56 protein-coding genes, 1 other RNA gene and 1 riboswitch (2 of these 58 only partly in view) are annotated in these 56129 nt (G+C 65.0%); of the genes, 22 read left to right on the top strand and 35 right to left on the bottom strand.

The window, feature by feature from the left end:
• Positions 1–15 carry the start of a copper resistance system multicopper oxidase gene (locus FRF71_RS01060; RefSeq protein ID WP_147088811.1) on the bottom strand. The gene continues 1728 nt to the left of window position 1, outside the view, so only the first 15 of its 1743 coding nucleotides appear in the window; the start codon lies at positions 13–15; the stop codon falls past the left edge of the window.
• A 66-nt stretch (positions 16–81) separates the two neighbouring features.
• Here FRF71_RS01060 and FRF71_RS01055 point away from each other — a divergent pair, with 66 nt between their 5' ends.
• Positions 82–354 carry a metal-sensitive transcriptional regulator gene (locus tag FRF71_RS01055; protein ID WP_147088810.1) on the top strand — a complete coding sequence of 91 codons (273 nt, stop codon included), beginning with the start codon at positions 82–84 and terminating at the stop codon, positions 352–354.
• Here FRF71_RS01055 and FRF71_RS01050 read toward each other — a convergent pair.
• Both FRF71_RS01050 and FRF71_RS01045 read right to left on the bottom strand, forming a co-directional pair.
• Positions 351–1436, bottom strand: coding sequence for a branched-chain amino acid aminotransferase (locus FRF71_RS01050; protein WP_147088809.1), 1086 nt, complete (start codon positions 1434–1436; stop codon positions 351–353). The two genes, FRF71_RS01055 and FRF71_RS01050, sit on opposite strands and share 4 nt — an antisense overlap.
• 489 nt (positions 1437–1925) lie before the next feature.
• Positions 1926–2462 (bottom strand): hypothetical protein, encoded by a 537-nt coding sequence (locus FRF71_RS01045; RefSeq protein WP_147088808.1) that lies wholly within the window; start codon positions 2460–2462, stop codon positions 1926–1928.
• A 47-nt stretch (positions 2463–2509) separates the two neighbouring features.
• On the opposite strand from FRF71_RS01045, the gene FRF71_RS01040 reads away from it, so the two are divergent.
• The 6 genes from FRF71_RS01040 to FRF71_RS01015 all read left to right on the top strand — a co-directional run bounded on the left by FRF71_RS01040 (position 2510) and on the right by FRF71_RS01015 (position 7043).
• A complete protein-coding gene (locus tag FRF71_RS01040; RefSeq protein ID WP_147088807.1) occupies positions 2510–3277 on the top strand; it encodes a TlyA family RNA methyltransferase in 768 nt (255 codons plus the stop codon).
• Positions 3278–3366: 89 nt separating this feature from the next.
• The gene (locus tag FRF71_RS01035) at positions 3367–3921 is read left to right on the top strand and encodes a TspO/MBR family protein (protein WP_147088806.1); all 555 of its coding nucleotides are present in this window, start codon (positions 3367–3369) and stop codon (positions 3919–3921) included.
• 38 nt (positions 3922–3959) lie between these two features.
• Positions 3960–4220, top strand: coding sequence for an accessory factor UbiK family protein (locus FRF71_RS01030; RefSeq protein ID WP_147088805.1), 261 nt, complete (start codon positions 3960–3962; stop codon positions 4218–4220).
• A 38-nt stretch (positions 4221–4258) separates the two neighbouring features.
• On the top strand, positions 4259–4858 hold the full coding sequence (recO, locus tag FRF71_RS01025; protein WP_147088804.1) for a DNA repair protein RecO: 600 nt from the start codon (positions 4259–4261) through the stop codon (positions 4856–4858).
• A 12-nt stretch (positions 4859–4870) separates the two neighbouring features.
• On the top strand, positions 4871–5914 hold the full coding sequence (gene leuB, locus FRF71_RS01020) for a 3-isopropylmalate dehydrogenase (RefSeq protein WP_147088803.1): 1044 nt from the start codon (positions 4871–4873) through the stop codon (positions 5912–5914).
• Between the two features lies 1 nt (position 5915).
• Positions 5916–7043, top strand: a complete 1128-nt coding sequence (locus FRF71_RS01015) for a glycosyltransferase (RefSeq protein WP_147088802.1) — start codon at positions 5916–5918, stop codon at positions 7041–7043.
• 6 nt (positions 7044–7049) lie between these two features.
• On the opposite strand, the gene FRF71_RS01010 is transcribed toward FRF71_RS01015, so the two are convergent.
• Together FRF71_RS01010 and FRF71_RS01005 are read right to left on the bottom strand one after the other, a co-directional pair.
• On the bottom strand, positions 7050–8126 hold the full coding sequence (locus tag FRF71_RS01010) for an NADH:flavin oxidoreductase (RefSeq protein WP_147088801.1): 1077 nt from the start codon (positions 8124–8126) through the stop codon (positions 7050–7052).
• 45 nt (positions 8127–8171) lie between these two features.
• Positions 8172–9455 (bottom strand): phospholipid carrier-dependent glycosyltransferase, encoded by a 1284-nt coding sequence (locus tag FRF71_RS01005; protein ID WP_147088800.1) that lies wholly within the window; start codon positions 9453–9455, stop codon positions 8172–8174.
• An 81-nt stretch (positions 9456–9536) separates the two neighbouring features.
• Between FRF71_RS01005 and FRF71_RS01000 the strand changes: the two genes are divergently transcribed.
• The 4 genes from FRF71_RS01000 to FRF71_RS00985 all read left to right on the top strand — a co-directional run bounded on the left by FRF71_RS01000 (position 9537) and on the right by FRF71_RS00985 (position 12902).
• Complete coding sequence (locus tag FRF71_RS01000) at positions 9537–10742, top strand: trans-sulfuration enzyme family protein (RefSeq protein ID WP_147088799.1); 1206 nt, start codon at positions 9537–9539, stop codon at positions 10740–10742.
• Between the two features lie 3 nt (positions 10743–10745).
• A complete protein-coding gene (locus FRF71_RS00995; RefSeq protein ID WP_147088798.1) occupies positions 10746–11618 on the top strand; it encodes an EamA family transporter in 873 nt (290 codons plus the stop codon).
• A gap of 84 nt (positions 11619–11702) precedes the next feature.
• Positions 11703–12101 (top strand): Co2+/Mg2+ efflux protein ApaG, encoded by a 399-nt coding sequence (gene apaG / locus FRF71_RS00990; protein ID WP_147088797.1) that lies wholly within the window; start codon positions 11703–11705, stop codon positions 12099–12101.
• 12 nt (positions 12102–12113) lie between these two features.
• Entirely contained in the window at positions 12114–12902 is a 789-nt protein-coding gene (locus tag FRF71_RS00985; protein WP_147088796.1) for a LysR family transcriptional regulator, read from the top strand.
• A gap of 8 nt (positions 12903–12910) precedes the next feature.
• Here the strand turns inward: FRF71_RS00985 and FRF71_RS00980 are convergent, their stop codons facing one another.
• Both FRF71_RS00980 and FRF71_RS00975 read right to left on the bottom strand, forming a co-directional pair.
• Positions 12911–14746: an alpha/beta hydrolase family protein gene (locus FRF71_RS00980; RefSeq protein WP_161597858.1), complete on the bottom strand. Its 1836-nt coding sequence runs from the start codon at positions 14744–14746 to the stop codon at positions 12911–12913.
• Between the two features lie 190 nt (positions 14747–14936).
• Positions 14937–16223 carry a metal-dependent hydrolase family protein gene (locus FRF71_RS00975; RefSeq protein ID WP_147088794.1) on the bottom strand — a complete coding sequence of 429 codons (1287 nt, stop codon included), beginning with the start codon at positions 16221–16223 and terminating at the stop codon, positions 14937–14939.
• Positions 16224–16398: 175 nt separating this feature from the next.
• Here FRF71_RS00975 and FRF71_RS00970 point away from each other — a divergent pair, with 175 nt between their 5' ends.
• The 3 genes from FRF71_RS00970 to FRF71_RS00960 are packed head-to-tail and all read left to right on the top strand — an operon-like array spanning position 16399 to position 18738.
• Entirely contained in the window at positions 16399–17670 is a 1272-nt protein-coding gene (locus FRF71_RS00970) for a cytochrome P450 (RefSeq protein ID WP_147088793.1), read from the top strand.
• A 1-nt stretch (position 17671) separates the two neighbouring features.
• The gene (locus FRF71_RS00965; protein WP_147088792.1) at positions 17672–17836 is read left to right on the top strand and encodes a rubredoxin; all 165 of its coding nucleotides are present in this window, start codon (positions 17672–17674) and stop codon (positions 17834–17836) included.
• A gap of 56 nt (positions 17837–17892) precedes the next feature.
• Positions 17893–18738: an alpha/beta fold hydrolase gene (locus FRF71_RS00960; RefSeq protein WP_147088791.1), complete on the top strand. Its 846-nt coding sequence runs from the start codon at positions 17893–17895 to the stop codon at positions 18736–18738.
• Here the strand turns inward: FRF71_RS00960 and FRF71_RS00955 are convergent.
• From FRF71_RS00955 to FRF71_RS00890, 14 genes are all read right to left on the bottom strand, one after another.
• Complete coding sequence (locus tag FRF71_RS00955) at positions 18735–19358, bottom strand: trimeric intracellular cation channel family protein (protein WP_147088790.1); 624 nt, start codon at positions 19356–19358, stop codon at positions 18735–18737. The genes FRF71_RS00960 and FRF71_RS00955 overlap by 4 nt on opposite strands.
• Positions 19355–20167: a hypothetical protein gene (locus FRF71_RS00950; RefSeq protein WP_147088789.1), complete on the bottom strand. Its 813-nt coding sequence runs from the start codon at positions 20165–20167 to the stop codon at positions 19355–19357. The genes FRF71_RS00955 and FRF71_RS00950 overlap by 4 nt, the downstream gene beginning before the upstream one ends.
• Complete coding sequence (locus FRF71_RS00945; RefSeq protein ID WP_147088788.1) at positions 20157–20360, bottom strand: hypothetical protein; 204 nt, start codon at positions 20358–20360, stop codon at positions 20157–20159. The genes FRF71_RS00950 and FRF71_RS00945 overlap by 11 nt, the downstream gene beginning before the upstream one ends.
• Before the next feature lie 49 nt (positions 20361–20409).
• Entirely contained in the window at positions 20410–21111 is a 702-nt protein-coding gene (locus tag FRF71_RS00940; protein ID WP_147088787.1) for a PepSY domain-containing protein, read from the bottom strand.
• 69 nt (positions 21112–21180) lie between these two features.
• Positions 21181–22671, bottom strand: a complete 1491-nt coding sequence (locus FRF71_RS00935; protein ID WP_147088786.1) for a DUF4403 family protein — start codon at positions 22669–22671, stop codon at positions 21181–21183.
• A gap of 89 nt (positions 22672–22760) precedes the next feature.
• Positions 22761–24167 carry a dihydrolipoyl dehydrogenase gene (gene lpdA / locus FRF71_RS00930; protein ID WP_147088785.1) on the bottom strand — a complete coding sequence of 469 codons (1407 nt, stop codon included), beginning with the start codon at positions 24165–24167 and terminating at the stop codon, positions 22761–22763.
• 20 nt (positions 24168–24187) lie between these two features.
• Positions 24188–24850: a class I SAM-dependent methyltransferase gene (locus FRF71_RS00925; RefSeq protein WP_147088784.1), complete on the bottom strand. Its 663-nt coding sequence runs from the start codon at positions 24848–24850 to the stop codon at positions 24188–24190.
• 14 nt (positions 24851–24864) lie between these two features.
• Entirely contained in the window at positions 24865–26085 is a 1221-nt protein-coding gene (gene odhB / locus FRF71_RS00920; protein WP_147088783.1) for a 2-oxoglutarate dehydrogenase complex dihydrolipoyllysine-residue succinyltransferase, read from the bottom strand.
• A 12-nt stretch (positions 26086–26097) separates the two neighbouring features.
• Entirely contained in the window at positions 26098–28923 is a 2826-nt protein-coding gene (locus FRF71_RS00915; protein ID WP_147088782.1) for a 2-oxoglutarate dehydrogenase E1 component, read from the bottom strand.
• Between the two features lie 70 nt (positions 28924–28993).
• The gene (gene sucD / locus FRF71_RS00910) at positions 28994–29884 is read right to left on the bottom strand and encodes a succinate--CoA ligase subunit alpha (protein ID WP_147088781.1); all 891 of its coding nucleotides are present in this window, start codon (positions 29882–29884) and stop codon (positions 28994–28996) included.
• Between the two features lie 27 nt (positions 29885–29911).
• A complete protein-coding gene (mdh, locus tag FRF71_RS00905) occupies positions 29912–30874 on the bottom strand; it encodes a malate dehydrogenase (protein WP_147088780.1) in 963 nt (320 codons plus the stop codon).
• A gap of 233 nt (positions 30875–31107) precedes the next feature.
• Complete coding sequence (locus tag FRF71_RS00900; RefSeq protein WP_147088779.1) at positions 31108–33003, bottom strand: putative bifunctional diguanylate cyclase/phosphodiesterase; 1896 nt, start codon at positions 33001–33003, stop codon at positions 31108–31110.
• A gap of 129 nt (positions 33004–33132) precedes the next feature.
• Positions 33133–33441: a hypothetical protein gene (locus FRF71_RS00895; protein ID WP_147088778.1), complete on the bottom strand. Its 309-nt coding sequence runs from the start codon at positions 33439–33441 to the stop codon at positions 33133–33135.
• Between the two features lie 117 nt (positions 33442–33558).
• A complete protein-coding gene (locus tag FRF71_RS00890) occupies positions 33559–34704 on the bottom strand; it encodes a cell wall hydrolase (protein WP_147088777.1) in 1146 nt (381 codons plus the stop codon).
• 415 nt (positions 34705–35119) lie between these two features.
• Positions 35120–35308: riboswitch (cobalamin riboswitch) on the top strand.
• A gap of 96 nt (positions 35309–35404) precedes the next feature.
• Between FRF71_RS00890 and FRF71_RS00885 the strand changes: the two genes are divergently transcribed.
• From FRF71_RS00885 to FRF71_RS00870, 4 genes are read left to right on the top strand one after another with little or no spacing between them, the layout of a single operon-like run.
• Positions 35405–37261 carry a TonB-dependent receptor plug domain-containing protein gene (locus FRF71_RS00885; protein ID WP_147088776.1) on the top strand — a complete coding sequence of 619 codons (1857 nt, stop codon included), beginning with the start codon at positions 35405–35407 and terminating at the stop codon, positions 37259–37261.
• Positions 37255–38193, top strand: coding sequence for an ABC transporter substrate-binding protein (locus tag FRF71_RS00880; protein ID WP_238339322.1), 939 nt, complete (start codon positions 37255–37257; stop codon positions 38191–38193). The genes FRF71_RS00885 and FRF71_RS00880 overlap by 7 nt, the downstream gene beginning before the upstream one ends.
• Complete coding sequence (locus FRF71_RS00875; protein WP_192900022.1) at positions 38193–39155, top strand: FecCD family ABC transporter permease; 963 nt, start codon at positions 38193–38195, stop codon at positions 39153–39155. The genes FRF71_RS00880 and FRF71_RS00875 overlap by 1 nt, the downstream gene beginning before the upstream one ends.
• Positions 39155–39886: an ABC transporter ATP-binding protein gene (locus FRF71_RS00870; protein WP_147088774.1), complete on the top strand. Its 732-nt coding sequence runs from the start codon at positions 39155–39157 to the stop codon at positions 39884–39886. The genes FRF71_RS00875 and FRF71_RS00870 overlap by 1 nt, the downstream gene beginning before the upstream one ends.
• A 7-nt stretch (positions 39887–39893) precedes the next feature.
• Here FRF71_RS00870 and FRF71_RS00865 read toward each other — a convergent pair whose 3' ends face one another.
• Positions 39894–40250, bottom strand: coding sequence for a hypothetical protein (locus tag FRF71_RS00865; protein WP_147088773.1), 357 nt, complete (start codon positions 40248–40250; stop codon positions 39894–39896).
• A gap of 187 nt (positions 40251–40437) precedes the next feature.
• Here FRF71_RS00865 and uvrA point away from each other — a divergent pair, with 187 nt between their 5' ends.
• Positions 40438–43329, top strand: a complete 2892-nt coding sequence (gene uvrA / locus FRF71_RS00860) for an excinuclease ABC subunit UvrA (RefSeq protein ID WP_147088772.1) — start codon at positions 40438–40440, stop codon at positions 43327–43329.
• A gap of 111 nt (positions 43330–43440) precedes the next feature.
• Here uvrA and FRF71_RS00855 read toward each other — a convergent pair whose 3' ends face one another.
• Positions 43441–43929, bottom strand: a complete 489-nt coding sequence (locus FRF71_RS00855) for a hypothetical protein (RefSeq protein WP_147088771.1) — start codon at positions 43927–43929, stop codon at positions 43441–43443.
• A complete protein-coding gene (locus FRF71_RS00850) occupies positions 43926–45305 on the bottom strand; it encodes an AAA family ATPase (RefSeq protein ID WP_147088770.1) in 1380 nt (459 codons plus the stop codon). The genes FRF71_RS00855 and FRF71_RS00850 overlap by 4 nt, the downstream gene beginning before the upstream one ends.
• A 678-nt stretch (positions 45306–45983) precedes the next feature.
• Here FRF71_RS00850 and FRF71_RS00845 point away from each other — a divergent pair.
• Positions 45984–46511: a hypothetical protein gene (locus FRF71_RS00845; RefSeq protein WP_147088769.1), complete on the top strand. Its 528-nt coding sequence runs from the start codon at positions 45984–45986 to the stop codon at positions 46509–46511.
• 157 nt (positions 46512–46668) lie between these two features.
• Here FRF71_RS00845 and FRF71_RS00840 read toward each other — a convergent pair whose 3' ends face one another.
• From FRF71_RS00840 to FRF71_RS00805, 8 genes are all read right to left on the bottom strand, one after another.
• On the bottom strand, positions 46669–47151 hold the full coding sequence (locus FRF71_RS00840; protein WP_147088768.1) for a M48 family metalloprotease: 483 nt from the start codon (positions 47149–47151) through the stop codon (positions 46669–46671).
• A 105-nt stretch (positions 47152–47256) separates the two neighbouring features.
• A complete protein-coding gene (locus FRF71_RS00835) occupies positions 47257–48618 on the bottom strand; it encodes an FAD-dependent oxidoreductase (RefSeq protein ID WP_147088767.1) in 1362 nt (453 codons plus the stop codon).
• Positions 48619–48631: 13 nt separating this feature from the next.
• Positions 48632–49681, bottom strand: coding sequence for a LacI family DNA-binding transcriptional regulator (locus tag FRF71_RS00830; protein ID WP_192900021.1), 1050 nt, complete (start codon positions 49679–49681; stop codon positions 48632–48634).
• 10 nt (positions 49682–49691) lie between these two features.
• A complete protein-coding gene (locus tag FRF71_RS00825) occupies positions 49692–50474 on the bottom strand; it encodes an SDR family oxidoreductase (RefSeq protein WP_147088766.1) in 783 nt (260 codons plus the stop codon).
• Positions 50475–50505: 31 nt separating this feature from the next.
• A complete protein-coding gene (locus FRF71_RS00820) occupies positions 50506–51039 on the bottom strand; it encodes an NUDIX hydrolase (RefSeq protein WP_147088765.1) in 534 nt (177 codons plus the stop codon).
• Positions 51036–51719: a TPM domain-containing protein gene (locus FRF71_RS00815; protein ID WP_147088764.1), complete on the bottom strand. Its 684-nt coding sequence runs from the start codon at positions 51717–51719 to the stop codon at positions 51036–51038. Before FRF71_RS00815 ends, FRF71_RS00820 begins: the two co-directional genes overlap by 4 nt.
• 3 nt (positions 51720–51722) lie before the next feature.
• Positions 51723–52562 (bottom strand): TPM domain-containing protein, encoded by an 840-nt coding sequence (locus FRF71_RS00810; protein WP_147088763.1) that lies wholly within the window; start codon positions 52560–52562, stop codon positions 51723–51725.
• Positions 52563–52585: 23 nt separating this feature from the next.
• Entirely contained in the window at positions 52586–53266 is a 681-nt protein-coding gene (locus FRF71_RS00805) for a LemA family protein (RefSeq protein ID WP_147088762.1), read from the bottom strand.
• A 178-nt stretch (positions 53267–53444) separates the two neighbouring features.
• Here FRF71_RS00805 and mscL point away from each other — a divergent pair, with 178 nt between their 5' ends.
• A complete protein-coding gene (mscL, locus tag FRF71_RS00800; protein WP_147088761.1) occupies positions 53445–53852 on the top strand; it encodes a large conductance mechanosensitive channel protein MscL in 408 nt (135 codons plus the stop codon).
• 43 nt (positions 53853–53895) lie between these two features.
• Positions 53896–54244, top strand: a transfer-messenger RNA (tmRNA) gene (gene ssrA, locus FRF71_RS00795).
• An 84-nt stretch (positions 54245–54328) separates the two neighbouring features.
• Here the strand turns inward: ssrA and FRF71_RS00790 are convergent.
• From FRF71_RS00790 to FRF71_RS00780, 3 genes are all read right to left on the bottom strand, one after another.
• Positions 54329–54571 (bottom strand): hypothetical protein, encoded by a 243-nt coding sequence (locus tag FRF71_RS00790; RefSeq protein WP_147088760.1) that lies wholly within the window; start codon positions 54569–54571, stop codon positions 54329–54331.
• 107 nt (positions 54572–54678) lie between these two features.
• Positions 54679–55929 (bottom strand): N-succinylarginine dihydrolase, encoded by a 1251-nt coding sequence (locus FRF71_RS00785; protein ID WP_147088759.1) that lies wholly within the window; start codon positions 55927–55929, stop codon positions 54679–54681.
• A 3-nt stretch (positions 55930–55932) separates the two neighbouring features.
• Positions 55933–56129, bottom strand: partial view of an arginine N-succinyltransferase gene (locus FRF71_RS00780; RefSeq protein ID WP_147088758.1) — the final stretch only. 835 nt of this gene lie beyond the right edge of the window; the window shows 197 of its 1032 coding nt (coding positions 836–1032); the start codon falls outside the window, past its right edge; its stop codon occupies positions 55933–55935.

The raw sequence follows: 56129 nt of genomic DNA, 5'->3' as shown, positions 1-56129 counted from the left end.
GGAAAGCGACACGATACGGCTCCGGTTGACGATCGGCCCGCGCTATCTATATACCCCCCAGGGGTATTGCAAGGGTGAGTCATGGGAAAACAGACGGAAGCCATCGTCAACCGGCTGAAACGCATCGAAGGCCAGGTCCGCGGCGTTGCGCAGATGGTTGCGGATGATCGCTATTGCATTGATGTCCTGCACCAGGTCCAGGCAATCAAGTCTGCCCTGGCACGGGTCGAGAGCGAGATCCTGAAAGACCACGCCGCCTGCTGCGTCTCCGAAGCGATTGCCTCTGGCGACGCAGAAGCCCAGCGCGCCAAGTTTGGCGAGCTGATCGACCTGATTGAGAAGGTGAAGCGTTAGAGCTTGAGCACCCAGCCGTGCGGGTCGGGTGCTTCACCGCGCTGGATCGAAACCAGGCGGCTGCGCAGCTTCTGCGTCAGTTGCCCCGGGCCGCCGCTGCCGATCGTGAATTCGCGGTCACGCCCAGCAACCTTGCCGACGGGGGTAACGACTGCCGCCGTGCCGCAAGCAAAGGCCTCAAGCAGCGCGCCGGAAGCGGCATCCGCCTGCCACTGATCAAGGCTGTAGGGTTCTTCCGAGACCTTGAGGCCTTCCTCGGCGGCGAGCTGCAGCAGGCTATCGCGGGTCACGCCGGGCAGGATCGTGCCAGTCAGCGGCGGGGTGACGATCCGGCCGTCGGCCATCACGAAGAACAGGTTCATGCCGCCCAGTTCCTCGATCCACTTGTGCTCGGCCGCATCGAGGAACAGCACCTGGTCATGGCCCTTGGCAAAGGCTTCGGCAGTCGGGACCAGGCTGGCGGCGTAGTTGCCGCCGCACTTGGCCGCGCCGGTCCCGCCGGGCGCAGCGCGGGTATAGTCCGAGACCCAGATCGACACCGCCGGCGCGCCCGACTTGAAATAGTTGCCGGCCGGGCTGGCGATAACAATGAACTTGTATTCCTTGGCCGGGCGCACGCCCAGGAAGGCCTCGGTCGCGATCATGAAGGGGCGGAGATAAAGCGATCCACCCTCGACCGACGGGAACCAGTCAGCATCGACCGCCACGAGTTGCCGGATCGCCTCGATGAACAGGTCTTCCGGCAATTCGGGCATCGCCAGCCGCTGGGCCGAAGCGTTGAAGCGGCGCGCGTTGGCTTCGGGCCGGAACAGCGCCATTGTGCCATCGGCCAGGCGATAGGCCTTCAGCCCTTCGAAGATTTCCTGGGCATAGTGCAGCACCGATGCCGCCGGATCGAGCGCGATCGGCTGGCGCGGGCCAAGCGTGGCCGAATGCCAGCCCTGGCCCTCGGTCCAGTCGATCGTCACCATGTGATCGGAAAAGATCTTGCCAAAGCCCGGATCGGCCACCAGCCCGGCGCGTACCGCGTCCGCCGTCGGGGCGGGGTGGGGCACATGGGCGAAAGTGGTGGCGGCGAGCATCGGGTCGGAATCCTTCTGACTGTGAAGCGGTGCCTCTGAACTAAAGTTACCTCAAAGACAAGAAAAAGGTAATTATCGTGCGGGACTATTCACTCTGGCTCGGTCTAAGCAGATTCAGGCTGCGGGCCAAGTGTGCAGGGCAAAAATGAGAAGGGCGGCCCCGGCAACCCGAGAACCGCCCTTCGCATGGTCAGCGGCCGGAAGCGCCGCTCACGAAGCCTCTATCGCTTACATCGACCTCAGCGATAATGCTCCGTTTTGCGGGTTACCGACCTCCCTGCTGAACCATGAGACATCGGTCACCTCCTTTCGCGCTGTTGAGCCAAGGACCACCCCTCAGGGCGGTCGGGGCCATCGGCGAAGCCCGATGGGCCTTGGGATGGAATGTGAATCATTCCGCGCTGCACAACAAGACTTGAAATGATTTTTTTCGGTGTCAGAATCCGGGGCTTCCGGCCTGCTCCGCGCCGGTTTTCCACAGTCTGGAATTTAGCGGCAATCCTCGATCACGCGGGCCACTTCGGGCCAGGCAGGCAAATAGCTGGGTAACTGGCCAGCTACTTCGATCACAAAGCGACCGCGCGAGAACGCCATCGCATCGAGCACCGGTGCCCGCGCCGGGAGCGTCACGACAATTGCTGTGGCGCCAGGCGAGGGGGGATCGCTCATCAAGGGAAAGGTACCACCGGAGGTGGTGATGCCGATCGGTGTGGCCGTTGTTACGTTACCGGCGACGCGCAATTGGACCGATCCTTTGGCGATGCAAGCCAACATGATTGGCGGACTCTGCGCGGTCAGGCCGAAACTGGCGACGGATTGTCCGCCCGCCACAGACCAGCGCCAGGCACCTAGCGTGAGCGGTGCATCGCGCCAATCGCCGGTGAAGCGGGGAGGGGTCGGCGCCGCCGGGGCGGTTGTGGCGACCGGGCGCGGTGCAGGCACGGGTGTGGGGGCCGGCGTCTGCGGCGCGCAGGCGCTCAGCAGAGCGGGCGCAAGAAGACCGAACAGCAGGACATTTGCCTTCATCGCTTCCCTATGGAATGAGGCGGACCGAGCGACAAGCCCTGCCAGCCATGACCCAGCCCCGATCCGCCAAACCGCCCAAGGTGCGCGTTGACCAGTTGCTGGTCGATCGTGGCCTGGCCGAAAGCCGTAGCCGCGCCCAGGCCCTGGTACTGGCCGGGCTAGTCTTCAGCGGCGAGACGAAGCTGGCCAAACCAGGCCATACGCTCCCCGCCGATGCCCCGCTTGAGGTGCGCGGGCGCGACCATCCGTGGGTTTCGCGCGGCGGGATTAAGCTGGCCCATGCGATCGAACACTTCGGGCTGGATCCCGCCGGCGTCACGGCAATGGATATCGGCAGCTCGACCGGCGGGTTTACCGATGTGCTGCTGCAGAAGGGAGCAGAGCACGTGTTTGCAGTCGATTCCGGCACCAACCAGCTTGCCTGGAAACTGCGCCAGGATCCGCGCGTCACTGTGCTTGAACAGACCAGTGCCCGCATCCTCACGCCTGCTGAAATCGATCGCCCGTGCAACTGGGTGGTTTGCGATGCCAGTTTCATCGCACTATCCAAGGTATTGGAAGTGCCGCTTAAACTGGCCGCGCCCGAATGCCAGTTGATCGCCTTGATCAAGCCGCAGTTCGAAGTCGGACGGGGTGAGGTCGGCAAGGGCGGCGTGGTGCGCGATCCGGAGCTTCATGCCCGCGTTTGCAACGAAGTGCGCGATTGGATCGAGGGATTGGGCTGGCTTGTGCAGGGCATCGTCGAAAGCCCGATCACCGGCCCGGAAGGTAATGTCGAGTTCCTGATTGCCGCCCGCCGCGCGGATCAGGGTTAAGGGCGATTGCCTAGTCCGCCAGACCCCGCCATATCCCCCTCGTTCTCCGCTCCTTCGCCGAATCGCGGGGTGCGAATCGGAGGGAATGGATGTCCGCTCTTGCCTCGCCTGCTCAATTGCGTTCCAGCTTCATTCGTTGGTCGCTGTTCCTGGTCCCGGGGATTGTCCTGCTCGGCTTCTTGAGCGGGACAGCGGGCGGCGGCGCGGGTACGCCGTGGTTCGCCTCGCTGGTCAAGCCCTCGCTGTTCCCGCCGCCGGCCACCTTCGGGATCGTCTGGTCGATCCTCTATGTGTTGATGGGCTTTGCCCTGGCGCTGGTCGTTACCGCGCGCGGCGCGCCGGGGCGCACGGCAGCGATTGCGGCCTTCGGGATTCAGCTAATCCTCAATCTGGCCTGGTCACCGCTGTTCTTTGGCGCACACCAGATCAGCGCTGCGCTGTATCTGTTGCTGGCCATTGACGTTGCCGTCTTCGCAACCCTGCTGCTGTTCTGGCGCGTGCGTCCGCTGGCAGGCATGTTGCTGATGCCCTATCTTGCCTGGGTGCTGTTTGCCGCCGTGCTCAATTGGCAGTTCCTGGAAGCCAATCCGAACGCCGACGGGCACGATGTTACCGGTGCAGTCTCGACGGTTACCTTCGAATAGGACTTGAACGTGCCCGCCGACGGGACCATCTAGCCGCCATGCAGAGCCAGAACCCCCTGTTCGCCGATCTTGCCAAGCTGCTCAACAGTGCGGCCGGAACCGTTGCCGGTGCAGGCCGCGAGGCCCGCGAGAATGCGCGCGAGCGCTTCCGCGAGGCGATGGGCGGGCTGGACTTTGTCAGCCGCGAGGAATTTGACGCGGTCAAGGACATGGCCGCCAAGGCCCGCGAAGAGAACGAAGCGCTGGCCGAGCGCGTCGCCGCGCTTGAAGCCGCGCTCGCAGCAAAGGCGAAGAAGTAGCCTTTTCGATGCGCGGCGCGGCGGGCTAAGGCCGCGCCATGGACCTGCGCACCCCCGCAATAGTTTGCGCCGCCCGCCCGCACGGCGAGACGGGTGTGATCCTGCGCCTGCTGAGCGAGGATCATGGCCTCGTCGCGAGCTATGTCGCGGGCGGGCGTGGGCGGAATCTGCGCCCGGTGCTGCTGCCCGGCAATCTGGTCGAGGCCGAACTGCGGGTGCGGCCCGGCAGCCAGCTCCCCTCGGCGCGGGTTGAGCTGGTCGCCAGCCGCGGCCCCTGGCTGACCGAGCCGCTACCTGCTGCCGCGATCACCTGGGCGACCACGCTGACCGCCTCGGCGCTGCCCGAACGGCAGCCCTTTCCCGCGCTGCACCAGGCGCTCACCGCGCTACTCGATGCGGTCTGCCATGCCCCCTCGGCGCGCGGCTGGCTGCCCGGCATGACCGCTTTCGAGGCGCTGCTGCTGCGCGAACTGGGCTATGGCGCGGTTGAGCGCTCGGCCGATCCGGACTGGAATGCCCAGCTGGCGGCCTTTGACAAGCTTGGCCCGCTGGTGGCGCGCTATCCGCTTGCCGATCGGAGAAGCGATGTTATGGCGGCGCGCGCCATGCTGCGGGAGCGGCTTGGCCGGATTGAGTAGGTTGGGAATCCCATGAAGATCGCAGTTTTCGCCGGCGATGGAATCGGTCCAGAAGTGACGCGCGAGGCCGTGCGCGTGCTTGAAGCGCTCGATCTGCCCGGGCTCGTGCTGTTCGAAGGCGATGTCGGCGGAATCGCCTACAAGCGCCACGGCCACCCCCTGCCAGCCGAAACGCTGGAGATCGCCCGGTCCTGCGATGCGATCCTGTTCGGCGCGGTTGGCGATCCCGATTGTGATAACCTAGAGCGACACCTGCGCCCCGAGCAGGCAATTCTGGGCCTGCGCAAGGAGCTGGGCCTGTTCGCCAACCTGCGCCCGGCCAAGGTCTTTGCCGGGCTGGAAGATGCCTCGGCGCTGCGCCCGGAAGTGGCGAGCAAGATTGATCTGCTGATCGTGCGCGAGCTCAACGGCGACGTCTATTTTGGCGAGAAGGGCATCCGCATTCTGCCCGATGGCCGCCGCCAGGGCTGGGACATGATGTCCTATGCCGAAGACGAGGTTCGCCGAATTGCCCATGTCGGGTTCCGCGCCGCGATGGGCCGGGGCAAGAAGCTCTGCTCGGTCGACAAGGCCAATGTCCTCGAAACCTCGCAGGTCTGGCGTGACGTGATGATCGAGGTGGCGAAGGACTACCCCGAGGTCGAACTAAGCCACATGTACGTCGATAATGCGGCGATGCAGCTGGTGCGCAATCCCGGCCAGTTCGACGTGGTGGTTACCGGTAACCTGTTTGGCGATATCCTGTCCGACCAGGCCTCGATGTGCGTGGGATCGATCGGCCTGCTGGCCTCGGCCAGCCTGTCCGACGGCAAGATGGGCCTTTACGAGCCGATCCACGGTTCGGCGCCGGACATTGCCGGCAAGGGCCTGGCCAATCCGATGGCAACGATCCTCTCGGCCGCCATGCTACTGCGCCACTCGCTCGGGCTTGAGGCTCAGGCAGCGCGGATCGAGGCGGCCGTGGCCAAGACGCTCGCCGATGGCATTCGCGGCGGCGATCTTGGCGGCAGCCACGGCACGGCCGCGATCGGTGACGCGGTGCTGGAGCGCCTGTGACATGACCCTGCGGCTCGGCGTTGTCCTTCCCACCTATAACGAGCGCAAGAACCTGCGCTCGATGGTCGATCGCCTGGACAAGGCGCTGGCGGGGATCACGTGGGAAGTCATCGTGGTCGATGACAACAGCCCCGATGGCACCGCTGATGAGGCGCGCGCGCTGGCGCAGGAAGACCCGCGTGTCCACGTGATCCAGCGGATCGGCCGCCGCGGCCTGTCGTCGGCGGCGATCGAGGGGATGTGCGCCACGGCCGCCCCGGTTGTGGCGGTGATGGACGCCGACCACCAGCACGATCCGGCCCTGCTGCCGCAAATGCTCGCCGCGATCGAAAGCGGGGACTATGATCTGGCCTATGGCAGCCGCTTTGCCGAAGGCGCCAGCACCGAAGAATGGGGCCGGCCCGACCGGGTCAAGGCCTCCAACTTCGCTAATCGGATCGCCAACAAGGTCACAGGGGTTGAACTGACCGACCCAATGAGCGGTTACTTCATGCTGCGCAGCGCCACGCTGCGCGCCGATGCCCACCGCCTGTCAGGCGTGGGGTTCAAGATACTACTCGATATTCTCGCCACGGTCGAAGAGCCGCTGCGCATCAAGGAACTGCCAATGAACTTCGCTGCCCGCGCCGAAGGCGAGAGCAAGCTTGACCGCACTGTGGTCTTCGAATTCCTGATCGGGCTTTACGACAAATGGCTCGGCCGGATCATCCCGACCCGCTTTGCGCTGTTCGGCACGGTCGGCGCGCTGGGCGTTTTCGTCCAGCTGGGTGCGCTGTGGGTGATGCTGCACCTCGTCTTCGGGGAGCGCTTCGTCTATGGCAACTGGGACGAGAGCACGACCTTCAACGTCGCCAACACGGTTGCTGCGTTGGTCGCGATGACCTTCAACTTCGTCCTGAACAACGAGCTGACCTATGCCGACAAGCGGCTGCGCGGGTTTGGCCCGCTGCTGCGCGGCTGGGCCCAGTTCGCGGTGACCTGCTCGCTGGGCCTGCTCACCAATGTCGGCTCGGCCGCCGTGCTCAAGACCATGGGCTTCCACGACGTGATCGCCGTGGTGGTCGGGATCGTGCTTGGCTCGGTCTGGAACTTCGCGCTGTCGAACAAGTTCGTGTGGGGCAAGTACTGAGGGTTTTCAGCCTTCTACGAAGCCTTTCCAAGACGCCATATAATCTACGAAGGCCGGCCCCAGGCCTTCCGCCTGCAGGTGCGCTCGGGTGACAGGAGTTGCCACTGCGGCAAAGGCCGGATCGGCGATCACGCGCTTCGCAAAATCGTGGTGCAGGATCGCCCCGCGGCCGACCAGCACGAAATCCGCCCGAGCATCGAGACAGGCCTGGACCTTGGCGGCGTCCATTATCTTCCCCGCGACGCCCAAGCGGGTATTCCCCCGCGGCAGGGCGGTGAACAGCTTGATTAGCGGCTGGCCGGCATAGTCCGGATCCTGCGGGTCCTTGAAGCAATCCCACAGCGACATGTCGAGGTAATCGAGCTGGCCGCCGGCCATGACTTCCTCGGCCAGTTGCAGCGCCTCGGCGGTGCGGATGCCGAAGCGTTCGGGCGAGAGCCGCAGGCCCAGCTGGAAATCGGCACGGGTCGCGGCGCGGATGCCGTCAATCACCTCGAAGATGATCCGCTTGCGGTGCTCGAAGCTGCCGCCGTAGCCGTCGGTGCGCTGGTTGTTCTCGGCATCGAGGAACTGAGCGAGGATGTAGCCGTGGGCGCCGTGGATCTCGACCCCGTCAAACCCGGCCTTTTCGGCGCGGACGGCGGCGGCGATGAAGTCATCACGCAATTGCTCGACCTCGGCGGTGGAAAGCGCGCGCGATCCGGTCTCCGCATCAGCGAAGGGACCTTGCGGGTCTTCACCAATCACGTCGCGCGGTGAGCGGATCCCGGCGTGGTGCAGCTGGACGGCTGAAAGGCTGCCATTGGCCTTGATCGCCTTGGCGAGCTCGGTGAGGCGCGGGATATGGTTGTCTGACCATACGCCAAGCTGGCCGGGAAAGCCCTGGCCCTGGCGCTGGACATGGGCGGCAGCAGTCATCACCAGGCCCATGCCGCCCTCAGCGCGCATGGTCAGCCACTTGATCTCGTCGTCCGAGAGTACACCGTCGACCTGGCTCTGCAGGTTGGTCAGCGGGGCCAGCATCATCCGGTTGGCCATGGCCGGACCGCGCGTGAAGGTAAGCGGCGAAGCGGCGTCAGTCATCTTGCGAATCTCCCTGTTCGATTCGCATTTGGCGCGTTCTGCGGCCTAGCGCCAGCTTCGCAGCCACATCCACTCTTCAAAGCTCGGCCGCCCGCAGCACAGCTTGGCGGCGGAGAGGATCGGGTAGAAGTGGATGAACATGCCCAGGCTGAGCGCCAGTGCCCCCGCTGCCAGCCAGCGCCAGCGGTCGGTGCGATGCCACAGCGCTTCCAGCGCCAGGGCCAGGCAGACCATTAGGAAGGTGCCGGGCAGCAGGTAGTGATAATAGAACTGCACCGGCTTGGATGAGAGCGCCCAGAAGGCAATCTGGACGGCATAGAGCCCGGCGAAGACCCAGGCTTCGATCCGGCCGCGCCAACCGGCCCACAGGCACCAGGCCAATGCCGCAAGGCCGGCCAGCATGGTGAAGGGATTGCCGACCAGCAGGATCCCGCGCTGCGCGCCATCGACCGGCTGGTAGAGGAACCAGATCGCCCGCCAGTTGCCGACCCACTGGTACCAGTAGGAGCGATAGGGATGCGGCTTGGTCACGCTGTCCTGCAATTGCAGCATGTAGGCATGCCAGCCGATCGGATCCCATGGATTGACCGGGTCCTTGGCCCAGTGGAACGCCGGCCAGAAGGTCAGCCAGTAGACCACCAGCGGCACAAGGCCGAGCCAGACGCCAGCCTCGATCACGGTGATCCCTGGTACGGGGCCACCCGCGCGCAGATAGAGCCCGCGCAAGCCGCAATCGCGCAGCTTCCAGCCGAGGAAGACCAGCCCGGGCACGATCAGCAGCGGCGCGACCGACCATTTGGCACCGAGCGACAGGCCCATTGCCACGCCCGCCAGCGCCAGCCGCCAGCGGGCTTGGCCGGGCAGCCGGACCGCGCTCGCCGCCAGCCACAGGCCGATCATGCCGAACATCGCCATGAACATGTCGAGCATGGCGATCCGGCTCTGCACGAACCAGGCAAAATCGGTTGCGACCAGGAACATCGCGGCCAGGGTGACAAGCCTCCGCCCGGTCACGAACCAGACCAACCGGCCCAGCGCGTAAAGCCCGATCGCGCCCGATATGGCCGATGGGATCCGCCAGTTCAGCGGCGTATCGCCCAGCCAGCGGATCGCGGCGGCGATGATCGTCTTGCCCAGCACCGGGTGCTCGGGATTGAACCGCAGCCCCTGGTTCTGGTGCCGCGCGGCGTTGATGTAGTGGACCTCGTCGAAATAGATCTGCGAGGGGATCCCCAGCCGCCACCACAGCAGCGCCAGGAAGAAGATCGCGATCACCGCGCACCAGTCGGCCGGGTCCTGTTCAGACGTGAAGCGGGGCGCGGCGACCATGGCGAGGGGAATTACCGGTGCCATCACAAGGTGGCAATGCTCTTGCGGCGCTTGCGCACGGCCCTTACAGCCGCGCACATCATGAAGCGCACCACCGGAACCGACCGTTCGATCACCGCCAAGTGGCGGCCCGCCACCCGCGCCGTGCGCGGCGGCACCTGGCGCAGCGAGCAGGGGGAGACCAGCGAGGCGCTGTTTCTCACCTCGGGCTTTTCCTACGATAACGCCGAAACCGCCGCCGCGCGGTTCCGGGGCGAAGATCCGGGGATGACCTATTCCCGCCTTCAGAACCCGACTGTCGCCATGCTGGAAGAACGCATCGCGCTGCTGGACGGAGCCGAAGCCTGCCGCGTCCAGGCCTCGGGCATGGCGGCGATGACTGCAGCGCTGCTCTGCCAACTCAGCCAGGGCGATCATGTCGTGGCCGGCCGTGCCGCCTTCGGATCGTGCCGCTGGCTGGTCGACCAGCTGTTCCCGCGCTTCGGGATCGAGGCAACGACGATCGACGCGCGCGACAATGCCCAGTGGGAAGCCGCGATCCGGCCCAACACCAAGGTGTTCTTCTTCGAGACGCCCGCCAACCCGACGATGGACATCGTCGATCTCAAGTACGTGTGCGATCTCGCCCGCAGCCGCGGGATCATCACCGTGGTCGACAATGCCTTTGCCACGCCGGCGCTGCAGCGACCGATCGAATGGGGCGCCGACGTAGTGGCCTATTCGGCAACCAAGCTGATGGACGGGCAGGGCCGGGTGCTGGCCGGTGCCGTTTCGGGCAGTGCCGATTTCATCAACAATGTGCTCCTGCCGTTCCAGCGCAATACCGGACCGAACCTTGCGCCGTTCAATGCCTGGGTCGTACTCAAGGGACTGGAAACGCTGGACCTGCGCGTTCGCCAGCAGAGCGCTAATGCGCTGAAGGTGGGGCAGTTCCTGGAGGGTCGGGTCAAGGCGATCAATCACCCTGGTCTGCCAAGCCACCCGCAGTACGAACTGGCGGTGAAGCAGATGGATGCCTGCGGCTCGATCTTCTCGTTCGAGGTCGAGGACCGCGCCCAGGCCCACGGCCTGCTCAATGCGTTGCAACTGGTCGATATCTCCAACAACATCGGCGATGCGCGATCGCTGATGTGCCACAACGCCTCGACGACCCATTATTCGGTCAGCGCCGAAGCGCGTGAGGAGATGGGTGTGACCGAAGGCATGCTGCGGCTCAACGTTGGCCTGGAAGATCCTGACGATATCATCGAGGACCTCGACCAGGCGCTCAAGGCGGTCGGGCTTTAGGGTTTGGACACAGTCTCGCTGCTGCTGGTCCTGCTGGCAGCGGTCTGCCACGCGACCTGGAACCTTGCGGCCAAGCGCTCGGCCCATGCCGGCGGCGTTTTTCTGTTCTGGTCGACCATGCTCTCCTCGGTCGCCTTCGCGCCCTGGGCACTGTTGATCGTCATGGGTGAGGGCTTCCGCTGGGCCTGGCAGCCGCTGGCGGCAATTGTCGCCAGCGGCTGCCTGCACCTGGCCTATAGTCATGCGCTCCAGACCGGATACCGCAAGGCCGATCTGTCGGTGGTCTATCCGATCGCCCGCGGCACTGGTCCGCTCCTGTCCTCGATCGGCGCCTTCCTGCTGCTGGGCGAAGGGCCGGGTCCGCTGCGGCTGCTCGGTCTGCTGGGCGTGGTCGGCGGGATCCTGCTGATTGCCACGGATGGCCGGTTCAGCACTTTTGCCCGCCCTGGCGCGATGGCCGGACTGCGCTGGGGGCTACTGACCGGGGGACTGATCGCGACCTACACCCTCGTCGATGGCTCGGCCGTAAAGCTGCTGCTGCTTTCACCCGTGGTGCTCGATTGGGGCGCCAATGTGGTGCGCACCGTGCTGCTCGCGCCGCAGGTGCTGCGCGATCGGGCTGCGGCGACTGAGGCCATGCAGGGCCACTGGATCAGCGCCTGGACCGTCGCCCTGCTGGCGCCGTTCGGTTACATTCTGGTTCTCTGGGCGATGCAGCGCGGCGCGCCGCTCAGCGTCGTCGCACCGATGCGTGAAATGTCGATGATGCTGGTGGCGCTGCTTGGCATGGTCCTGCTGCGCGAGCCCGTTGGCCGCGCGCGACTGGCGGGCTGCGCGCTGATGGTGGCCGGCGTGGTGCTGCTGGCGCAGAGCTGATTTTACCACAATCGATCGGCAAAGTGGCAGGAACGGTCGCTCGCCCCATTGTCGCCGCACCGCCCAATCGCTACCTTGTCACCCATGAAGGAGCTGTTCCAGCACGCCGCAACCACCGACGGGATCACCGTTCGGGTGACTGTCAACTTCCTGCCCGAACAGTCGCAGGTAGAGGCGGGCAAATGGTTCTGGGTCTATCACATCCGGATCGAGAACCATGCCGATCAGGCGGTCCAGCTGCTGACCCGCCACTGGCAGATCACCGACGGACGCGGGATGGTCAATTTTGTCGAGGGCGAAGGCGTGGTTGGCGAGCAGCCGGTGATCCAGCCCGGCGGCAGCCATGACTATGTTTCTGGCTGTCCGCTCAGCACGCCGTTTGGCTCGATGGAAGGGTTCTATACCTTCCGCTGCGAGGATGGATCGCTGGTCGAAGCGGCGATCCCGTTCTTCCCGCTGGCGGCGCCTGCCACGGCAGGCTAAGGCTCCGGCGCGATGAAGCGCACGCACCTGCCTCTCAACGCCCTGCGCGTTTTCGATGCCGCCGCCCGGCACCTGTCGTTCACCCGCGCGGCGGACGAGCTGGCGGTGACCCCTGCCGCCGTCGGCCAGCAGATCCGCGCGCTGGAGGACCTCCTCGGTGTTGTCCTGTTCCGCCGCACGCCCAAGGGGCTGGAGCTGACCGACGAGGCCACGGCTGGTCTTGAGTCCTTGCGCACTGGCTTCCTCCACTTCGAGGATGCGGTTACCGCGATGCAGGCCGGCCAATCGAGCCATGTCTATACCATCGCCGCCCCCCGCGATTTCTTCGCCGCGTGGCTCGCGCCGCGCCTGGCTGAGTTCCGCGCGGCAAATCCGGAGGTTCGCTACAGCCTGGTCAATGATGAGACCGCCGATTTCACCGAAGCCAACATGGACCTTGCCGTGCGTTGGGCTGAAGGTCCGGGCGACTTGGAAGGGGTGGCGCTAGGCTCTGCCGAACGCGTGATCGCGGGCGAGGGGGACTGGATCGCCTGGCCCGGCGATCCCTATCCCGGGGGCGAGGAAGCCGGCGCCCCGTCGCTCCAGGCCGGCGATGCCGGGCAAGCACTGGCCGCCGCTGCTGCCGGAATGGGCAAGGCCCGCGTCCCCGCGCAACTGGCGCTGACCTGGGCCGGAGCCGGCCGCGGTGTCACGCTGACCGAACCTGAACCCTGCCGCCGCGCCTACTGGCTGGTCGCCCCGCTGCCGCAGTGGCGGCAGAAGAAGGTCAAGGCGCTGGTGGCGTTTCTGACTGGCAACTGAGCGCTGCGTCAGTCCGCCGGGTTGTGCTTGGCCAGAAAGGCTTCGATCGCGTCGAGATAGCGCGCTTCGTTGGCATCGTCGGCAAAGCCATGCCCTTCACCGGCGAAAGTCAGCGTTTCGATTGGCTTACCGGCCTTGGTCGCCGCGTCACGTAGCAACAAGAACTGCTTAAACGGTACGTTGCTGTCGTCCTCGCCGTGCGTGACCAGCACGGGACGCGTCAGCCGGGCAATCTGCGCAACGGGTGAGACAAGGTCGAGGTCGAAGTTTGCGTCCTCTCCTTGGATGCGCGTGCGCCAGCTCTTGGCACCCTTGCGGGTGAAGAAATTCGCATCGTATTTCAGCTGCTTCTTCCAGTCGGTCACCCCTGCGAAGCTGACTGCGCAGCGGTAGCGTTCCGGATTTCGGATTGCGGCCCACAGCGCGGCATAGCCGCCATAGCTGGCGCCAACCATGCAGACCCTGGCCGGATCGGCGATCCCTTCCTTGACCGCCCAGTCCATTGCATCGTCAAGATCGTCCTGCATGGCCCGCCCGATCTGGCCCGCGCCAAGTTCGGCAAAACTTTCACCATAGCCGCCGGAGCCGCGATAATTCGGCTGGATCACGGCATAGCCCCGGTTCGCCAGTAGCTGCACTGTCGAATCAAACTCCAACTTGTCACGCACGCCGTAGGGGCCGCCGTGCGGCATCACTATCAGCGGAAGCTTCTTCGCCGAGCGTCCTCGCGGCAACGTCAGGTAACCGTTGATCGCCGTGCCGTCGCGCGCAGTATAGCGGATCGGCTTGGGACTTGCGGTGAGCGACCGGTCAAGATCGGGCAGTTCGGCGCTGAAGCTGTCAAGCGAGCGCTTAGCGGCGTCGAACATGAAGGTCTGGCCGGGATTGGCCTCGTTTCCGGCCCAGACCAGCATGCGCGAATCGTCTTCGGCCCGCGAGACAATCCAGACGTGCTGATCGGGAATGGCCTTCTCAAGCCGGGCGTAAAGTGACTTCAGCTTCGGCTCGAACCAGACCGCGCGATCGCGATCGTCGGTGTAGAACGCCGCCAGCAGTTTGCCATCCTTGTCGGTCAAAGCCTCGTCAACGTCCCAGCCGGGTGCGGCATAGATCACCTCGCCAACTTGCCGGGTGGCATAGTTGAACTTGCGTACGGCGATCCGGCCATTGTCATCGGGCTTCAGCACAAGCCCTTCGTCCGAGCCGGAGGTAATCCGCAGCACGTCCCATACCTTGTCGTCGGCATTGTCCTCGGTGATCTTGGCAATCTCGCGCAGCGGATCGTCGGGCTTGGCGCGGTACATGACGCGGACCTTGCCGCCAGCAAAGGCCATGCCCATGCGGACGATACCGGCATCGTCGGCAAACCATTCCCAGATGCCTTGGGTCGGGCGCTGTACTTCCTTCACGCCCTTGATCGGCTTCTCGGTCAGGGCGAAGCGCCAGACCGAGGGGTAATCGTATATTGTCCGCTGCATAGCCAGCAGCAGGTATTCGCCCGCCGGGTCGACGAACAGCACGTCATCGCCCTCAAGCCCCATGTCGGGACGGCCAATAAAGGGCATGGCCTTGCTCGCCAGGTCGTAAAAGAATAGCCGCGAAAGCCGCGCCTCTTCGCCGAAGTAGACCGTCGGGGTCGACAGCGAGAACAACAATTTGCCGTTTCCGGCCCAACGGAACCATTCGAGGTTGTTTCGCTGGGGCAGGGCGAGGCGGTGCAGCACGTCCTTGGTGGCGGCGTCGAGCACCGCGATCGAAGTGCTGTCCTTCGTTGTGGATCGCAACGCGATCAATGTGCCATCAGGGGACAGCTTCATCGTGCCGATCCCGCTGTCCTTGGCCAAGGACAGGGTCGGAATTTTGGGCGGCGGGGCTTCGGCAGGTCGGGTTGCGGAAGGTGCCTCGCCCCAAACAGGCGAGGCCATCAATGCCAGTATCAGTCCCAGTCCTGCCAACGTCTGCCGCTGCGCCATCGTTGCCCCACGCTTGATCTTCGCCAGCTAAGCTATTGTATGGGAGGCAAGATGCAAGAGGTTAGGGTCCGACAATCACCTCGCCTCGCGCCATGACGAACTTCATTGTCTTTAAGGTCTTCACGTCGGCCAGCGGATCGCCGCTGACGGCGATGATATCGGCCGCCTTGCCGGCTTCAAGCGTGCCGGTTTCCTTGTCGACGCCCAGCAGCGCGGCGGCGTTGACGGTGGCGGCCTTGATCGCCTCGGCGGGCGGCATGCCGAACTTGACCAGCAGTTCGAACTCGTCGGCATTGCGGCCGTGCTTGGAGACGCCGGCGTCGGTGCCGTAAGCGATCTTCACGCCCAGCGGATAGGCGATCTGCAGCGACTTGCCGGTAATGCCGATACGCCAGTCGATCTGGGCCTTGATGGCCGGGGGATAGGCGTTGGGATTAGCGGCGAGCCGTTCAAGGTAGCCGTTCACCGTGCTGAGGGTGGGGACGTAATAGGTCCCGGCCTTGGCCATCATCTTCGCGGTTTCCTCGTCGATGGTGGTGCCGTGCTCGATCGAATCCGCTCCGGCGCGGACCGCCAGCTTGATCCCGTCAAGGCCGTGGGCATGGACCGCCACCTTGCGGCCATAAGCATGGGCGGTTTCGACCAGCGCCTTGGCCTCGTCCTCAACCATCCGAGTAGCCAGACCGGTACCGGAGTTAACCCCGCCGGTGGTCGCGAACTTGATCACGTCTGCGCCGCGCCCGATCTGGCGCCGCACCGCGCGGCGGCAATCGTCGGCCCCGTCGCAGAGGTTCTCGGTGCCGATCATGCCGTGCATTTCATCGGCCAGCCCTACGCGGCCGTCCATGTGCCCGCCGGTTGTGGAGATCGATTCGCCCGCATCAATGATCCGCGGACCCTGCACCCAGCCGCGCTTGATCGCTTCCTTCAGCGCCAGCACCTTGCCGCCCTCGTCACCCAGGTTGCGCACCGTGGTGAACCCGGCCCGCAGGGTCTTCATCCCGTTCCAGTAAGTTTCCATGGCGTGGAGCGGCATGCCCTCGGTCACCATCGCCACGATGCCCTCGTTGCCAGCGCGGTCCGAGGCGAGGTGGGTGTGGCTGTCGATCAGGCCGGGCAGGACGGTCTTGTCCTTGAGGTCGATCGCCGTCGCGCCCTCTGGCGCAGGCACATAGCCATCCTGCAGCGAGACGATCTTGCCAGCGTCAACGACGATGGTTGTCGCCCCGCGCGGGGCCTGGCCCGGCACGGCGATCACGCGCCCGGCGTGGATATAGGTCGGCGCGGCAAGGGCTGCGGTGCTGGTGAGCAGTGTCGTGGCGGCAAGCGCAAAGGCGGAAAACTTCATCGTGACTGCTCCCTGAAGGTCTGTTTGGCCGAAGCCTAGCGGGCGCGGCGCTGGCCCGCAACGCCGCTTGCTGCAAAGTTGCTGACAGGAGTGTCAGTAAATTGATCGAGGGCAAAGACGGCCTGCCCCGTTCCTGCCAGCCAGGGCGCCAGAACCGGTAGAATGGAGAGCTGCCTTGACCATTTCCGAAGCCCTGGCCCGCACGATCATCGACCCCAAATCCTATGCGCAGCGCGAGATCGCTGACGCCGCCTTTACGCAGATCCGTGCCGAGCAACCGCTCGACAAGGCCGAGCTGCCGGACTTCGACCCGTTCTGGGTGGTCAGCCGCCATGCTGACATCAAGGAGATCGAGCGGCAGCCGGACATTTTCCGCAATGGCGACAAATCGACCTTCCTCTCCCCGCGCGACGGGGTGGAGCGCGTGAAAGGGCTCACCGGGGGCGAACCGAACCTGATCCGCAGCCTGGTCTCGGTCGATGGCGATGAGCACAAGGCGCTACGCGGCGTGGTCTTTCCACACGTCACCCCGCGCGCGATCAAGCCGCTGGAAGACCAGATCCGGCAGATTGCCCGCGAGTTCGTTGACCATATGCTGGGCTTCGGCGGCGAGGTCGATTTCGCGCAGGATGTTGCCTTCCTCTATCCGCTGCGGGTGATCATGACCGTGCTGGGTGTGCCGCAGGAGGACGAGCCGTTCATGCTCAAGCTGACACAGGAGCTGTTCAACAACGCCGATCCGGAACTTAACCGCCGCCGCGCCGAACTCACGCCGGACGAAATGCTCAAGTCGCTGTGGGAGACGACAATGGAGCTGGAAGCCTATTTCGCGGCCGTGACAGAGAAGTTCCGCGCCAATCCCACCGGGCAGATCAACAGCCTGATCGCCAACGCCACGATCAATGGCGAATATCTCAACCACCGCCAGCTGATGGGTTACTACATCATTGCCGCCACCGCCGGGCACGATACCACTAGCAACACCACGGCCGGCGCCATGTGGGCACTGGCCGAGCGGCCCGAACTGCTGCGAGCGATGCAGGATAACCCGGACCGGATCAACGCCTTCGTCGAGGAATCGATCCGCTGGGAAGTACCGGTGAAGCACTTCATGCGCAGCGCGGTGACCGATTGCGAGATCGGCGGACGGCAGATCAAGGCGGGCGACTGGCTGATGCTGTCCTACCAGTCGGCCAACCGCGACGAGACGGTCTGGGCCGATCCCTTCGATTTCCGGATCGACCGCGACCAGAACCCGCAGATCGCCTTTGGCTATGGCGTCCACGTCTGCCTGGGCCAGCACCTGGCGCGGATGGAAATGCGGATCCTGTGGGAGGAACTGTTCGTGCGGCTGAGATCGGTCGAGATGAACGGCCGGGGTGAGCGGACGATTTCCAACTTCGTCTGCGGGCCAAAGCACGTGCCGATCCGCTTCACGGTGAACTGAGATGCGCAAGTGGCGCTGCCGCAACTGCGGCTTCATCTATGACGATACGCTCGGCCTACCGGACGAGGGCATCGCGCCGGGCACCCGCTTTGAGGATATTCCAGAGGACTGGTACTGTCCGGACTGCGGAACCGAGAAGCAGGACTTCGAACTGGTGGATTATTAATCGCTCGATTAAAATGATGATTGACCCGTTCTGACGGCACAGGCATCCCGTGCAACATGACGGGGGAAACAATCCGAATTCCAATTGCTGATGGGCTAAGCCTGACGGCTGACGTGGCTGGCCCCAAAGGCGCGCCGACGGTCATTCTGGGCCACGGCGGCGGGCAGACCCGCCATTCGTGGGACAAGGCCGAACAGCAGCTGGCCAAGGCCGGCTACTTTTCGATCAACTATGACCTGCGTGGGCATGGGGATAGCGACTGGTCACCCGATGGCGATTATGACTTGCTCAAGCGGGCCGACGACCTTGCCTGTGTCGCCGCCGTCGGATCAAAGCCCTTGGCGCTGGTCGGTGCCTCGCTCGGCGGGATCACTGCCTTGGCGGCAACCTGCAAGGGAATGGATGTTGCCGCACTGGTGCTGGTCGATATCGTCCCGAAGATGTCAATGAAGGGCGTTGCCAAGATCCGTGAGTTCATGACCGCCAATCCCCAGGGCTTCGCCAGCCTGGAAGAGGCAGCCGATGCGATTTCGGCCTACTACCCCGACCGGCCGCGGCCCAAGGACTTGTCCGGCCTCAACAAGAACCTCCGGCTGCATCCCGACGGGCGTTATTATTGGCACTGGGACCTCAGGATGATGACTGACCAGCGCGCCGATCCATCGCAGCTGCTGACCATGCTGGATGAAGCCGACTGGACCGACCGGGTCCCGACCCTGCTGGTGCGCGGCATGAAGAGCGATATTGTCGATGACGACGGCGTGGCCGATCTGCGCCGCCGCATTCCCAAGCTGGAGATTGCCGACATCCGCGGTGCCGGTCACATGGTGGCCGGCGACAAAAACGACGAGTTCAACGGCGCGGTGATTGAATTCCTCAACCGGGTCATGCCGCCGGCTTAGGGCTTGTCCCGGCCATAGGCGGGCAGTGCCAGGCCAGAATGGATCGCCCAGCCGCGCAGCGCAAAACCGGCCAAGGCGGCGATCGGCAGGGACAGTTGCTGCGGCAATCCGATGATCTGTCCCAATGCGCAAAGGCTGGCGCTGAGCGCAGCAGCGGTCACGTAAAGTTCGGGCCGCATCAGGATCGAGGGACGGCCCGCCAGCACATCGCGGATGATCCCGCCAACGCAGCCGGTGATCACCCCCATCAACACGGCCGGGATCGGCGGCAGGCCATAAGCCAGCGCTTTCGCGGTGCCGAGCACGGCATAGGCGGCGAGGCCCGCCGCGTCGGCCCATTCGAGCAGGGTGCCTTCCCACCATTTGCGCGGGGTGAACCAGGCCAGCAGCGCGACCCCCAGGCAGACCGGCGCGACCCACGGATCGCGCACCCAGAACACCGGCGCCCCAATCAATAGATCGCGTATCGAACCGCCCCCGACCCCGGTGATCAAGGCAAAGAAACTCATCGTCACAAAAGTCTGCCGCAAGCGCGCTGCGAGCAGCGCCCCGGTCAGGGCAAAGACCGCCGTGCCGAGTAGGTCGAACAGCGGGGGCAAGGTGGGGATCGCAGTGCTCATCGGCTTTGGTTCTGGCAGCGCAGCGCCGCCAAAGCCAGGCCAAAGCCCAGGATCGGCGCGGCTCCATAGCCGATCAGGACCGAGGGATAGGGACCTGCGAAGGCCATCAGACCCGCGCCAACAAGAAAAGCGGTGAGCGTTGGAGCCTGTTTCAGCAAGAGCAAGGGGCTGAGCGTCACCAGGGTCAAGGCGAGCCCAGCGAACGGCGCGGCGTGCCAGGCATCGCGCTGGACAGCCTCAACCCAGCGGACCGGCGCAAGCGGGTCGGGCGCGACAAAGGCAGCGCTCCCCCCGGCGGTGGCAACAATGAGGCCAACAAAGCTGGCCCGGTCGCGGCGGACATGGGCCAGTGCCGCAAGCACTGCGACAAGGGCAATGGTCGTCGCCCGGTCGGGCTGGAGCAGTGTTGCCAGCAGCGCTAGGACCAGCAGTGCCACCGCGGGGGCAGAGGGAAGGCGCGGGGTGAGCACTGCCAGCAAGGGCAACAGCAGATAGCCAACATGCAAGCTGACCGGACCGAGGCTCACCCAGCGCCGGACCCCGTCAATCGAGGTTCCAGCGATTGCCGTTGCGAACAATGCGGCCACAAGGCTTGCCGCTAGCAAAGCGGCGCGACGCTCGTCTTGTGGTATAGGCAGCAGCACTGCCAGCAACAGCGCCAATAGGAGCGCTCCGCCGTTCACCGCTAGCCAGGCCATGGGCGCACCGCTTACCGCCAGCCAGGCCAGCCCGGCGGCCACGGGCAAGACCAGCGCCGCCAGGGCAGCTTGCGAGGGCAGTCGGCGGCCCACTCGCGGATCAGTCTTCAATCAGATCCTGCAGCTTGGTCATCAGCGCCTGGATCCGCGTGGCGGCTTCGGTGAATGTATTCACGTCGTCGCGCTTGTTGTTGGCGCGGGCTTCCTTGGCGGCTTCGACATAGCCTTCCAGATCGACCTCGAGCGCGTCGACCAGCATTTCGATTTCATCGCCAGTCAGCTTGACGGTGAGGGCCTTGGACATGGGGGTATTCTCCTGATCTGGCAGAAATGAAACGATAGCCCGGTGGGCGTCAGTTGGCCACGGTGCGCTTGATCGCGCGGCGGCGGCGGAACAGCAGGACCGTGCCGAGCAGGCACGAGGCGAACGCCAGCGCGGCAAAGCCGATCAGCAGCGGATGGTGGGTATCCTCGCGGGTTTCGAGGTCCATGATGTGCAGGCCCCACATGAAGTCATAGAACCGCCACCAACCGGTGCGGATCGCCTCGATCTCGCCGGTGTCGCGGCCAACATAGACGTGGGTGCCATCGGCCAGGGTGACCTGCCAGGCGGCAATGGGCTTGCGGAAATCGGGTGGCGACTGTTCGGCTGGGAACAGCTTGAGCGAGGCGACCTGGTCCCCGCCCGTGATCGCATGGCGCACCGCGGCGCGGGCCTCGGCCGCATCAACCGGGGGCAGCATGGTCTGACCCGGCGCGCCGAGGTCGATACGGTGGACCGTGCCATCCATGAAAGTGGCGATCAGCACCGAGCGCCCGCGCTGGTCGAGGATCTTGCCCTCCCGGATCAGCGTGTCACCCGCCGCGCCGCCCAGCTGGACGCGGACCGGGACCGGTTTGTGCTCGATATGCAGAGTGTGGCCGCGCACTTCCTCGATCGGGCGGACGACCATGACCAGGCCCGAGACGGTCCAGAACAGCAGCGGCACGGCAACCAGCCAGCCCAGCCAGATGTGCCAGCGGGCATAGTTCTGCATGAGCGTGCGGCTAGCCATGCCGAGCCTATGGCCCGCGCGCGGCGATTTTCGCAAGGCGAACCTGCAATTTGGTGTGGAAGGGCGGCCCTAGCGCGGCTGGACTTCGATCGCGGCTGTCCCGGTGCCCCAAACCGGCAGGTAAAGCCCGCGTCCTGCGGCGCGGAGCGGTTCGGTGCGGACATTGTCGATCCGGGCGCGGATCACGAGCCGGCCTTCGCGCTGGGTATCGATCGCCCGGCCGATCTTGACCAGCAACGCGTCATAATCGCGCGAGAAGTTCTGCGATAGCGTCCCAGCGATGGTCTGCGAGATCGCCGGAGCATTGGCCAGCTGCAGCAGAAGGTCGGTCACCGCGCCATTGGTCACGCCCGCAACCTTTAGCTCGCGAAACTGGACCTCGCGGCTGTCGGGCGGATTGACCGGCAGCGCGGTCAGCCAGAGCGTCCCCGCAGTCTCGGGCAACCGCCCGGCCGCATCGCGCGCAGTAAAGCCGGCCCCCACGGCAATCCGGTTGCCGGTGGTGCCGTAGATCGTGACCCTGCCGAACTTGACGTTTACCGGGCCGATGGCGGGCAGCTCAATCGGCCGCGCTGCGCGCTTGACCAGCGCCTTCTGCACCACCGGTTCAAGCTGGGCATAGTCGGCGATGACCGGGATGAAGAACTGCATCGCGCCGGGCTCGGAGGTCATCGGCCGGACCGGGGGCAGCGGCACGGCGGGGGGATCTTCCGGCTGTGCCCCGATATAGGTCTCGGTCCGCGCCGCCATGCCAAGCCGAAGGATAAGCCGCCGTCCGCGCACGGCATAGCCGCCATACTGCAGCTCTTGCGGAGCGATGCGCATCCACACCGGCGGGTTGGCGCGGTTGAGGTTGAGCGAAGTGAAGGCCTGGCGCCAGGATTGGGCAACCTGCTGCCGTACCCCCAGCTTGGCGAGTTCACCCGGCAGGGTCCGCTCCAACCCAGCGATCACGCCCTTCAGCTTGGCGTCGGCTGGGCCGGTGAACTTGATCCGCTGGCCGAGGAAATCGATCCCCGGTTCGCGGGTCCAGTTGTAGTCGATGTCAATCCGCCCGCGCGGCGACCAGTCGGAGCCCATGTCGAGCCGCACGATCCCGCGAACCTGCGCGCTGGCCGTGGCAGTCTCCTGCTTGATGATCCCGGCGATCTTCTTTGCTCGCACAGTTGCGCGGATCGGCATGGTGATGACCAGATCGCGGCCTTTTCCTGTCAGGGTCAGCTGCCCGCGCGTTACCTCTCCCACCAGGTCGCACTTGATCTTCGGCGTCTTGATCTTGACGATCAGGACCTTGACCTTGTCCGAGGCGACGCAGGTCTGGCCGCGTTCGTCGATGGTCCAGAGCTGGTGTGGCACCGCGCGTTCGAGCGCCGCGTGAATCTGGTCGAGCCCGATCTCGACCGGCACGGCGATTACCGAGTTCTGCGCTTCGAGTTCAATTGCGTCATTGGCTCTGGGCGGGGCACCGCGCTCCGCTTCCGGGAGTTGGTTGCAACTGCCCAGCATAAGGGCGCCGGCCAGTGCTGCCGATCCGATCCCCCATGGTGACCAACGCGCCATCGCCTGCCCCCTTGCCAAGGCATTGGGACATAAACGCGCTTAAATGGCAATGGCTTCCAGGGGTTTCCGGGTTGGCGCGGCGCTGCAGCTCAGATGTGGATCGGCTTGCCCGTCACCGCCATCGCCGCTTCCTTGACCGCTTCGCTGTGGGTCGGGTGGGCATGGCAGGTATAGGCGATGTCTTCCGACGTCGCGCCGAATTCCATCGCCACGGCCGCTTCCGCGATCATCGTGCCGGCTACGGTGGCAATCGCCCAGACGCCCAGGACCTTGTCCGTCTTGGCATCGGCGATCACCTTCACGAAGCCGTCCGGCTCGTGGTTGGTCTTGGCACGGCTGTTGGCCATCATCGGAAACTTGCCAACCTTGATCTCACCCTGTTCGCGGGCCTGCTCTTCGGTCAGGCCAACGCCAGCGAATTCGGGCAGGGTATAGACCACGCCCGGGATCACGGCGTGGTTCACGATGCCGGTCAGCCCGGCAATGTTTTCGGCCACGGCAATGCCTTCGTCTTCGGCCTTGTGGGCCAGCATCGGGCCCGGAATGCAGTCTCCGATTGCCCAGACGCCGTCGACCTTGGTCCGGAAATCGTGATCGGTCTCGATCTGGCCGCGCGCGTTGAGTTCCAGCCCGATCTTGTCGAGGCCCAGGCCCTGTGTGTGCGGGCGGCGGCCAATGGCGACGAGCACGCAGTCCGCCTCAATCGTTTCAGCCGCGCCGCCCTTGGCCGGTTCTACCGTCAGCGTGGCCTTCTTGCCTTTGACCGTGGCGCTGGTGACCTTGGTGCCGAGCTTCAGTTCCATGCCCTGCTTCTTGAAAATCTTGGCGGCTTCCTTGCGGACATCGCCGTCCATGCCGGGCAGCAGTTGGTCAAGGAATTCAACCACGGTGACCTTGGCGCCCAGGCGCTTCCAGACCGAACCCATCTCAAGCCCGATCACGCCGCCGCCGATCACCACCAGGTGCTCGGGCACCTTGCTCAGCGCCAGCGCGCCGGTGCTGTCGACGATCACGCCCTTGTCGTTGTCAACCTCGACGCCGGGCAGCGGGGTGACGCTCGAACCCGTGGCGATTACAACGTTTTTGGCGGTGTAGTCCTTGCCGGCGACGGTGACGGTGTGGGCATCCTTGAAGCTGCCATAGCCCTTCAGCCAATCGACCTTGTTCTTCTTGAACAGGAATTCGATCCCGCCGGTCAGACCCTTGACCGCGTCAGCCTTGTCAGCCTGCAGCGCCGCGAGGTCGAGTTCGACCTTGCCCAACTTGACGCCATAGCGGGCAAGAGTGCCATTGGCCGCCTCGGCGAACTTTTCCGAGCCGTGGAGCAGGGCCTTCGAGGGGATGCAGCCGACGTTGAGGCAGGTTCCGCCCAGCGTCTCGCGCGCTTCGACGCAGGCGGTCTTCAGGCCGAGCTGGGCCGTGCGGATCGCTCCGACATAGCCGCCGGGGCCGGCACCGATGAAGATCACGTCATAATCGTACATGGCAACTTCCATTTTCGTTCAGGTGCCGCGGCTTACTTGGCCAGCCGCACGGCAGTATAGGATTTGGCGAGCAGCATGAAGCGCTCGGCATGCAGGCGGGAATCGGGAAACAGCGCGCGCATTTGTGCCTTGCTTAGCATCTGCGAACTGTCCGCAAAGCGGTAGGCGCTGATCATGTCGGGCGCGCGGCCCGCCGTCGCCAGCGGCAGCCATCGCATCAGCCGGGCGCGCAGCGGGCGGGGCGTCCAGTGGACCAGCGGCAGGCGCCAGAAATGCGGATCGATCGGGAACCAGAAGTTGGGCGACTGGACGAAATAGCTTGGCGCAATCCGCCGCACTTCGCCGGCAAAGGCTTCCATCTGCCAGGCCAGCCCGACATGCTCGATCACCGAGTTCGAATGGCACAGGTCAAAGCTGTTGTCGGCCAGGTCAAGTTTGCAGGCGTCACCGACCAGATAGGTGAACAGCGTCGGATCTTCATCGCCCGCGTAAAGCTCGAAGTCGGTCAGGTTGAGCAGGGTCACATGGACCTTGTGCTCACGTAGGAAGTCCGTTCCCAGCCGCCGCCAGTAATAGGCGCGGCCACCCAGATCGAGTAGCTGCAGCGTCTCGCCCCGACGCGGGGCAGCGGCGATCACCTGACGCAGCAGGCGATCGCGTTTGGCCCGGAACCAGTTGGAGAGCTGCTGCCGCAAGCCGGTTTAACCCCTTAGAGGTCGATCAGGATCCGGGTCGGATCCTCGATCGCTTCCTTGATGATCTTCAGTGCGGTCACGGCTTCGCGGCCGTCGATCAGGCGGTGGTCATAGGACAGCGCCAGGTACATCATCGGGCGGATCACGATCTGGCCGTTGCGAACAACCGGGCGGTCTTCGATGCGGTGCAGGCCCAGCACGGCCGACTGCGGTGGGTTGATGATCGGGGTCGACATCAGCGAACCGAACACGCCGCCGTTGGAGATGGTGAAGGTGCCGCCGGCCATGTCGGCCATGGTCAGCGTGCCTTCCTTGGCCTTCTTGCCATAGTCACCGATCGCCTTTTCGATCCCGGCAAAGCTCAGGTCCTGGCAATCGCGCACCACCGGCACGACGAGGCCGTTCGGGGCCGAAACCGCAACCGAGATATCGACATAGGGGTGGTAGACGATCTCATCGCCCTCGATCCGGGCATTGACCGCCGGAATGTCCTTCAGCGCGAGGCAGGCCGCCTTGGCGAAGAAGCCCATGAAGCCCAGGCGAACGCCATGCTTCTTTTCGAAGGCGTCCTTGTAGGTGTTGCGCGCCTCAATCACCGCCGACATGTCGCAATCGTTGAAGGTGGTGAGCAAGGCAGCGGTGTTCTGCGCGTCCTTGAGCCGGCGAGCGACCGTCTGGCGCAGGCGGGTCATCTTGACCCGTTCCTCGCCGCGATCACCGGCAGCAACCGGGGCTGGCGCCGGTGCGGCGGTAACGGCCGGGGCCGGGGCTGCGCTCTTCGCGGCGGCGGCGGCCAGCACGTCTTCCTTGGTCAGGCGGCCGTCCTTGCCGGTGCCCTTGATCGCGGTCGGATCCACGCCATGCTCCAGCACCGCGCGGCGCACGGCGGGGGAGAGGACGGCAGCGTCAGTGGTGTCTTTGGGAGCCGTGCTGTCCGAAGCCGGCGGTACCGGTGCCTCGGTGCGCTCGGCGATCGGAGCGGCACCGGCGGCGGCAACACCATCCTCAACCGTAGCGATCACCGCGCCTACCGAGACGTTGTCTCCCACCTTGGCAAGGTGCTGGCCCATCACGCCGGCGACCGGAGAAGGTACTTCTACGGCAACCTTGTCAGTCTCGAGGCTGGCAATCGGCTCATCGAGCGCGACCGGTTCACCCGGCTGCTTCAGCCATTCGCCAATGGTGGCTTCGGCCACGGATTCGCCCAAGGTCGGGACTTTGACTTCAGTAGACATGGTAATGCTTCCTCAGGCTTTCTTCTGCCGGCGGATTTCGGAGCGGACCGAGGTCCCAAGGGCATGGCCGATCAGGGCACCCTGTTCGCTGGTGTGGCGGCTGGCGAGGCCGGTGGCCGGCGAGGCGCTGGCGGTACGGCCAGCATAACGCGCGCGGTCAACCTTGCTCTTGGCTGCGGTCAGGGCTTCCTCGATCAGCGGTTCGACAAAGAACCACGAACCGTTGTTGCGCGGCTCTTCCTGGCACCAGACCACTTCTTCCAGGTTCTTCATCCGCGAGAAGCGCAGGGCCAGCGGCTCACCCGGGAAGGGATAGAGCTGCTCCAGCCGGATGATCTGGGTATCGGTGATCCCGGCGGCGTCGCGGGCTTCCATCAGGTCATAGGCGACCTTCCCCGAGCACAGGATGACCTTGCGGGTCTTCGCGTCGTCGGCGCCATTGATGTCGGACAGGATCCGCATGAAGTGGCCCTCACCAACGAAGTCGCTCGCCTCGCTCTTGGCCAGCGGGTGGCGCAGCAGCGACTTGGGCGTCATGATGATCAGCGGCTTGCGGAAGCCGCGATGCATCTGCCGGCGCAGCACATGGAAATAGTTGGCCGGGGTGGTGATGTTGCAGACCTGGATGTTGTCCTGGGCGCAAAGCTGCAGGAACCGCTCAAGCCGGGCCGATGAGTGTTCCGGACCCTGGCCCTCGTAGCCATGCGGCAGCAACATGACGAGGCCATTGGCGCGCAGCCACTTCGATTCCGAAGAGGCTACGTACTGGTCGATCACGATCTGCGCCCCATTGGCGAAATCGCCGAACTGCGCTTCCCACAGGACCAGGGTCTTCGGGTCGGCGCTGGCATAGCCATATTCGAAGCCGAGCACGCCGTATTCCGACAGCGGACTGTCGTGCACTTCGAACTTGCCGTGCGGCACGGTCGAAAGCGGGACATACTTGCGCTCGTCGGTCTGATCGACCCAGACCGCGTGGCGCTGGCTGAAGGTCCCGCGGCCAGAATCCTGGCCGGAGAGGCGGATGTTGTAGCCTTCCGAAGCAAGGCTGCCGAAGGCGAGTGCTTCACCGGTCGCCCAGTCGAAGCCGGTGCCAGTCGCAAACATGTCGCGCTTGGCATCGAGCACGCGGGCCAGCGTCTTGTGGATCGTCAGCCCTTCGGGAACCGTGGTCAGCGTGCGGCCGAGGCTGTCGAACAGCTTCTGCTCGATCCCCGTCGCCACGTTGCGGCGCGCGGTTTCCGGATCGGCCGGCTTGTTGAGGCCGGTCCAGCGGCCGGCGAACCAGTCCGCCTCGTTGGCCTTGTAGCCCTTCGATGCGTCGAACTCCTGCTCCAGCACCTGGGTGAAGCGCATCTCGTTCTCACCGGCCCAATCCTTGTCGATCACGCCCTGGGCAACCAGCCGGTCGGCATAGAGCTTCGACACGCCGGGGTGCTGGCGGATCTTCTGGTACATCAGCGGCTGGGTAAAGCTCGGCTCGTCGCCTTCGTTGTGCCCGAAGCGGCGATAGCACCACATGTCGACCACAATGTCGCGGCCGAAGGTCTGGCGATAGTCGATCGCCAGCTTGCAGGCGAAGGTCACGGCTTCGGGATCATCACCGTTGACGTGGATGATCGGCGCCTGGACGCCCTTGGCGACATCCGACGGGTAGGGTGAGCCACGTGAGAATTGCGGGCTGGTGGTGAAGCCGATCTGGTTGTTGATGATGAAGTGGATACAGCCGCCGGTGTTGTAACCCTTAACGCCCGAGAAGCCGAAGCATTCCCAGACAATGCCCTGGCCGGCAAAGGCGGCATCGCCGTGGATCAGGACGGGCAGGACCTGCTTGTGCTTGCCCTGACCAATGTCGTCGCGAAACACCTGCTGGGCGCGAACTTTGCCGAGCACGACCGGGTCAACCGTTTCGAGGTGCGACGGGTTGGGCACCAGGCTCATGTGAACCTTGATCCCGTCAAATTCGCGGTCGGTGCTGGTACCAAGGTGGTACTTCACATCGCCCGATCCGCCGACGTCTTCCGGGTTGGCCGTGCCGCCCGAGAATTCGTGGAAGATCACGCGGTAAGGCTTGGCCATCACGTTGGCGAGGACGTTGAGGCGGCCGCGGTGGGCCATGCCGTAAACGATCTCGCGCACGCCGCGGCTGCCGCCGTACTTGATCACCGCTTCCAGCGCCGGGATCATCGATTCCCCGCCATCAAGGCCGAACCGCTTGGTGCCGACGTACTTCTTGCCCAGGAACTTTTCGTACTGCTCACCGCGGATCACGGCGGCCAGGATTGCCTTCTTGCCTTCGGGGGTAAAGTCGATCGACTTGTCGCCGCCCTCGATGCGTTCCTGGATGAAGCGGCGCTCCTCCACGTCGGCGATGTGCATGTATTCGAAGCCGACCTTGCCGCAATAATTGCGCTTCAGGATATCGACCAGCTCGCGCACCGTGGCCCATTCGAGGCCAAGTGTGCCGCCCAGGTAAACCTTGCGATCCAGCGCTGCGCCGGAAAAGCCGTGGTAGGCCGGGTCAAGGTCGGCCGGCAGGTTCTGGTGGCTCAGGCCCAGCGGATCGAGATCGGCGCCAAGATGGCCGCGCACGCGATAGGTGCGCACCAGCATCATGGCCCGGATCGAATCCGCCGCAGCTACTTCGATCGCGCGCGGATCCATCGCCGCGCCCGCCTTGGCTGCAGCCGCCTTGATCGCCACCTGCATGGCGGTGGGATCGAGCGCCTGGGTCAGGTCGTCTTCGGCTGTGCCGCCAACCTGCGGCCAGTTCGAGCGCGCCCATGACGGACCCGGTTGCGGGTCGTCAGGCAGGAAATCGTGCAGTTCGTTACCCATGGGTATCCATCCTGGGGGAGGAGGGGTTGCGGATCGGACGCCCTCGGGCATCCGCGCAACCCCCTATGGATCAGGCCAGTTCCTTGAGCACTTCGGCGAGCGTTTCGCCGAGCAGGCTGGGCGAGTTCGAGACGCGGATGCCTGCGGCTTCCATCGCCGCGATCTTGCTTTCCGCGTCGCCCTTGCCGCCCGAAACGATCGCGCCGGCGTGGCCCATGCGGCGGCCCGGAGGGGCCGTGCGCCCGGCAATGAAGCCGGCCATCGGCTTCTTGCGGCCGCGCTTGGCTTCGTCGATCAGGAACTGCGCGGCCTGTTCTTCGGCATCGCCGCCGATCTCGCCGATCATAATGATCGACTTGGTCTCGTCATCAGCCAGGAACAGTTCGAGCACGTCGATGAAGTTGGTGCCGTTGACCGGGTCACCGCCGATGCCGACGGCGGTCGTCTGGCCCAGGCCGATGTTGGTGGTCTGGAACACGGCTTCATAGGTGAGGGTGCCCGAGCGGCTGACGACGCCGACCGAACCCTTCTTAAAGATCGAACCGGGCATGATGCCGATCTTGCACTCGTCCGGCGTCAGCACGCCGGGGCAGTTCGGGCCGATCAGGCGCGATTTGGAACCCGAAAGGGCGCGCTTCACCTTGACCATGTCGAGCACCGGAATGCCCTCGGTGATGCAGACGATCAGTTCCATCTCGGCGTCGATCGCTTCCAGGATCGCGTCGGCTGCACCCGGCGGCGGCACGTAGATGCACGAAGCGGTGGCGCCGGTTGCGGCCTTGGCTTCATGCACGGTGTCATACTGCGGCAGGCCGATGTGGGTCGTGCCGCCCTTGCCGGGGGTCACGCCCGCAACCATCTGCGTGCCGTAAGCCAGCGCCTGTTCGGTGTGGAAGGTACCGGTGGCGCCGGTCATCCCCTGGGTGATGACCTTGGTGTGCTTGTTGATGAGAATGGACATGGATTGAGGTCTCCCGGGGAGTTGTTCTTAGGCCAGCGACGGCTCGATCGCCTTGCAGGCGACCAGCAGTTCCTTGACCGCGTCGACCGAGACCTGGAAGTTCGCCTTGGCTTCGTCGTCGAGGGCGATTTCGATAACCTCTTCAGCACCGCCCGCACCGATCACGACCGGCACGCCGACGTAAAGGCCGTCCAGGCCGTACTTGCCGTCAACGTGGACCGCACAGGGCAGGATGCGCTTCTGGTCGCCCAGATAGGCTTCGGCCATGGCAATGGCGCTGGTGGCCGGGGCGTAATAGGCCGAACCGGTCTTGAGCAGGCCCACGATTTCGCCGCCGCCCGCACGGGTGCGGGCAACGATCGCGTCGAGGCGCTCCTTGGTCGACTTGCCCATCTTGACCAGGTCGGTGACGGGAATGCCGCTGATGGTCGAATATTCAAGCACCGGCACCATGGTGTCGCCGTGGCCGCCCAGCACGAAGGCGTTCACGTCCTTGACCGAAACGCCAAATTCCCAGGCGAGGAAGGTGGCGAAGCGGGCCGAATCGAGCACGCCGGCCATGCCGACCACCTTGTTGGCGGGGAGGCCCGAGAACTCGCGCAGCGCCCAGACCATCGCGTCGAGCGGGTTGGTGATGCAGATCACGAAAGCGTCGGGGGCGTGGCTCTTGATGCCTTCGCCGACCGACTTCATGACGCCAAGATTGATGCCCAGCAGGTCATCGCGGCTCATGCCCGGCTTGCGCGGCACGCCGGCGGTGACGATCACCACGTCGGCGCCGGCGATGTCGGCATAGTCATTGGTGCCCTTGATATTGGCGTCGAAGCCCTCGATCGGGCCGCACTGGGCCAGGTCGAGTGCCTTGCCCTGGGGCATGCCCTCGGCAATGTCGAACAGGACGATGTCGCCCATTTCCTTCTTCGCGGCGAGGTGGGCGAGTGTGCCACCGATCATGCCGGCACCGATAAGGGCGATCTTCTTGCGAGCCATCTTTGCCAAGTCCTTGTCCGTATTCGCGGGATCAGCGGCAGACATTCGGCAGGGCCCCAACCATCCCGCAAGGCGTGAGGGGCCAACCGGCGGGTTAGCGGGTGCCCTAAGCCGGTGAAATCGTGATTGCAAGGCTGGATAAAGTGCTAGCGGCAAATATCTTTGCGAATGCTTCGCAATTGCATTTGTCTAGGCAGATGCCCCTGCCGTAGCGGCAGGATCGCGCTCGGCGATCAACCCGTCGCGCGCTGCGGTTCGAACTTTTCGCGTTCCTGGGCGATCAGCATGGCGGCCAGGTAATCGGGCACGGCGCGGCTGAAGTAATAGCCCTGGCCCAGGGTGCAACCCGCGGCCTTGACCGCTTCGACCTGCTCGACCGTTTCCAGACCCTCAGCGACGATGGCCATGTCGAGCGTGGTGGCCATGCCCGAAACGGCGCGGATGATGGCGTCGCTCTTCTTGCCGGCATTGGGACCGGAAACGAAGCTGCGGTCGACCTTGATCTTCCCGAACGGATACTTGTTGAGATAGCCGAGCGAGGAATAGCCGGTGCCGAAATCGTCGAGCGCGAACCGCACGCCGGCAGCTGACAGCTCGGCAATGAAGTCCTCGGTCTGCTGCGAGTGGTCGAGCAGCACCGTTTCGGTGATCTCCAGCTCAAGCCGCCGCGGGTCGAGCTTGGCTTCGCGCAGCGCGTTGAGGATGCCCAGCGCAGCCCCCGGTGCCTTGATTTGCAGCGGCGAGAGGTTGACCGCGACAGTGATGTCCTCCGGCCAGGTTGCGGCTGCCTTGGCCGCTTGTGCCGTGATCCAGTTGCCCAGGGTGATGATCGCACCGGTTTCTTCGGCCACCGGTATGAACTCGTCGGGGCGCAGTTCGCCCTTTTCGGGGTGGAACCAGCGGACCAGCGCTTCGAACGCCTTGATCCGGCCGGTGGCCAGATCGACGATTGGCTGGAAGAAGATCGACAGCTCGTCGCGCTGCACCGCGACGCGCAGTTCGGCCTCGATCTCGCGGCGGCGCACGAGGTCGCGGCTCATCGAGCGGTCATAGAAACTGGCCTGGTTCCGGCCGTTGACCTTGGCATGATAGAGCGCAAGGTCAGCACCCAGCATCACGCTTTCAAGGTCGTCGCCGTCATCGGGCAGCAGTGCGACGCCCATCGAGCACGAAATCTCGAGCCGGTCATTCTCCAGCCGCATCGGCCGGGTGATCTCGCCCAGCACGGCAAGGGCAATCGTCTCCACCTCGCGGCGGTCCTTGACGTCGCAGGCCATGATAAACTCATCGCCGCCGAAGCGGCCGATCACGGCATCGGGTTTGGCTTGGCTGCGCAGGCGCTGGGCCACTTCGGTCAAGACCCGGTCACCAACCTGGTGGCCAAGCACGTCGTTGACTTCCTTGAACCGGTCGAGGTCGCACCAGAATAGGGCCAGCTTGGGTGCCGTGCGCGGCCGCGCGAGGTGCTCGACGAGGTAGTGGTTAAGGCCGGCGCGGTTGTGCAGCCCGGTCACCACATCGGTCCGGGCCAGATGCTGCATCTTGTCGGCAAGGCGTGCGCTGGTTTCGGCAGCAGCGATCGAATCGCGCAGCGTGCGGAAGATCTGCAACGCGATCGAGACCATGCCGGCAAAGCAGATGACGATCGCCGCAGCGAGGGTGCGCGCGGCGGTATCGCCAGTTTGCCACAGCGCGATGCAGATCGGGGTGAACGTCAGCACCATCCCGGCAACCGAAATGATCGGGCGGCCGGCGTTGCGGGTGGCCATGCCGCCGGCATAGCCGATCGCGTAACAGGCCATCAGCATCTGCGCGGCCAGCGGAATGTTGTAGGCGATCGTAAGCGCCGTAAAGAACCCGACCGTTGCCGTGTAGCTGAAGGCGCCCAGTTCGTAGAGCAGTTCCAGTCGCTTGGTATCGCGCACTTTCAGGCGCGGCAGACCGACCGCCATGGCAACCCGGGTCACGCCGATCGCCGAAAGTAGCAGGGCAACCTGCCAGATCAGCGCGTTTCCGGAATAGGCGGCAGCGACGAGAGCCGAGATGATACCGTTGGCGGCGCCGGCGGTCAGCGAGCCGGGATTTGCATACAGGTTGTCAACCAGCGTCCGCCGGACACGATCGTCCAACGCGTTGGTTCGGAAAAGTACCCGCAGCAAGGTTCGCCAGCGCTTGATTTCTTGCTCCCTCTTTAACCAGAGCGGCCTAGCGCAGAGAGGTCACCGATTAGTTAATGATCCGGTTACCGTGCCGCGTAGTCAGTCGTTACCCGCTGCTACCTGGGTCGACAGGACCTGGGCCATGCGCCGATCCAGCGTGCGGCAAATCCCCAGCCAGTGCAGGTAACCCTGCCGGTCGCCGCGGAAAAAGGCGTGCTCGGCGTTCTGACGGGCAACCGTGGCGGCACCCAGGCCATGCTCGGCAAAATGCTTGAGCGCGGCGCGCAGTTCGGCGCTGTGGCCCGGCGTGCCATTATCGTTGGCGGCGCGCCCGATGATCCGGTTGCGACGCGCCGGATTGACCAGCGCGGCAATCGGTGAACGGGCAGCGGCGAAATGGATTGGCATGGCGGACCTTAGCTTGTGGCAACGTTCCATTGGCCATAGCCAGGGCCCGCTAAGGCTTCGTGCGGAACTATGGTTGCTGAAGCTTAACCAAGTCGGGCGCGGGGGTGCCGGTTCCCGTCAGGTGCCGGGTGGGCCGATCCAGCGACCGGAATTCTGGTATTCGGGCCGCACGCCGTTGTCCTGTGGCAGGCGATCGCCGCGATAAAGCGCTTCGCCGCCGCGGTTCTGCACTTCAGGGGCATAGCTGGGCGCGGCATGCGGGCGGGCCGGCTGCAGACTGGCAGCAGGGAGCATCGCTGGCGCGGCTGCGGCCTGCAATCCCGCCTCGTAGGCCTTCTGCAGCGCCAGCGGATCAAGCGCCGGGTCGGGCAGCTTGTCCGCCGCCGCATTGCGGGCGTGCGGCGCTGCCACGGGCTCGCCGCCGCGATAGGCAAAGCGAAAGGCGCCAGCATCGCCCGCTGCTCCGCCGAAGCGATAGAAGCGGTGGGCGCCGACAGTGATGATGTGACGCAGGCTTGGCGCCCAGTAGGGGAAGATCGCGATGGTGTGGTAATGGGTGGCCAGGCCGACGCTACGCTCGACGTAACCCGAAAGGGCCGCGCGGGCGACGTTCTCGGCCCGGTACCAGAACATCCGGTTGGGCGCCTTGGCCAGCGAGCCATCGCAGGTGAAGCTGAACTGGCAGCCGGTCGACCGCTCAGAGCCCTGATAGACCACGCCGCAGACCGTGTTCGGGTAGCTGGGATGGGCGACGCGGTTGAGCACGACCTGCGCCACCGCGCGCTGGCCCTGGTCGCTTTCGCTGCGCGCTTCGTAATAGACCGCAGCGGTCAGGCATTCGAGTGCGCGGGTCCGGTCGACGCCCGAATTGTCGATCCGCATCGCCCGGGCGATCGGCCCGGCGCGTTCATCAACGAACAGCTGGTCGCCATCGGCGTCGCTTTGCGTCTCGACCAGCGGCGGCAGGACTTCGTCCTGAGCCAGATAGTAGAAGGCGGAACCGGGGAAGCTCTCACCCGGTCGTTCGAACGGCAGCGGCTCGACCTCGACTGAGGCAGATCCGGCGTTGCCGATCCCGAAGCCCTGCCAGTCGCCCGGCGCGGCAATCGCCGGAACGGCAAAAGCCGCCACCAGCACCAGCGCCCGCCGCCCCAGGTGCCGTCGGCGCAGCCGGGCGGCCAGCGTCGCCACGCGGCGGCGCTTGAACCGCGCGCCGAAATCACGCGGCCGGGGCTCCAGGCTGGGGGTTAGACCCTGTTTCATTTAGGTGGACGCATCGTCATCGCGTCAGGAAGCCCGCTGGCAAGGAACGGCGCGCAGCAGGGGCTGGCGGCCCCTGCAAGGCGACGCGACGCTGTCCAGCGGGCTTCCTGACGCGACCCCAAGGGGCGAGCCGAGTTTGGCCCGCCGCAGCGTTGCTCGTCGGTCACTATATACGAGCATTGCTCTCTCCTCGCGCCTCGCGCTGAGCCAAACTCGGCTCCGTGCCGATGCATCCACCTAAGTGAAACAGGGTCTAAAGTTGCGACCATTCGGTTCCTGCTGATTACGCGACGTAGCGCGTAAGGCCGGGACGGGGTGCCGCGCCACAACGCAAATCGCGCCGTGCCGAAGCGGGACGAGCCTGCGCGATAGCCTTAAGCGGTTAAAATCTTGCCCTTGCGGTTGGCCCGGATTAGGGATGCGGCACGTCATCGGTTGTCTGGTTAGCGCCAGACCTAAGAGGGAAGCGGTTGGAAATGCCGCGCTGCCCCCGCAACTGTGACCGGGGAGCCAAGCCTCCACATGCCACTGGTTTTCGGACTGGGAAGGCGGGGCAAGGCGCTGATCCGGGAGCCAGGAGACCTGCCAGTGACGGTCGTTCCGCAGCCGGGCGGGGTGTACCGGAATGCAGCAGAGGAACCGCAATCCCGCGGCTCCTTCCGCCATGAACGGCAGTTCGTTCATGATGGAAGGAATTCGTGTGAAATATCTGTTTTTACTTGCTACTTCGCTGACCTTTGCCACACCAGGCCTGGCGCAGGATCAGGATTCGGAGGATGGCGGTTGCTGCTTCCTGATCCATGAGCGGGTCAAGCCAGAAACCATCACTGTGGTTGCCTCTGGCACCGCCCAGCGCGTCAGTGAGACTGGCCAATCGATCAGCGTCATCGGCGCGAACGAGATCGCGTCGGTCCAGGGTCCCGACCTCACCCGCGTTCTCGAACGCCTGCCCGGCGTCTCACTCGCCCGCTCTGGCCCGCTCGGTAGCCAGACCAGCCTGTTCGTGCGCGGCGCCAATTCGCAGCAGCTGGTGGTGACGCTGGATGGCGTGCGGCTGGCGGATGTCGCCGCGCCGTCGGGCGGGTTCGACCTCGGCACACTGATGACCGGCGCAATCGACAAGATCGAACTGCTGCGCGGCTCCAACTCGGTGGTCTGGGGGTCGGATGCGATCGGCGGGGTACTCGCCCTGACTAGTGCCCAGATCGATGGCGTGCGGGCGGGATTCGAATATGGCGCGAACGACACGCTGACTGCCGACGCCACGCTGGGTACGTCCGGCAATGGCTATGGCCTGACGGTCAGCGGCGGTCATGTCCGCAGCGATGGCATCTCAGCCTATGCGCCGGGGACCGAGGCCGATGGCTTCCGCCAGTGGCATGGGTCGCTGCGCGGCTATGCCAGCTTGGCCGACGGCCTCTCGCTGGTTGCTGCTGCGCGCTATGCCGATAGCCGGGTCGATTTCGATGGCTTCCCGCCGCCGACTTTCAGCTTTGCCGATACACCCGAAGTGCAGACCACGCGCCAGGGCTCGGGCCGGATTGGGTTGGACTATGACGCCAGTGCGGTCTCGCTAAAGCTGGGCCTGGCCTATTCTGATACCCGCCGGGACTACTTCGACGATGCGGCCAGCACCGCGCCGAATTTCGCCACCAGCGGTCGGTCTTGGCGGGCCGATTTCTCTGGCAAGGCGGACCTGACCGACAGTGTCACTCTCAACTTTGGCGCGGACAGCGAGTGGACCCGCTTCACCACCAGCTTCGATCCCCAAAACGATGCCCGCCTCTCAAGCGCACACGTCCTGCTGGGCTACCACGCGGACGGCCTGCATCTTTCGGCTGGCGTCCGGGTCGATGATCATGACCGCTTCGGCACCCATTGGACCTTTGGCGCGAACGGGTCCTACGAACTGGCCGACAACCTGCGCCTGCGCGCATCCTATGGCGAGGGCTTCAAGGCGCCAACGCTGTACCAGCTCTACGGCTTTGGCGGGAACGTGGCGCTCCGGCCGGAGACCAGCAAGGCTTACGAGGCAGGGCTTGAATACGGCGATCGCAGTGGCAGCCGTCACCTGGCGATCACCCTGTTCCGCCGCGATAGCCGGAACCTGATCGATTACGTGTTCCCGGCCGGATACTTCAACACCGGCCGCACCCGCGCCGAGGGGGTAGAGGTGGAAGGCGGTTTCGCGCTGACTGACCAGCTCCGCGCTCGTCTCGCCTACAGCCACATCAAGGCGACCGACCGAGCGACGGGCCGCGATCTGCCCCGCCGCCCACGCGACCTCGCCAGTGCCGGGCTGGATTGGGAAACTCCAGTGGCCGGGCTCAAGCTGGGCGCGGACCTGCGCCTGGCGGGCGACAGCTTCGATGATCGCGGCAACTTCACCCGGCTCGATGGCTATGGTCTGCTGACCCTGCGCGCCAGCCTGCCGCTGGGCGAGCGGTTCGAGCTCTATGGCCGGGTCGAGAACGTGACCGATACGGATTACCAGACCGTCGCCGGTTACGGCACCTATGGCCGCTCGGCCTTCGTCGGGGTACGGGCCAAGTGGTAAAGCGCTGGGGCAGCCTCTTCGCGCTGGTGCTGGCAGGTTGCACTGCCGCCCCGGCGCGTGAGGCTGCCTCCCCAAATGCTGCACTGGCGCTGCCCACCATTGTCAGCCTCAATCCTTGTACCGATGCGATCCTGGCTGAGGTGGCCGCCCCGGCGCAGATCCTCGCGATCTCGCATTACAGCCAGGATCCGGCGGGGTCTTCGATGGACCTGGCCACAGCCCGGCAATTCCGTGCGACCGGCGGCTCGGTCGAGGAAGTGCTGGCGCTGAGACCCGATGTGGTGGTCGATGGCACCTTCACCCCGCCGGCCACCCGTTCGGCGCTGGAACGGCTGGGACTGAAGCTGGAGCAGGTGCCGATTGCTGCGACCGTGCCGGACAGCGTGGCGCAGGTCCGTCGTCTCGCGGCGCTGGCCGGGCATCCGCAGCGCGGCGAGGCGCTGGTTCGCCGGATTGAAGCGGCACTGGCGGCCAGCAAGGCGCCTGCTGGACCACCCGTTGACGCGATTGTCTGGCAAGGCGGCGGGATCGTCGCGGGAGAGGGGACATTGATCACCGCGCTGCTGGAGCACACCGGTTTCAGCAATGTCGCTGCCGCGCGCGGCCTCTCGCAGGCCAGCCATCTGCCGCTGGAAGCCATGCTGGCCCAGCCGCCGCGCGTGATCCTGGCCGCCGGCCACAGCCACGGCGAGGAAGACCGGCTGCTGGCCCATCCGGCGCTGGCCGGCCTCAAGCGCACGACCCGCGCGCCGCTGGAGCCGAAGCTGCTGTGGTGCGGCGGCCCGACAATCCCGAAGACCCTGGCCCGTTTGGCCGAAGTGCGGCGGACAATTCCCCTCCCGCTTGCGGGAGGGGCTAGGGGTGGGCCTTCCTCCATGCGCACCCAGGCGGGCCCACCCCCGACCCCTCCCGCAAGAGGGAGGGGAGAATGATGACCCGCCCCATCACCTTGCTGCTGGCCGCGCTGGCGCTGGTCTTGCCGCTCTCGCTGCTGGCGGGCCGGGTCTGGATCGATCCGACCGCGCCGCTCGGCCCGGAGGCCAGCCTGATCCTGGCCGAACTGCGCCTGCCGCGTGCGCTGCTGGCGGTGCTGATCGGCGCAGGCCTCGGCGCCAGCGGCGCGGCGATGCAGGGCTACCTGCGCAACCCGCTGGCCGATCCGGGGCTGTTCGGCATTGCCCCCGGCGCGGCGCTGGGCGCGGTGCTGAGCTTCTGGACCGGTTGGGCCAGCACCGGCTGGGCCTTGCCCGCCTTCGCGCTGATCGGGGCGGCGGGGGCGATGTTCCTCCTCACCCTGATCGCCGGGAGACAGGGCGGGGTCGTGCTGTTCACGCTGGCCGGCATGATGATCGCCAGCCTGGCCGGCGCGCTGATGAGCCTGGCGATCAGCCTGTCGCCTACGCCCTTTGCGATGAGCGAGATCGTGACCTGGCTGATGGGCGCGCTGACTGACCGTTCCTGGCGCGAGGTCTGGATTGCCGCGCCGCTGACGCTGGCCGGGATCGGTGTGCTGCAGGCGGCGGGCCGCGGGCTCGATGCCCTCACGCTGGGCGAAGCCGCGGCCCGTTCGCTCGGAATGGACCCGCGCCGCCTGCAAGTGCTGCTGGTGCTGGGCGTGGGCCTGACCGTGGGCGGCGGGGTGGCGGTAGCCGGGATCATCGGCTTTGTCGGGCTGATGGTGCCGCACTTCGTCCGCCGCTTCACCGATGGCCGGCCAAGCCACCTGATCCTGCCCTCGGCACTGGCGGGTGCATTGCTGGTGCTGGTCGCCGACTGCCTCTGCCGGATCCTCCCACTGGCGGGCGGAGAGTTGCGGCTGGGGATCGCACTCAGCCTGCTGGGCGCGCCCTTCTTCCTCAACCTGCTGCTGCGCTTGCGGCGGGAGCTGGTGTGATGCTGGCGGCCGAAGCCCTTGTCCTCCCCGGCCGCCTGCGCGGGGTCTCGCTGAACCTGCGGGCGGGCGAGGTCACGGCAATTTGTGGCCCCAACGGCGCAGGCAAATCGAGCCTGCTGTCCTGCCTTGCGGGACTGCTCGCGCCCACGAAGGGCGCGGTGACGCTTGATGATGCGCCGCTTGCCGCCATGCACCCCGAAGCTCGCGCCCGCGCGCTCGGTTATCTGCCGCAGACGCCCGAGGTGGCCTGGGACGTTTCGGTCCAGACCCTGGCCAGCCTTGGCCGCCTGCCCTGGCGCTCAAGCGCGGCTGAGGACTCCGCCGCCATTGATGCCGCGCTCGACGCGCTCGATCTGCCAGCCTTCGCGCACCGCCCGATCTCGCAGCTGTCTGGCGGCGAACGCGCCCGCGCGCTGCTCGCCCGGGTTCTGGCCGGCACGCCGCGCTGGCTGCTGGCGGATGAGCCGCTCGCCAATCTTGACCTCGCGCATCAGCTGGCCCTGCTGGGCCACCTGCGCGCCTGTGCCGCGCGGGGCATGGGGGTGGTGCTGGTGCTGCACGACCTGGCCCTGGCAATGAACCATGCCGACCGGGTGGTGGTGCTGGAACAGGGCGCGCTGGCCGCTGATGGCCCGCCCGACCTGGCGCTGGCCGAACCGGTGATCGCAAAGGTCTGGAACGTTCCGGCGCGCTGGCTGGGTGAGCCGGGCGCGCGGGCGCTGGCGGTGTGATCCGCGCTCAGTTGTCGCAATAGCTGTATTCGCCCGCGCGGCAGCGGCGCACCGCTTCGCGCCAGGCGGCCATCTTCTTTTCGTAGGCGGCGCGTTCGCGGGCGTGGTCGGCCAGGGCGGCCCGGTATTCGGCCTGGCGAGCGGGTTGTTCGCGGTAGGCCTGCCAGCCCTGCGCCTGCTGCGCCTCCTGCGCGCGAACCCGCTGCATCTCATTGATGTTGAGCTGGCGGATGATCGCCTTGTCCTTGGCCCGCGCCGCGGCGCTGCGGCTGAGCAGGGGGTCCTTGGGATCGTCTGCCCGGCCCGGGGCCGATACGGCGACGACGGACAGCGCCACTGCGCCAGCGATCAGACGAGCTTTCATAGGTTGCGACCCTCCCTTGGACCTGATCCGTTTGTGCCGCCAAGAGGTTAACGGAAACAATCCGAATTGCGGTAAACGGGGCGCGGCTGGTCGCAGGAACGAAGCGGGCCAACGGTACGGTAGCGCGCAGAGGACACCGTATTGCGGCCCCCTTGCGGGAATCGAACAAATCTGGAACAGCGGCGCCATGTCGCTCAGTAAAATCGTCGTGCGCGGAGCGCGCGAGCACAATCTCAAAGGCTTCGATGTCGAGCTGCCGCGCGACAGCCTGATCGTGATCACCGGCCTCTCCGGCTCCGGCAAGTCGAGCCTGGCGTTCGACACGATCTATGCCGAGGGTCAGCGGCGTTATGTCGAGAGTCTCTCGGCCTATGCGCGCCAGTTCCTCGAGTTGATGCAGAAGCCCGATGTCGAGCATATCGACGGCCTCAGCCCGGCGATCTCGATCGAGCAGAAGACCACCAGCCGCAACCCGCGCTCGACCGTGGCGACGGTGACCGAGATCTATGACTACATGCGCCTGCTCTGGGCCCGCACCGGCGTGCCCTATAGCCCCGCCACGGGTGAGCCGATCAGCGCGCAGACGGTCAGCCAGATGGTTGACCGGGTCATGGCCCTGCCCGAGGGGACGCGTGCCTATCTGCTTGCCCCGGTGGTGCGCGGCCGCAAGGGCGAATACCGCAAGGAGCTGGCCGAATGGCAGAAGGCCGGCTTCACCCGCGTGCGGATCGACGGCGAATTCTACGGGATCGAAGACGCCCCCGCGCTCGACAAGAAGTACAAGCATGACATCGAGGTCGTGGTCGATCGCATCGCGGTGCGCGAAGGGATCGAGACCCGCCTGGCGGACAGCTTCGAACAGGCGCTGAAGCTCGCCGATGGCCTCGCCTATATCGACCTCGCCGACGGCAATGTTCCCGGGCATGAGGGGGAGAAGGGCGGCGCGATGAAGGGCGCCGGCCTGCCCGACAACCGCATCGTCTTCTCCGAAAAGTTCGCCTGCCCGGTCTCCGGCTTCACCATCGAAAGCCTGGAACCCAGGCTGTTCAGCTTCAACGCGCCGATGGGCGCCTGCCCGGCCTGCGATGGCCTGGGCGAAAAGCTGCTGTTCGATCCGCAGCTGGTCGTCCCGAATGAGGCGCTCTCCCTCAAGCAGGGTGCGGTCGTGCCCTGGGCGAAGAGCAACCCGCCGTCGCCCTATTACATGCAGGTGCTGGCCAGCCTGGCGGCCGAGTTCGGCTTCAGCCTCGATACGCCATGGCAGGAGCTGCCGGTCGAGGTGCGGATCGTCATCCTCCACGGCACCGCCGGCCGGCCGGTCAACCTCACCTTCATCGACGGGAAAAAGAGCTACACGGTCAAGAAGCCGTTCGAGGGCGTGATCGGCAACCTCAACCGCCGCATGCTGCAGACCGAAAGCGCCTGGATGCGCGAGGAGCTGGGCAAGTTCCAGACCGCGCAGCCGTGCGAGGTTTGCGAGGGCAAGCGGCTCAAGCCCGAGGCGCTTAGCGTCAAGGTGGGCGGGGCGGACATCTCCTCGATCACCCGGCTCTCGGTCGCCGATGCGGTGGCATGGTTCAGCGGGCTCGACAGCCAGCTGACCAGCCAGCAGAGCCAGATCGCCCGCGCCATCCTGAAAGAGATCAACGAGCGGCTGGGCTTCCTCAACAACGTCGGGCTCGATTACCTCAACCTCGATCGCACTTCGGGCACGCTCTCGGGCGGGGAGAGCCAGCGCATCCGCCTCGCCAGCCAGATCGGCTCGGGCCTTTCGGGCGTGCTCTACGTGCTGGATGAACCGTCGATCGGCCTCCACCAGCGCGATAACGACATGCTGCTCGCCACGCTCAAGCGGCTGCGCGACCTGGGCAATACGGTGATCGTGGTGGAGCATGACGAGGATGCGATCCGCGCCGCCGATCACGTGGTTGATCTGGGCCCCGGCGCCGGGGTCCACGGGGGCGAGATCGTCGCCCAGGGGACGCTAAAGGATATCCTCAAAGCCAAGGACAGCCTGACCGGCCAGTACCTGTCCGGCGCCCGCAAGATCGAGGTGCCCAAGGCCCGCCGCAAGGGCAACGGCCACAAGCTGACGGTCCACAACGCCCGCGCCAACAACCTGCGCGGCGTCACGGCGGCGATCCCGCTCGGCACCTTCACCTGCGTCACCGGCGTTTCGGGCAGCGGCAAGAGCAGCCTCACGCTCGACACGCTCTATGCCGCCGCCGCCCGCACGCTCAACGGCGCGCGGGTCATCGCCGGCCCGCATGACAAGGTCACCGGCCTTGAACTGTGCGACAAGGTGATCGAGATCGATCAAAGCCCGATCGGCCGCACCCCGCGCAGCAACCCTGCCACCTATACCGGCGCCTTCACCCAGATCCGGGACTGGTTCGCCGGCCTGCCGGAATCTGGCGCGCGCGGCTACAAGGCCGGGCGGTTCAGCTTCAACGTCAAGGGCGGGCGGTGCGAGAAGTGCCAGGGCGACGGCCTGATCAAGATCGAGATGCACTTCCTCCCTGACGTTTACGTCACCTGCGAGGAATGCGGCGGCAAGCGCTACAACCGCGAAACGCTGGAGGTAAAGTTCAAGGGCCACTCGATCGCCGACGTGCTCGACATGACGATCGAGGACGCGGAAGAGTTCTTCAAGGCCGTCCCCCCGATCCGCGACAAGATGCACATGCTGAACGAGGTGGGGCTGGGCTACGTCAAGGTCGGCCAGCAGGCCACGACCCTCTCGGGCGGGGAAGCGCAGCGCGTCAAACTCGCCAAGGAACTCAGCCGGCGGTCAACCGGGCAGACGCTCTACATCCTCGATGAACCGACCACGGGACTGCATTTCGAGGACGTCCGCAAACTGCTGGAGGTGCTGCACCGGCTAGTGGACCAGGGCAATTCGGTCGTGGTGATCGAACACAATCTCGATGTGATCAAGACGGCGGACTGGATCATCGACCTGGGGCCAGAAGGCGGCGTGCGCGGTGGGGAGATCATTGCCGAAGGTACACCTGAAGAGGTCGTCAAGGCCAAGCGGTCCTATACCGCCAAGTACCTCGCGCCGTTGCTTGACCGGTAAGGGTAGACTGGCTCGGACTTGTTCCGGGGTGGCTGAGGGTACCCCGGAGCAGGGGTGTTTGTGGAGCGGAGCTTTACAGGGCGGGATTTGATCCTTTTGCCGAGGAGGACACTAGAAACTGGCCGTCCAACGCACTGTTATCCCGTAACATTTTGAAAGCATCTTGCTACATGGCCCGCCACTCGCCTTTATCTTGTCTTTCACTTTTGCTGTTGCATTCTTCTTAGATGGATCAAAAAAATCAATGTCATTCGTCACAATTACAAATCCCTTTGATCCAATTGCGAGCCTAATCCATTTATGATCACTCGTAGGAATGCCAAGACTGTTAAGGTGTTTGCGAATGGAGTTCGAAGAAAGCTCGTAGTATTTAATCTTTCCATGAACCGCCTGATCTGCAACCCAATCGCCTAATGCGAACGGAAATTTTCCACCCGCACACTGTAGCCACTCTTGAAGGCAATGTCCTTCTTCGTCTAAAGCGATGCAGGCGTTAGACAAGATCGCTTCTATGCATGTGTGGCCGATACCGGGTGACCCATTTACCCGCTCTTCTTGAAATTGGTGAATAGCATTCGCATCCACAGCATGTGGGGTCATCGCCGCGCCCTTTCGGCATATTCAAAGATCAGCTGAATTTCGCGTCGCGAGTTATCCTTGGCCCGTGAACTCTGTTGGGCGAGCGCCAGACTTTCTGATTGACGTTGCGGGAAGAAACCGCCTGGCCATTCTTGACTGAAAGTTCCATCTTCCTGGATCTCGATATCGTGCACTAATGATTCCGAATTCTGACGATGAACATAAAATATTCGCATTTCGTTTTCATCAATTGTTCCATCGGCAACGTGGCGTGCTAATCTTAGTATTAGATTATCACTATGCGTTTCGATAAATAACTGTCCTTGGTCCGGCACAACGCCAGCAAAAAAACTGCCTAGTGAAGCTTGCGCGTTGGGGTGCAGATGGATTTCCGGTTCTTGCACTAGTAATATTGGGTTTCCCCTATCTGGAGCTACCTGAATCGAATATATGTTGAGTGCGCTGGCAAGGACCGGTAAAACTTGGCTGCAACCGAATCCAACATCTGATAAATTGTGTTTGGTATTGTCAAAATCAACGAGAACAAGTTCAAAATGCCTTGGGCTAATACTGTCAATTCGGATACCGTTGGCAATTCCAGTCAATTGAAACCATTTTGAGATGTACTCCTCAATCCCTTTGCTTTCGCCACCTCGCTTTGAGGTGTCGTTGGCTAAAAGGAGGGCGGTATTTGCGCCAGTAGTGCCTATGCGTTCTGCTCGTTCGCCTGAATAGAGATATGTTCGTTCAGGCTTTTCCCGGATCGGACTAAGCGAATCGAAGCTACTAAAAGATCGGCGCAACCTTATTCGGGCTTGCGTGATCGCGCGATCTGCGCGCCGCAAGAGTCCGAGGACACTCTCTGGTACATCTTCCTCACGAAAGCGTCTCATCATCTGCAGTGAGTAAGAGCTATTGATGGGCGCAAGATTGCGAAACGCTGGTCTTACTTTTCTCGTTCCTTGGATCAGACGATCAACATCTTTGCCGAAAAGCCTGAAGTCGAATGAGTCTTTTCGAGATGAGTAAAATAAAACTTGTCTTTCGTTCTCATAAAGTTCGTATCTAACTATTTCTATCTCACGGCGCTGGCTTCTGTACTTGAACTCAATGCGAATCTCGAATTCAAAAAAGCTAAGATCGAATCCCATCGGCGTGTTAGACCGACCACCATGTACTAAATCTAGGTATGTGCCAAGACTATCAAAGGGTCCATTTAGAATTAATGGACTCTGACTTACATCGTTATTTAGGACTGTTTGGGCGATCATGTTTAAAGCGCTCAGGGCGCTTGATTTTCCGGAATTATTTGGACCGACGAAGACATTAAACTTTCCAAAATGAAAAGTCTGATTCCGGAACGCGCGGAAATTTCGTAACGTAAGTTTCTTCAGCATTAGTTGGATTCCCGATCGCGAATTATCGTCCAGTCCCTAGTTGGCACTCGCGGCGTCAATGATATAGCTATGCTCAAAAGGGAGATATTGCCAAGCCTTAAACTTGGATCGAGATATCGCGGTGTGTATGTTGTGGGTATGTCGTGTTAGGGGTCGGGCCGCGAGAATGCGCCAACTCCCCTAATCCTCACACCCCACCGCCAACACCGCCTTCAACCGCACCGCCCGCTCCGGATGGACCCGGCTCTTGCCCACAAACCGGAACACCACCGCGCCCTTGGCTACGTCATAGCCGGCCTGGCAGGCGAGCCGGGCGCCGAGGCGGTCGGTGGCGCGTTCGGCCTCGCGGCGGGTGGCGGCGTCGCCTTCGCCCGTGTGGCCCAGGCACCAGTGGGCAAGCGATCATTTTCCTACACCCCAAAAATCCTATAACTGAACCGGTTCCCTTTCACGCCAACTGCGAGGTGAACCATGTCTGACAACCAGCCCCTTTCCGATCTGCCCGCTGCCCACCCCGCTGCGACTAGCGCCGCCGGTGGCGGCTCAAGTCTCGCGCCCCTGCCGCAAGCGGGAGGGGAGAGTGACGGCGCGGCAGTGCCGTTAGCCCCTGCCCCTGAAGGAGAGGGGGAGCCGGGGCCCCAATCCATCACCCCCCACAACCAGTGGACCCGCGCCAAGATGGTGGCTTTCCTGCGCGAGCTGGCGGCGACGCAATCGGTGGCGGCGGCGGCCAAGGCCGTGGGGATGAGCCGGACCGCGGCCTATAACCTGCGCAATCGGCTGCAGGGGCAGCCCTTTGCGCTGGGCTGGGAAGTCGCGCTGGAATGCGGGATGCACGCGCTGGCCCAGGCGGTGATGGACCGCGCGCTCAATGGCGAGGAGATCCAGCACTTCTACCACGGTGAGCTGGTCGGCACGACGCGCCGCCATGATAACCGGCTGGCGCAATGGGTGCTGGAGAACCCGTGGCGCGTCGGCCGCCACCAGGTGGCGCGCGAATATGCCGGGGGCGATTTCGATGCCTTGCTCGAACGGATCGAGGCGGCCTCGCTCGGCTGGGAAGAGGGTGAGGCGGTGCCGGGGCCGGGCTGGCCGTTCGCGGACGAAGAGGACGCCCAGCGCGGCGAGGCGCACTTCCTGGGTGCAAGCTGGTACGCCGCCAATGCGGCCCCGCCGGCGCAGCGGCGCGGCCGGCCCGGGCGCTAGTCGCGCGGAGTTTTTTTTCGCGCCGGGCGGTCACAGGCCGTGAAACAGGCCGAAAGTGGCGGAACTCTGCGGGAAACAGCCTGTTGGAAGAAGCGGACGCAGTGTCAACTGTGTCAAGTCCAACGTAACGCTGCCGCCGTGGCGCGCGGCCGGGGGGTCAGGCGGCGGGCGCGGCCGCCTGGCCGCAGCCGACCGCCAGCACGGTCCGCACCCGCTCGGCCCGTTCCGGATAGATCCGGCTCTTGCCGACAAACCGGAACACGGCCGCGCCCTTGGTCACGTCATAGCCGGCCTGGCAGGCCAGCTGCGCGCCCAGCCGGTCGGCGGCGAGTTCGGCTTCGCGGCTGCTCTCGCCGTGGCCCAGGTACCAGTGGGCGATCTCGTGCCCGGCCAGCAGGGCGAACTCGTCCGCAGTCAGCCGGGTGGTCGCGCCGCGGGTGAAGGTGATGTGGCCAGCGCGGCTGTGGCCGTTGATGCTGCCGCTGGCGGTCAGGGCAAAGCTGGGCAGGCAGGGCCCTTCGCTGCCGTCGGCGCGGTACATCCGGCACTGCGGCAGCCCCGCGCCGGCAACGCGGGTCGCGATGGCAAGGTGATCGGGCGGCAGCATGCTTGCCCCCAGGATCGCTGCGATAAGGGACAATACCATCGTGCCGCTCGCCCAGATTGCCGGATGGCAAGGACGATGCCGCCAGACTGCTCAGCGCGGCGTGTGCGGGGTGGTTCGGGGAATCCCGTAGAAACGTGGTTAGCGGGCCGGATTCTGCGGGTTTGCCGCGCTCTCTCCCGCCAGCCGCCCGAGTGTGACGGCGGTGCAGAGGCCCATGGCGGGAAGGTAGCCCCATGAGGATGGGCCCGAGACCGAGCGCGCCGCGCCGCCGCCGGCGAGGAGGTTGGGCAGCGGCGTACCGTCTGGGCGGACGACGCGGGCCCGGGCGTCGATCTGCAGGCCGCCCTGGGTGTGATAGATCGCGCCGACCACCTTGATCGCCAGCAGGTCCCCGGCCGGGGGCGGGCTGGTCCAGCGGCGGCCGAAGGCATCGGGCTGGCCGCTGGCCAGGGCGGCGCGCGCTTCGGCCAGGGTCGCGGCCAGGGCGGCCGGGGGCAGCGGCGTGCTGGCCGCGGGGCGGACGGCACCCAGCCTGGCAAGCTGGGCGTACTCCGGGATCGGCATCAGCCGCTCGGCAATGCGGGCATCGTGCAGCGCCCAGACATGCCCATCGGGCTGGGCCAGCACGGCGTGGACCATCCCGGCGATGTCATGGGTCTCGTCGGCAAAGCGCTGGCCGGCCGTGTTGACCAGCACGCCGCCCTCGACCAGCAGCGGCGGGGGGACGGTCACCCCGTGCGGCTCGGCCAGCATGGGATAGCCCTGAAAAGCGCCCAGATCGCCGCTGGCCGCGCCCAGGGCCGCGCCGATGGATAGGGCGGTGCCCTGGCTGCCCTCGTGCCCGTGATTGCGCGCTGCTGCCATCTCGGGGATGTGGGCGGCGATCATTGCGGGGTTGGCGGCAAAGCCCCCGCAGGCCAGGACCAGCGCGCCGCAGCCGATGTGCTCGCTCGCGCCGCCGGGCCGCGCGATGGTTACACCGTGGATGCGGCCCGCGGCGTCGGCGTCGACCGCGGTCAGGCGGGCCTCGGTCAGCACCGGGATGCCGGCCTCGGCCAGGCGGACGTGGAGCAGGTCAACCATGTCCTGCCCGCCGTGTCCGGCCCAGCCGTGGATGCGCCAGGTCGAGTTGCCGTAGGACGGGCGGAAGGTGCGGTCGAGCGTCCAGGGGAGGTCGAGGGCCTCAACCATCCAGTCAAGCGTCGGGCCGGACTGGTGGGCCAGGGTATGGGCGATCACCGGGTCGGCCAGGCCCTTGGTCTTGGCCATGATGTCGGCCAGGAAGCGCTGCGGGCTGTCCTCGATCCCGGCCTCGGCCTGGGCGCGGGTCCCGGCGGCGGCGATCAGGCCCTGCGACATGCCGGAGGAGCCCATCGGCCGGGCCTCGGCCTCAAGCAGGGCCACCTCGGCCCCGGCGGCGTGGGCGGCCAGCGCGGCGATCGCGCCGCAGGCCCCGCCGCCGGCGATGAGGACGGGGATCGTGGTGTCGTAGTGGGTCATGGCGCCCGCGCTATCACGCCGGGCGGCGCGTGCTCTCACGGGCGAGCAGGGTGACCGGCACGCGGCGATCGGTGTTGGGCTCACCCGCGATGGTCGCCAGCAGCTTGTCGACCAGCATGGCTCCGGCGGCGGCGAAGTCTGGCTGGATGCTCGACAGCGGCGGCATGGCGTTGGCGCTGGCGCGGATCCCGTCGAAGCCGATCAGGCCAAGCCGGCCCGGGACGGCCACGCCGGCTTCGGACAGTTCGCGCAGGGTGCCCAGCGCGATCTCGTCGCAGACGGCGAAGATCGAATCGCAGGGGAGGCCCTGGTCGATGAGCTGGCGGGCGGCGCGGCGGCCTTGCTCCTCGCGCGAGATGCCCTCCTCGATCTCGACCAGGCGCGGGGTCAGCCCGGCTTCGCGCATGGCCTCGACATAGCCGTCGTAGCGCTCTTTGAACTGGCGCTGGAGCGAGGCTTCGGAGCCGATGCAGGCGGGGGCGGTGTAGCCGGCCTCGATCAGGTGGCGGGTGGCAAGGCGGGCACCGGCGTTGTTGTCGCTGCGGATCCAGTCAAGCTCGTCAAACGGGCTGCCCCAGCAAACCATCCGCGTGCCGCCCAGGCCCAGGTCGCGGTAATAGGTCCAGGCCGGCAGGTTCTGGGTCGTGCCGATCACGATCAGGCCATCGGCGCGGCGGCGGTCCTCATAGCGGCCCGAGAGGTTCTCCGGCCCGTCCTGGAAACTGACCAGCGTCTCGTACCCGCGGGCCGAGGCGGCGGCGCAGACCGTGCCGAGCAGCGAGTAGGTGAAGGGGTTGAGGTCCTTGCGGTCCTCATCCGGGCGGCAGATCACCACCACGGCCAGGGTGGCGGTGCGGCCGGAGCGGAGCCGGGCGGCGTTCTCGTCGACTGCGTAGTTGAGGCGGCGGGCAGCCTCGAACACGCGGGCGCGGGTCGCTTCGCTGACCACCGGGTCGCCCGCCAGCGCGCGGCTGACCGTGGACTGGCTGACGCCGGCCTCGGCCGCCACGTCGAATGAGGTGACGCGGAAGGCGCGGGGCTTGGTGGTGGTGGTGTCCCCCATGACCCGTGGGTTACATCGCCGAGATGCCGCCGTCGAGCTTGAGCTCGGCGCCGGTCATGAAGCGGCTCTCGTCACTGGCGAGGTAGAGCACGCCGTTGGCGATGTCGTCCGGGTGGCCGACGCGCTTGAGCGGGATCTGGCGGGCCAGCTTGTCCATGATCACGTCCTTGGGCTTGCCTGAGGAGGTGACCATGCCGTCAAGGATCGGGGTGTCGATAAAGGTCGGGTGGACTGAGTTGCAGCGGATGTCCCAACCCATCTTGGCGCAGTAGAGCGCGACCGACTTGGACAGCATCCAGACCGCCGCCTTGCTGGCGTTGTAGCCAGGCATGGTGTCGCTGGCGATCAGACCGGCGATCGAGGAGATGTTGATGATCGAGCCGGGCTGGTTGTCCTTGAGCAAGGGCATGGCCTTCTGGCAACCGAGGAAGACCGAATCGACGTTGACGGCAAAGCCCTTGTGCCAATCGGCCAGCGTGCAGGTTTCGATGTTGCCGCGCACCCCGATCCCAGCGTTGTTGACCAGGACCGAGAGGCCGCCGAGCTTGTCGGCCGCGTAGTCGACAGCGGCTACCCACTGGTCCTCGCTGGTTACATCGAGCGCCACGGAATGCGCGGTGCCAGCACCGAGCTCGGCGTTGATTTTGGCGGCTTGTTCGGCGGCGCCTGTGGCATTGATATCGGCGAGGAGAACCGTGGCACCTTCGCGCGCCAGCATCATCGCCTGGGCCGCGCCCAAGCCCTGTGCTGCGCCGGTGATTAGCGCCTTCTTGCCTGCAACCCGTCCTGCCATTTGCCTTGTCCTCTCCTGTTATCGGGAGGCTCTAGCCCAGCAACTCCGGGCCAAGCAAGAGCAGCAGCTTTACATCCATGGCATCGCCCCTGGCGCGGCGATCGGCGATAAAGGCGGGGAGGCCGGCGCGGGGGACGCGGTGGACCGTGATCTGCTCGCTCTCGGTCCCGCCGCCGGGACCGATCTTGGTGAGGTCATGCGCGCGCAGCAGGGTGAAGCTCTCGCTGACCATGCCGGGAGAAGAATGAAACTCACCCAGCACCTCGATCCGCCCGGCGCGGAAGCCGGTCTCTTCCTCAAGCTCGCGGGCGGCGGCCTCGGTCGGGTCTTCGCCCTCGGTCTCGTCGCCGATCAGGCCGGCGGGCAGTTCTATGCAGGCGCGGCCCAGGGGTACGCGGTACTGCTCGACCAGGATGACGTGGTCCTCCGGGTCGATCGCGATGATCACGGCAGCCCGGATGCCGCGCGCCCGGCTGACGTACTCCCACCGTCCGCGGGTCTTGGCGACGATGTACTTGCCTTCCCAGTGGACCTGTTCGGGCAGATCGCGATCGTCTTGGCTCATACTTCGATGACCCGGTCGGGCAACTCGTTCTGGTCATCGGCGGCGCGGGGAAAGTGCTGGGCCAGTACTGCGCCGACCTTTTCGACCGCGCCGACCAGCCCGCTGGCCAGATCGCCAGCGCGGATTCCGGAAAGGAGTGCCGCCATAGCCTCACCCCAAACCTCGGGGCTAACCTTGCTGGCGATGGCCGCGTCGGCGAGGATCTCGGCATGCTGCTCGCGCAGACTGACATAGATCAGGATGCCGGTGCGGCCATGGGTGCGGCGTTCCGCGCCGACCTTGAAACAAGTGATCGCGCGGGCGCGGGCCCGGCCGGCCTTGATGAAGCGCGGCACCAGGAACCACTTCAGTGGCGCCCAGAACTGCAGCAGCACCATGGCGATGAACTTCAGAATCGCGATGGTTGCGGCCAGGGTGGCGATCCCCTGGTGCGTCCATTCGCGGCCCCAGTCGCCCAGAACCAGGTCGTAAAGGTCGAGATAGAAGTCGGTGAAGACCGAGAAAACAGTCAACGCCGTGAGTGCGACGAAGCCGGCCCAGGCGAGGGCGATGTCAGCATAGCCGTCTGAACGTTCGGTGACGATCGTGACGATTTCGCCCGCGCTGTGGCTCTCGGCCTGGGCAACGGCTGCGGAAACGCGCTCGTGTTCGGCAACAGACAGGTGAACGGGCTTGGACATGGCTTACCAATCCCCCGAGGCGCCGCCGCCATCAAAGCCGCCACCGCCACCACCAAAACCGCCGAACCCGCCAAAGCCGCCGCTGTCACCGCCGCGTCCGCCCAGAGCCGCATTGATCGCAATGTTAGCGGCGATGTTCGCGGCAAGGTTGCCGGCCTCCCACATGACGATCCCGGCATCGGAATGGCGCCGCAGCCCATGCCTGCGTCGGCCTCGGCCGAACAGCATGATGAGGAACAGGATCAGCACGATCCAGAAGATCACCGCACCGATGCTGGCATCCTCGCTCCCGCCCCGCCGCTGCTTGGCTGCAGCGGCGGCTGCCTCGGCAACTGCCTTCGCGTCAGCCGGATCGCGGTTGAGCTGGGCGATGATCGCATCGACCCCGGCATTGATCCCACCGCCCATGTTCCTGGCTTTGAACAGCGGCGTTACCGTGTCGCGGATAATCCGGCCCGCCAGCACGTCGGGCAATCGCTCCTGTACGCCGCGGGCAGTATGGATGCGGATCTTGCGCTCGGTCGGAGCGACCAGGAACAGCACGCCCTGCTCGCTTTCTGCCCCGCCGATGTCCCATTTCTCGGCCAGCTGCTGCGCATAGTCTTCAACCGGCTGGTCATTGAGCGAGGGGACAGTGGCGACGATGATCGCTCTGCCCGTATCCTTGTTGTAGGCGCGCAGCTTGGCATCGAGCGCAGCCTCGTCGCCATCCGGAATGATCCCGGCGGCATCGAGCACCGGTCCGTCAGGGCGTGGCGGCAGTTCGGCCAGTGCGCCCGTGCCGGAAATCGCCAGGGTCAGCGATGCCAGCACGGCGCAAAGCCACAGGGCGATCTGGCGCATGGCGCCGCGCTCCGGCTCTGGGATTACTGCGCGGCCGCAGCGGGCGAGGCCGTAGCCGCCGCGTTATCGTTGGCCGGAGCAGCGGCAGCCGGAGCCCCCGTGGTGCCGAAATCGACCTTCGGCGCGACCGAAGCGCCAGGATCGGCCTTGAAGGCGACCATCGGCTTTGCGCCGTGGATCAACTTGGCGCCGATCGCGTCAGGGAAGGTGCGGATCGTGGTGTTATATTCCTGCACCGCTTCGTTATAGCGAGTGCGGGCCACGTTGATCCGGTTCTCCGTCCCTTCCAGCTGGACCATCAGATCGGCAAAGCGCGCCTGGCTCTGCAGCTGGGGATAGTTTTCGACCACGGTGCGCAGCTGGCCCAGCGCCTGGGTCAGCTGATTCTGCGCGTTCTGGAACTTTTCGAACGTCGCGGGGTCCGAAAGGTCTTCGGTCCGCACGTTGATCGAGGTCGCAGCCGCGCGCGCATTGGTGACGTTGGTCAGAATCTGGGTTTCCGAAGCGGCAGCACCCTTCGTGGTTTCGACCAGAGCCGGGATAAGGTCGGCGCGGCGCTGATAGGCGCTTTCGACATCGGCCCACTTGGCTTTGGCGTTTTCCTCAGCGGTCGGCACCGAATTGATCCCGCAGCCGGCCAGCGTGGCAGCAGCGGCGGCAACGAGGGCAAGGCGGCCGAAACGACGGACAATGGCAGCGGTCATGCAAGGCATCCCTATTCCAAGGCGGCCCACCCGGCCGCGACTGTGCAGGGATGTAGCGTGCGCATTGGCCGGTTCAAGCGGTCGACGCAAAAATCGTTGCAGTGCAATTGATTGTTGCCGCCACCAGGCTATCCTAGCAGGCGACATGGGCCCATGGAATGAGTGGAGGGGACGCAAAATGCTTAGCGAATTCAAGGCCTTTATCGCGCGCGGAAATGTGCTGGATCTGGCGGTCGGGGTGATCATTGGTGCCGCATTCGGCAAGATCGTTTCGTCGCTGACCGACGATGTGATCATGCCGGTAATCGGCTTCATGACCGGCGGGATCGATTTCTCGAACAAGTACACCGTTCTGGCAGGTGAAGCACCGGCCGGGGCAACGCTGGCGGCCGCCAAGGCCGCTGGTGCCACCGTGATCGCCTGGGGCAGCTTTGTAACGGCAATCATCAACTTCCTGATTCTGGCATTCGTGATCTTCCTGATTGTGCGCCAGGCCAACAAGCTGATGCCGCCGCCGCCTGCTGCCGCCGGGCCCAGCGAAGTGGACCTGCTGACCGAGATCAGGGATGCGCTGAAGAAGGGCTGAATTGCGGTGGTTCGCAGCTGAATGGGGCGGGGGCCAGGCTCCCGCCCTTTTCATTTGGGCCGGACTTCCCTATATAGGTCTTCGCCGGGTTCGCCCGGCTATGGCGATAAACTGCGGCGTGCAATAGGCGCAGCGGACCCGGGGGCGGTACCCGGCGGCTCCACCACTTTCCCTGCCCCGGCAGGGACAATGACGGGGCCGAACTAGGATCGACGTGTGTTGAAAAGCGCTGTTTTTGCCCGGGCTGAGTAACCCGTTCAAGGCTCAAAACTCACAAGTGCCAACGATAACGAAGCACTTGCTCTTGCTGCGTAATTCTAGGGCCTAGCGGCCTGAAGTTACACTACCAAGAACGGGGTCCGGGGCGTACCTTGCAACAGAAACGCCCCACTTCCTCATTACAGTGCGGACAGGCCATCCGTCGACAGCGCGCCAGACAAGCAAACCGTCTTGAGCCAATCTGAAAACGATCGGGTTCAGGCGGCCTTGCTGGATTCTTCGGCCAGACGCTTTTCGTGCTTCAGGCAATCGAGGATCTTGGCGCCGGCCATGAAGACCGCACCGGTGCAGGCAAGGAACAGCAGCTTGCCGCCAAATCCCGGAAACTTCGTCAAATAGACCGAGCCACGCTCAACCGCGCCAAGCGCCAGGGCATAGATGATCAGATAGGCCTCAAGCGGGGTCTTGATCATAAACAGGCGCCTGATCTTGTTGAGCATGATCCCTCGCATATCCTTAATTAGGATTGGAGCAACCATCATGCCAAATCAGGACATCCGCGCAAGCCACTGGTTAACAGCCTGTCCCATTGTAAGGCACATCGACGTTAAGCGAGCTCGGTCAAGTCGAGAGCCGCAAGCAAGGCATGCCGCGCGGCGACAATCTTTGCGGCCAGGATGGGATCGCCAAGCTCGTCCGGGCGGATCGCTTCGGGCCAGTGCTTGGCAACCACAGTCTCGATCAGCGCGATCTTTGCTTCGTCGAGCAGGAAGCGCGGATCGACGGTAGCCGGGTCTGCAACCACCCGCAGCCGCAGGCAGGCCGGCCCTCCACCATTGGCCATCGACTGGCGGACATCGACCGGCAGAACCCGGCGGATCGGTCCATTGCTGGCCAGCATGCCATCGAGCCAGGATCGCACGCGGGGATGCTCCCACGCTTCAAGCGGGATGACCAGGCCCATCTCCCCTGACGGCAGCGTGAGCAGCTGTGCGTTGAATAGGTAACTCTTGATGGCATCGGCCAGGCTCACGGCGTTGGCCGGGACAATCACGATCTCCGCCTCGGGCAGTGCCGCGCGGATCGCGGCATAGGTGCCTGCGGGGTCTGCAAAGGCCAATTCATGGGTGAACAGCACACGCTCATTGGCCACGGCCACCACGTCGTTGTGGAAGGCTCCAGCGGCAATCGCCTCGGGGTTCTGCTCAACGAACAGGGTTCGCGCCGGATCGAGGCCGTGGAGCCGCGCAACGGCGCGGCTCGCCTGTTCGTGCTGGCGCGCGGGGAAGGGGCCGCCGCTCTTGCCATAAACGAAGATCTCGATTCCCGGCGCGCCGTGATCCGTCCCCATCCGCATATGGTTGGCCGCGCCTTCGTCCCCGAAGCAGGCAGGAACGGCGTCGTGCACGGCGAAGTGCGCCGGATCGGCAAAGGCGACGCGCAACTGCTTCACCGTATCGGGCCATTCCTGGCTACGGTGCGGCATAGTGACCAGGTTTGCGGCGGTCAGGTGGCAGCGCCCGTCCGCCGTGTCTGGGCCGGGCGAAACAGTCGCGGCGTTGGCCGTCCACATCGAACTGGCCGACCAGGCGGCGGCCAGTAGCCGGCGATCCTCGCTGCCGTCGGCCCCGATGGCGGACAGAAAGGGCGCGTTGGGCCGGGGCAAAGGCAGCAGAAAGCCCTGCACCAGGCCCAGCGCCAGGTTGTGGCGCATCTTGCCCAGCCCCTGCAGCGCTGCGGCGCGCGGATAGGAAGTGTCCCCGGCATTGCTGGCCGAGGCGATATTGCCCAGGCTGAGCCCGGCGTAGTTATGGCTGGGGCCAACGATCCCGTCGAAGTTGATTTCAGTCAGGCTCATGGCTCAACCCCGTGCAACATGGGTGACGGACATGCCGGGTTCGATCCCGAGCACCGCGGCCCCGCCCGGATCGAGCGCGATGCCACCTTCCCGTTGTTCGACCCAGCCATAGGTAGTTCGGAAGCCAGCCAGCTTGCCGGTTGCAAGCAGACGCTTATCGCCCCGCTTGTGATCGCCAAGGGCGGGATCGATCGCTACCA

The sequence above is a fragment of the Novosphingobium ginsenosidimutans genome, from assembly GCF_007954425.1.
Classification (GTDB): Bacteria; Pseudomonadota; Alphaproteobacteria; order Sphingomonadales; family Sphingomonadaceae; genus Novosphingobium; species Novosphingobium ginsenosidimutans.
The sequence above is the reverse complement of the archived record's forward strand: the minus strand, read 5'-3'. Positions and strand labels throughout refer to the sequence as shown.

Bases quoted from the DNA above. Each gene is read 5' to 3' on its own strand.
- FRF71_RS01055 (WP_147088810.1), top strand. From the start codon at position 82: ATGGGAAAACAGACGGAAGCCATCGTCAACCGGCTGAAACGCATCGAA.
- FRF71_RS01050 (WP_147088809.1), bottom strand. From the start codon at position 1,436: ATGCTCGCCGCCACCACTTTCGCCCATGTGCCCCACCCCGCCCCGACG.
- FRF71_RS01045 (WP_147088808.1), bottom strand. From the start codon at position 2,462: ATGAAGGCAAATGTCCTGCTGTTCGGTCTTCTTGCGCCCGCTCTGCTG.
- FRF71_RS01040 (WP_147088807.1), top strand. From the start codon at position 2,510: ATGACCCAGCCCCGATCCGCCAAACCGCCCAAGGTGCGCGTTGACCAG.
- FRF71_RS01035 (WP_147088806.1), top strand. From the start codon at position 3,367: ATGTCCGCTCTTGCCTCGCCTGCTCAATTGCGTTCCAGCTTCATTCGT.
- FRF71_RS01030 (WP_147088805.1), top strand. From the start codon at position 3,960: ATGCAGAGCCAGAACCCCCTGTTCGCCGATCTTGCCAAGCTGCTCAAC.
- recO (WP_147088804.1), top strand. From the start codon at position 4,259: ATGGACCTGCGCACCCCCGCAATAGTTTGCGCCGCCCGCCCGCACGGC.
- leuB (WP_147088803.1), top strand. From the start codon at position 4,871: ATGAAGATCGCAGTTTTCGCCGGCGATGGAATCGGTCCAGAAGTGACG.
- FRF71_RS01015 (WP_147088802.1), top strand. From the start codon at position 5,916: ATGACCCTGCGGCTCGGCGTTGTCCTTCCCACCTATAACGAGCGCAAG.
- FRF71_RS01010 (WP_147088801.1), bottom strand. From the start codon at position 8,126: ATGACTGACGCCGCTTCGCCGCTTACCTTCACGCGCGGTCCGGCCATG.
- FRF71_RS01005 (WP_147088800.1), bottom strand. From the start codon at position 9,455: ATGGTCGCCGCGCCCCGCTTCACGTCTGAACAGGACCCGGCCGACTGG.
- FRF71_RS01000 (WP_147088799.1), top strand. From the start codon at position 9,537: ATGAAGCGCACCACCGGAACCGACCGTTCGATCACCGCCAAGTGGCGG.
- apaG (WP_147088797.1), top strand. From the start codon at position 11,703: ATGAAGGAGCTGTTCCAGCACGCCGCAACCACCGACGGGATCACCGTT.
- FRF71_RS00985 (WP_147088796.1), top strand. From the start codon at position 12,114: ATGAAGCGCACGCACCTGCCTCTCAACGCCCTGCGCGTTTTCGATGCC.
- FRF71_RS00975 (WP_147088794.1), bottom strand. From the start codon at position 16,223: ATGAAGTTTTCCGCCTTTGCGCTTGCCGCCACGACACTGCTCACCAGC.
- FRF71_RS00965 (WP_147088792.1), top strand. From the start codon at position 17,672: ATGCGCAAGTGGCGCTGCCGCAACTGCGGCTTCATCTATGACGATACG.
- FRF71_RS00960 (WP_147088791.1), top strand. From the start codon at position 17,893: ATGACGGGGGAAACAATCCGAATTCCAATTGCTGATGGGCTAAGCCTG.
- FRF71_RS00955 (WP_147088790.1), bottom strand. From the start codon at position 19,358: ATGAGCACTGCGATCCCCACCTTGCCCCCGCTGTTCGACCTACTCGGC.
- FRF71_RS00945 (WP_147088788.1), bottom strand. From the start codon at position 20,360: ATGTCCAAGGCCCTCACCGTCAAGCTGACTGGCGATGAAATCGAAATG.
- FRF71_RS00940 (WP_147088787.1), bottom strand. From the start codon at position 21,111: ATGGCTAGCCGCACGCTCATGCAGAACTATGCCCGCTGGCACATCTGG.
- FRF71_RS00935 (WP_147088786.1), bottom strand. From the start codon at position 22,671: ATGGCGCGTTGGTCACCATGGGGGATCGGATCGGCAGCACTGGCCGGC.
- lpdA (WP_147088785.1), bottom strand. From the start codon at position 24,167: ATGGAAGTTGCCATGTACGATTATGACGTGATCTTCATCGGTGCCGGC.
- odhB (WP_147088783.1), bottom strand. From the start codon at position 26,085: ATGTCTACTGAAGTCAAAGTCCCGACCTTGGGCGAATCCGTGGCCGAA.
- FRF71_RS00915 (WP_147088782.1), bottom strand. From the start codon at position 28,923: ATGGGTAACGAACTGCACGATTTCCTGCCTGACGACCCGCAACCGGGT.
- sucD (WP_147088781.1), bottom strand. From the start codon at position 29,884: ATGTCCATTCTCATCAACAAGCACACCAAGGTCATCACCCAGGGGATG.
- mdh (WP_147088780.1), bottom strand. From the start codon at position 30,874: ATGGCTCGCAAGAAGATCGCCCTTATCGGTGCCGGCATGATCGGTGGC.
- FRF71_RS00895 (WP_147088778.1), bottom strand. From the start codon at position 33,441: ATGCCAATCCATTTCGCCGCTGCCCGTTCACCGATTGCCGCGCTGGTC.
- FRF71_RS00890 (WP_147088777.1), bottom strand. From the start codon at position 34,704: ATGAAACAGGGTCTAACCCCCAGCCTGGAGCCCCGGCCGCGTGATTTC.
- FRF71_RS00875 (WP_192900022.1), top strand. From the start codon at position 38,193: ATGACCCGCCCCATCACCTTGCTGCTGGCCGCGCTGGCGCTGGTCTTG.
- FRF71_RS00870 (WP_147088774.1), top strand. From the start codon at position 39,155: ATGCTGGCGGCCGAAGCCCTTGTCCTCCCCGGCCGCCTGCGCGGGGTC.
- FRF71_RS00865 (WP_147088773.1), bottom strand. From the start codon at position 40,250: ATGAAAGCTCGTCTGATCGCTGGCGCAGTGGCGCTGTCCGTCGTCGCC.
- uvrA (WP_147088772.1), top strand. From the start codon at position 40,438: ATGTCGCTCAGTAAAATCGTCGTGCGCGGAGCGCGCGAGCACAATCTC.
- FRF71_RS00855 (WP_147088771.1), bottom strand. From the start codon at position 43,929: ATGACCCCACATGCTGTGGATGCGAATGCTATTCACCAATTTCAAGAA.
- FRF71_RS00850 (WP_147088770.1), bottom strand. From the start codon at position 45,305: ATGCTGAAGAAACTTACGTTACGAAATTTCCGCGCGTTCCGGAATCAG.
- FRF71_RS00845 (WP_147088769.1), top strand. From the start codon at position 45,984: ATGGTGGCTTTCCTGCGCGAGCTGGCGGCGACGCAATCGGTGGCGGCG.
- FRF71_RS00835 (WP_147088767.1), bottom strand. From the start codon at position 48,618: ATGACCCACTACGACACCACGATCCCCGTCCTCATCGCCGGCGGCGGG.
- FRF71_RS00830 (WP_192900021.1), bottom strand. From the start codon at position 49,681: ATGGGGGACACCACCACCACCAAGCCCCGCGCCTTCCGCGTCACCTCA.
- FRF71_RS00825 (WP_147088766.1), bottom strand. From the start codon at position 50,474: ATGGCAGGACGGGTTGCAGGCAAGAAGGCGCTAATCACCGGCGCAGCA.
- FRF71_RS00820 (WP_147088765.1), bottom strand. From the start codon at position 51,039: ATGAGCCAAGACGATCGCGATCTGCCCGAACAGGTCCACTGGGAAGGC.
- FRF71_RS00815 (WP_147088764.1), bottom strand. From the start codon at position 51,719: ATGTCCAAGCCCGTTCACCTGTCTGTTGCCGAACACGAGCGCGTTTCC.
- FRF71_RS00810 (WP_147088763.1), bottom strand. From the start codon at position 52,562: ATGCGCCAGATCGCCCTGTGGCTTTGCGCCGTGCTGGCATCGCTGACC.
- FRF71_RS00805 (WP_147088762.1), bottom strand. From the start codon at position 53,266: ATGACCGCTGCCATTGTCCGTCGTTTCGGCCGCCTTGCCCTCGTTGCC.
- mscL (WP_147088761.1), top strand. From the start codon at position 53,445: ATGCTTAGCGAATTCAAGGCCTTTATCGCGCGCGGAAATGTGCTGGAT.
- FRF71_RS00790 (WP_147088760.1), bottom strand. From the start codon at position 54,571: ATGCTCAACAAGATCAGGCGCCTGTTTATGATCAAGACCCCGCTTGAG.
- FRF71_RS00785 (WP_147088759.1), bottom strand. From the start codon at position 55,929: ATGAGCCTGACTGAAATCAACTTCGACGGGATCGTTGGCCCCAGCCAT.